We start from the raw sequence: 41,496 nt of genomic DNA, 5'->3' as shown, positions 1-41,496 counted from the left end.
CCTTTTCAGGTTTATAATAAAGCAAAAGAAGGTGTATTGTAACTAATGAAATAGTTGAAAACCGTAAATTTTCGCACAAATGTTATGAGAACCTCACATCCCATTCATTGGTGTTAATTGTTGTTCGTTGGTTTCAACATGGGTAGTTTGCCATGCAGTACCGATGGGTTTAGAAAGTTTAATAGTTGGACTAACTTGTTTACTATCAAAATTCCAAAAACGAGTTATCAATCCATTTTCAATGCCTTCTTCAGAGGGTTTTAAAGACCAGAGTAATACATTGGGGTCGTTTATTGATAGTAGCGAAAAAGAGTTTTCATTCTTTTTAACTTTACTGCCTTCAATGCTTCCAGCAACTAGTGGGTTCTGATGTTCTAATGAAAACTTCATAGCTGTGGTTGGATTAAAAGCATTTTGATGGGTAGTCAATGCAAAATTATAGTAAAATGATTTCTGACCATTTTGATTAAAAATACCCATCATCCCTCCGTCTTCTACTTTTTTATCTACCTGTCCGCCTGCTAGTGCGTGTAATTCCGAAGAATCTTCCCAAAGTGAATCAACAGTACTTTCTCCTAATTTAAAAAAACTACAATCCTGATTAGATAATGTAATACCATAATTAGCTTCGCTCATATCTGCAAAGTGATTGAATGTTTGCCAATCTAACCTTGCGTTTTGTGCAGAATAATGCCCCCCACGTGTTTCTTTTTTAGCGGTAATTATTGCTCCTAGCTCTTCGTGACGTGTAGTTTGTTTTTTTAGGTTAAAAGCAAAGTCCCAAGTTTTTACATCACCGAAATTAGCCTGAATGCTATCTTCAATCTGTATTCTTGAATTGTTCGCAAAAAGCGTAATCCTTACAGTATGCAACGTAGGTTTTTGGGAAACAGCCTTTAAAGTAACAGAAACAGGTCCTGCATTTTCTACTACTATAGTTCCTGCTCCATCTGAAGGATTATTCCCCAAACTATTCAAATACTTTCCAGCTAAAACAACTTGTTTGTTTTTAGCAGCAATATCATATAACTCAGTAATAGCTCCCGATGGACTTACTTTTAATTTATAAAAGGCATTACTGATATAATTACCCGAAGTCTTTATCCTGTTGGGAAAGCTTTTACCTTTCTCTGGTCTGATTTCAAATACCTTATACCCTACCGAAGGTACATTATCTGCCTGAATGCGGAGATATTGTTTACCATTTTTACTAATTAGTTGATTAGCAACTTCTTGGTTTGTAGTCAAATCTACAATTTTCACAGGGAATTTGCCTTCGTATTCAAAATCTGCTACATCGTTTCTTATCCAACTCAATGGATTAAAAACATAAAATCTAGCGTTTTTCGATTGCTTAATTTGCTTTCCCAATGCGTCAGAAGCTAGTTGAAATAATGAATCTACATAACTACTAACATGGGTTTGTAATTTAATTTGCCAGTCTGCTCGGATATTACGTTTTACGGGTCCATCGGCAGTCCAGTTATGTTCCCAATAAAAGCCCAAAGCTTCCCAAGCTTGTTGTTTGGCATTGGTTAAAGATGTCGCAAAATGTTTGTCTTTTAAAGAAACAAGAGAAGCTAATGCTTCGGCAGTACGCAATTTTTCTACCGAACGACGCACTTTAGCAGTTGTTTCATTCATAGAGGCACAATAAATGTCCCACTCATTGCCATAACTCAATGACTCTGAAGGTAAATTAGGATAGGTTTTAGCCACATCTTCAAAAAAATCTGCTTCGTTAGATACCCTTACTTTACGCGTATCTGTCGTTTTGTTTTGAGCAGCTTCTATAAAAGGTTGTGAGATAAAATTAGAAAGGTCGTCCCAACCATAGCCAAAAGCTGCGGCTACATTAAAAGGATAGTGCGGGTTGTTAGTGTACTTGTCCAATTTATCAATTACTTGTTCTATCTCTACTGTCTGGCTGACTGGCCTTTTCTTGGGGTACATTCGGCATTCGGCATAGCCTCCAAAAGGTGCATACTTTTTTTCGTTATAGTCATACCATTTTGTTAAGACACTCGAGCCATCTAATCCTGTATAATGATATAACTGTTTTCGTCTATTTGCTCGGTATTCGTACGTCATCTGGCTACCATATCCACCAATGCCTTTATAACTATATTTTACACCAGCTCCTGCCCAAAGGGAACTTAAACCCAGTGGAATAGTATTGTTTTCCATGGCTTGTGCTAAAGTAAACCGTAGATTGTAAGCACGCTCTAAACTGCCTGCATAAAACATTCCTCTTAATACAGCTTCCGTTGGTTGAGCACCATAGGTACTTACCAAACTATTAAAGGGGCTACTGATATGCCCTGATCTGACAGCATCCATCAAACGATTGAACTGGGCAGGGGAACGAAATTTCTGATAGGCTCTTAACCAATAGCTACCATCACAATTGAATCTTGCCTGAAAATCAGGGGCATTGTTTTTAGTAGAATCTACCTGATTCAGATAAAAATCTAGCATTTTTACAAAAGCAGAATCATATTGGGCTTCATTGGCTGTCCACATATAATCTGTGTGGTCGTCATTAGCAATGTATAGGCGTTTTTGTTGGGCGTGGGTCGTCCAACCATAAAATAAGAAGAAAGTGATAATTAGTATTTGCTTCATTTTGGGTGATTCTTATGATATGGGTACACTCATTCTTTAATTTTCAAATAACAATACAAAGGCCAAGCATGAGGATGGCTACAAAAACCTTGGAATACATTAGGTCGGTCTTTCTCCCAAAAAAAACATAAGCCATCGCGTTGAGATAAAGTTGAATTAACATTATCACCACCCGTCCACTGCCCTAGCCAAATACTGGGATATTGGTCAGTAAAGTTTTGGAAACTGATGGTATGCAACAGTTCTTTTGCTTCTTGTTTATCAAAAGTTGCTACCCCTGCAATTAGCGACCCTTCTAACGAAAACCATATTCCTCCATCCTCTCCTTCGCCTGTGGTACTCCAAAGAGGTTTTTCTCGGGTACGAAAACCAATTTTTTCGGGTGAATAAATTTTTGATTTTACGTATTGATAAATTTCTTTTTTACGACTGATACTCAAGTCAGGAATTTGCAATAAATATCCCTGTGGTTCTATACAGACATTATCGATACCATACTTTTTCCTGTGGTTCAAATAAGCACGAGCAGAAAATTTGCGGTTGCCAAAATCTTTGAAATATGCCTCAGAAACTTCTTTTCTATAATTTTCTAAGGCAATAATCAACGCAGTTGCTTCGGGATTTTTAGACTTTTTGAGTTCAGTAATTAATTTTGGAAAAATAGCAAGTACCATCACCGAATTCAAGTGCGACTCAGCCGTTGCAGCATATACATTAGGGGAGTTTTCGTGAAAAAAACTATCGCTCCAATCAGAATTCAGCATCTTTACTAATCCGTTCGAGCCTCTACCAATTTCATCCCTCAAATAAACAAAGTAATTTTTCAGGATATTCAGCACAACCTCACCTTTTTTGTTTTCGGCAGGATAAAGCCACACTTTTTCATTCAAAAAGGCATAGTCTTTTGTAGAAGCCAAGTATTGAGAAAGCGTATTGAAAAAATAAAGTTGCTCATCACTTTCTTTATAGAGCGAAGGTGGAGTACAGCCATTACCTGCATCGCCACGCTTGATTTCTCCGTCGGTTTCACTATGCATTATTACATACCGTATGATAGATTTTGCCAAGTTTGGATTGGTATAGCAAACAGGAAGTGCCGCTTGTAGGTGGTCACGATTAGAAATATTATCACCAAAATGATAGGCATAAATAGTTCCTTGTGGAATAATCGTTTCACCATAATAGGCACAATAGGTAGCCATAGCTTCTAATGTATAGGCATTCCAAAGCATTTCACGCTTAATGATTTGGTCCTTTTCAGCAGTAAAATCGGGCAATTGCTTTTTCCAAGCAGTTTGATAAAACCCTTCGTTATTATTGCTAGGATTTACATTAGCCAATAATTCATTGATCTGTTCTTGAATTGCTTGCTTGGAATTTTCATAGTTAAGGCCTACGATTATATGAAAGGTATGAGTTTCTCCTGGTTTCAGGATAGTTGTTAAATGAGCTGATAAAGTATCATGATTAACTGTAATATAACTCTTAATATCCTTATCAAAACTCTTCGTACTCATAAATACATTGGGTGGATTCACATCATAGATATAGCGTTGATTTTTACTCGGAAAGTTCAAAAATAAATTGGGTGTGCAGGTTAAATTGGCAATTGTCGTTTTGGTAGATTTATCAACACTGATTTTATGCAGATAACTTACTGGGCGTTTAGTTGGCTCATAAAGTTGGATAGCACTAGGCGTATAGTTTAGCTTCATTCCTTCTGAGTATGTCAATTCTTGTACTACCTTACCCGAATTTTTTAAAGTAACAGACACTACAAATGCGGGGTTTCCAGTATTAATTTTGGTAGAGGGTTTTACCGAAATAACACGTTGGCAACTCAAATCTTCATCTAAACGATAAGTATATTTAGCAAAGCCAACCCCAAACAACTTTTGGGTTCGTTGGGTATCTATTGCTATTGATTTTAGCCCAATCAAATCTGTTTTTTTGTAATTCTTGCCTTTCTTAACGATAATTTGGGCATTATTTGAACCATAATTTTGTTGATTTTCATCCGCATTTACCCTTGCCCAAGCTCTTTCGCCCGTCATAAACTGATATATTCCGCTAGCATGAACAAAAAGCGATAAACGATAATTGCCCAATAGAAAATAAGGGTCTGTTTGTATATAAGAATCCTTCCCCAATTTGTCTAGCACAATATTGGGTAATCTGCCTGTATATTCATACACAGGAAGTTGCTGTGAAGAAAAACTCCATTTACCGACAGATTGAGCTGAAATGAAATGAGCTTGAAAAAACAAAACAATAATGGCAATATAATGTCGCATTCTGGTCATTTTAAATTTTTATTCTACCTCCGTAATTTTTCCGCCAACAGCAAAAATTTCATCTATTCCTAATTTTTGTGATAGGTAATACGCCATAAAATTGAAAGGAATGATATTGTGTAAAATAGAAAAATGCTCTTCTGCTTCGAGTTCTTCCACCGTTAAAACTATCGCTCCTGCTTTTTCTATTTTTTCTGTTAAAGCCAACGCCCTATCATACGATTTCCCCTTTACTAAAATTTGAATTACAATGCTGTTCAGAGCCGTTTCTTTGGGCCCGTGGTCGTATTGAGCCATTGGTAACCCATGAAAATTTAGTTTAGTACTTTCACTCAAAATCAAAGCTGCTTCCAAAGCTGTAGCGATATTAGGGCCACTGCCTGTTATATAAATTCCATGGATTTTTTTTTGCTGTAATATCTCGAAAACTTGTTCTGCTAAGCTTTGTCCAAGCTCTTCATAACTTTTCATTTTAGTGGTAAGCAATGTTACAGCATCTTTTGGATTATAGCCAAAACCTTTGAACAAGACTAACAGCGTATTGATATATGTTTTTGAAGAAGAATAATGCTCTTCCCCTGCTTGCATCAACACTACCTCTGTCACATTTGCTGTATTACTCAGTTCGTTTTCAGGATAGTTAGAGATGGCAATATATTTTTCAAAAAGTTGTGTACACCAAAGAGCTTCACTACTCTTACCAGACTGAGAGAGGATTACGGCTAATGGTTTCTTTGCCTGAGAGGACAAGTAATTAAAATATTCAGAAGCAATTTCTGGATAAATATCTACACCCATATATTTAAAAGCTAGTGGTGCAAAATACGAAGAACCCATGCCCAAGTAAGGTACTTTTAGGGGCAAAGGTTGTGTTGGGCTGCCTAATAATGCTAAAGCTCTATCGGGGATTTCAAGTATTTCAGCGTACATTTTATTCATACAAGCAAGGTTAAGCCATTACTGGTTGATTTTTATTTTCTTGTGATAATGCCAAAGCTGCTATTATGGCAAAAGCAATACCTATTAGTTCTATATATGTGATACTTTCTGACAAAAAAGCAATTGCTAATACAATAGTAAAAACGGGTTGCAAAGCTCCTGCTATCGTTGTTACTTGCGATGCTTTACCTTCCGCTTTATAAGCGGCAAAACTGCACAAAACACCTAGTCCATTAAGCATCCCTGAAAACGAACCTAATAAAAAAGTGTTTTGGGAAAAAGTGAAAGACACTTTCCCCAAAACAATAAACAACAGTGATAAAATAATACTTGAACATATAAAAGCTGTATATGCCCATTCAGCAGAAATATAGTTAGTGGTTAGTTTTTGCGATGCACTAAAAACACCCCAGAAAAACAGGGCTATCAATGAAAATAATATCCACGTATTTAACCCTAGATTTTTAACAAAAGCAGTAGGGTCATCAAAGAGTAGTGTTTGTCCAGAAAGCATTATTACGGCTGGAATAGCCAATAGAATGCCTACACCATTAACCCAATTCAGTTTTTCTTTGAAAACCAAAAGAGCTATCAGTATCGTAACAAGTGGATATAAATTAGTAAGAGGAATAACAATAGCAGCTAGTCCGCCTTCGGAAAAAGCTTGAAAAACAGCCACGTTACCAATTACTGCCAAGATGCCCGAGACAAGACCCCAGATTATACCTTTGGTGTTGGGTTTTTCTTTTCGGATTTTATTTACAACCAAGGGAAGCGTTAATAGCATACCGATAGTAAACAAGACATGATTTGCAGAAGGATTTACATCTTCTGAAATTAGCTTTGCCACCACCCCCCATACCCCCCAAAAAAGAGCTGCGGCAATAGAATAATAAATCCAACTTTTGTTCTTCATAATCAGTAAAATAGAGCGGCACTTCCTAAAATTCCTGAATGCTCTTCAAGTTCAGAAATCTCAATGCTAGCTTTATATTTTTTATACGGTCCTAATAATATTTCGTTTTGTAAAAATGTTAAATAAGGTTTCAGCCCTTTGGCTACACCACCCCCTAAAATAATAGTGTCAGGAGCATACAGATTGATATAATTTGAAAGACCCGTTTTTAAATAGCAAAGAAAATTATCTACTATTAGCTTGGCTTCTATATTATCTGCTCTACTAGCTTTAAAAATACTTTCAACGGTAAAATCTTCATTAGGATATTTTTGATGCCAATTCAATCGTTTTGCGGTTTCCATTATTCCTGTAGCAGATACCAGTGATTCTAAACAACCAATTTTGCCACAATAACAAGGTATATCGTTTTGAATAATGCTAATATGTCCGCCCATGTGTGCGTAAGGTAACTTGCCATCCAATTTACCATTTACCGTAAATCCAAGTCCTAGCCCTGTACCCAAGGTAAGCACCAATACTCTTTCAAAACCTTTGCCTTTGCCAAATACAGCCTCTCCTAAAGCCACCAGTCTGGCATCGTTATCTATTCTACAAGGTAAAAGATGATTTTCTTCGATGATTTTTACCAGTGGATAGTCTTCCATAAAGTCTATAAAACCATAAGTAGAATCTACTGTGCCATCATCAAAAACAAAACTCGAAACCCCAATACCAATACCTAGCAATTGAACATTAATTTCACTGGCTCTAGACTTAAACCTATCAATACCCTCAGCAAGCATTTGCTCGAATCGTGTTGCATCTTTGGTTTCAGTAGGAAAAATCGTTGTTTCTATTACCTGCCCTAATGCCAAATCAACCAAGCCAATTTTGGTTCTAGTCCCTCCTATATCAATACCAATTGCAAGTTTATTCATGGCTTTTCAGGCTAATAATAGCTATAACGTTCTACTATTTATACTTTTCATTAAGTATTGTTTTCAATACATCAGTACGGCTTTTATAAATGCTTTCCACTTTATCCATACTTGATTTTAGCTTTATTTTTGCCTTGTCATAATCTTTCCAAACTTCTCGCAGTCGGTCGGCAATTTGTTTTCCTGTTGTATTGTCTATTTCAAAAACCCAATCGTTGAAATCTAAATCATAATACATTTGTCCCTTGATGGTATCTTCGGGCTGTCGTAAGTAAAAAAATGGTGTTCCGTTAGCAGCTGCTATAATAGGCGAGTGACATTCCAAGCTCAAAACGCTATGTGCTTTTGAATAAACTGAAGCGGCTTCGTCTGGAAGCCAATACCCCCTTTTCACAATAAATGGTTTTACATCATCGGGTAATGGATTAATCAGCAATTCATCCATCAGTTCAACAGCATAAGTCATTTCAGGACATACAAGTACTTTGTTTCCTGTTTCTCGCACCCATGCAATCATCGCTTCTCGTAGCTTTGCATGGTCAATTTCTTTATATTTTTCGTTGATGCTTTCTACTTCTTTTACTTTTTCAGCACTCCAACCGTTATTATTGGGGTTGAATTTATGGTAGGGTGTATAGCGTAAACGTGGAACAGCGCAAATAAACTTTTTAGCTTCTAAACCATTTTCTTTTAAAAAAGTAAACCCCTTTTTATCATTATGAATATTGATATAAAAGGTAGCATCGGGGGCAAATTGCACATGATTGCCTGTGATACTAACTTTTTTTAAATGTTCAATTGATTTGGTTTCTCTAGTATAAATAAATGATGCTTTTTGTAAAATGCTTTGATGATATTGGCTTGGATTTTCAAGGGTTGTACCAAAAATTCCAAAAGGTTTGGTAGTATATTTCATCCAACTTGCCAAATTATCTGCTCCTACTAAAAGTGGCCCCGAACCGTGAATCATCAAATCGGTTTTTTGGAAAGCTTCAAGAATTTCGGGATTATCTACATCTTTGTCTTTATTCACACCTCCATAGATAATTTTTACTTTCGGAAAATTCTTGTTGAGTAACTTCTTCACCTCTTCACTATTGCTTTTTTTCCATAAAATAATTGTTGCTTTTGGAATAAAGGTTTCTAAAATATGTAGAAGCCCTGGTGTATGTCCAATGTCTCCAATATTTACATCTTGCCAACCAGAAACCAATAATATGGTTGGATTCGTTTTTTTTATTACTTCCGAAATAAAAGAGGTAAAAAACAAACCTGTTGAAAATAGTCCAGCTTGTTCTATAAATTTCCTGCGTTTCATAAAGATTATTTCTAAAATATATTATCAATGTAAGCGTATTTTTTACTACTGAACTTCATAAGCTCCACAGTCAACTGTCCCACCTTTCGGACGAGCCACCCCTTTGATATCTTTAGGTGCAAAAATGCTTTGCGTACCTCCATCAATGGCTGGGCTACCACTTCTTAACGAAAAGTTTGCTACGTTAGGGTCAGTAGAAAGGTTCACAAACATCGGATCCATCACTTTGTCATTAGGTCCTTTTACAGCTACCTTACCTACAAAATATACGTTGTAGTCATAAGTAACATTTTTATTTTTATTGTTTGAGTTACAGTTTCCGTTTGGTTTAGTGTAAACAATGTTATTCATTATTTTAACATCGCTACAGGTATTCGCAAAAATATCTGCATAAGTCACCATGATTTGTGCGTTATTGTAGGCTGTATTATTGATAATATCTACATGAGCTGCATCAAAAGCATGAATCCCCGAACCTCCATTATTATAACTAATATTGTTTTCAACCAGTGTACGTCCCTTATATGGTTTATCAGTAACTGTTGAATTATAAGGGCGTAGGTTAACATCAATGATAATTCCATTGCCGTCACTCAATTTTTGTTGACTAATCCATGGAATGGTTGTTCTATTGCTATAACAGACGTTATTCCGAACAATGTTTTTATATCCTGTATTGGCATCGCTATCATAGGGTGTTAAAATACTGATACCGCTTCCGCCATACATCATATACCAAGCATTATTGTAAACAGTGTTACCCTCAAAAGTTGTATAATCTGCCTGAATAGAACTAAGCCCACCGCCCGGAAAATCATGAATTTTACAATTACGAATAACAACGTGATGTGGAAATTTAGACTCTGTATTAGGACCACCAATACTTATGCCATTCATATTATAAGTAGCATACAAACTATTGTTATTACCACCTGCCACTTTATCATTGTACGAAGCCAAAGCTTCTTCATAGGTTAGGTTCTGATTATTGCCTTGAATTTCAAGCCCTTCTAATACAATATAAGAACCATTGATGGTAATGGCATTCCAAATACTTCCAGAGAAGAAGAACTTTGGTTTATGTCCTGCATAAGCTTTATAGGTAATATATTTTCCCTCTGTTCCAGATTTGTTGAGTTGAATGGTAGTAACAGGAGCATAATTGCCATTCATGATAAAAACTGTGTCGCCAGGTGCTGCTAAGTTTTGTCCTGCACCTATTGTTTTTAATGGCGTAGAAATAGATAGGCCATTGTTTGCATCTGAGCCTTTTTCTTCAGACACGTAGTAAGCTTTGGGTGAAGTAGTTACGGGTGGTGTAGTCGGTTTTACTACTATATCTGTTACCTCTTTTTGGTCACATCCAAAAAGGGATGTGCTACATAGTGATAAACCCCATAACATCAGTTTAAATGTATATTTCATAGTTATATTTTGATATTATTTACCTTAACATGACTATGAAACAAGCTGTAATAGGATTTATCCCGTTTATTTTTTGATTATATTTTTAGCTCAGACGATTCGGTTTTGTTAACAATTTGATGTTAGATAACTCACGTCCTTCAAAGTTATAGAAGTAGCCATACAAGGCTGGGTTATATATTAAATCGGGATTCAATACCGATTAAAATTCTAATCGTTGGTTGTATTTCAACAAAACGGATTTGAGTTTACTATAGGGCAATTGTTGAGGTGAAACTTTGTTATTGATAGAAAGCACAGCCGCTGTTGCTGCCGACTGACCTAATATCATAAAAACTGGCTCCATCCTATTCTGATTAAACCATAAGTAATGTGTGAGCTTGATAGACAAACTGGTACTAATTTCCATTGTCTTTAAATTCGTCTTTAGGTAAGCCCCATTCTTGCATTTTATCATGAACATCAGCTGGAACATTTTTATCATTTTGTAAAAAATACATTAAGCCTTTTTGGTATAATTCATGGTCTTTGATGATTTGCATACGAAGTTCGTTGCTAGCTTCTGGATAGTCATAGTTTTTACCAATATAATCAGTACTAAAAGGACCATGGTTATTGGTATCCGTTTTACGATTTGGTATTAGGTCAAATTTATCAAAGGTTTCACGCCAGCCTGTTGCATAAACAAGTGCCAATAATTCATAGCGTGCGGGGTCGTAAGCCTCTGGTTAAACACCGTTCCATTTTTCACCGTAAACACTGTTAGCTTCACGACCAACGTGATAATTTATACCAGCCACTGCCATCAGGTCGCCTTCGTAAGTAGCATCAATGAACATTTTTGTCTGATAAATATTACCACTTAACGTACTAAAAGAGCGGATACTTCCTGACACTTTCACAATACCTTTCTCAGAACGGTCGAGCCATTCGTTTCGGTAAATAATCAGTTTATTTTCTTTGACAAAATCTTCAAATACTTGTTCGGCTACATGTGGTTCAAAAATCCACATGGTACGGTTTGTACCGTCAATCGCTGGTGTGCCTTGCCCTTTATTACCATATTCTCCTCTTTTTTGCCACTGTCAAGCATTGCTATCTTGATAATGCTTGTAAACACGGTGGTAAAATTCACTAGAAAGCCCACCTATTACCTCTTTATTACCAGTACCAAAGATAACTATCTGTATTTGTGATGTTTTCCTTAGAAATCCATTTAACTACACTTTTACTTCCCACCCTTTTTCATATTCTCTGCTCCAGAGTTTCATGGCTTCTTTATCGTTCAAGATATGACCATTCGTTGGATCACAGTGTAAACTTCTTCCTACTCGATAAGCAATATTTCCTAATTGCGGAAGCAAAGTAGATTTATGACCTTCTAAAATAGGTGCATTTATTTTTTCTTTACCTCTAATGGCTTCACAGAAGTTCTGGAGGTGCATGCCATCTAATAATTCTGTTGGGCTTACCGCATTTTTAGGGTCAAAAGGGGTATCATCTTTTACTTCTTCCACTAATTTATTAGCACTATCAAATATTTTGTAGCTGTTTGCTCCTGGGTAAACAATTGTGCCTTTATCACCATAAAATATTACTCCTCTACCACTTCCTTCTGAATTATAACCATTACAACTCCGTCCTTCCCAAGTACAGGCTGTATTATTTGGAAAATTATACGTAATAGTTTGTGTATCTGGGGTCTCCCAGTCATCCTGAAAATGGAAACGCCCCCCTGATGAAACCACTTGTGTTGGGAAATCGACACCTAAACCCCATCGGATTACGTCTAGCTCATGCGTACCATTGTTTAGGGCTTCGCCTGTACCCCAATTCCAGAACCAATGCCAATTATAATGTACTAGATTATCCTTAAATTCTCTACGTGGGGCTGGGCCTTGCCATAAATCAAAATTCAAGTGTTCAGGTACGGGTGCTACTGCTCCTTTACCGATAGATTTACGGTTGTTCACATACCAGCCACGGGCAAAATATACTCTGCCAATAGCACCGCTGTGTAGTTTAGCAATCATATCTTTCACATTAGAGAAAGTACGTCGCTGGCTACCCATTTGAACTAACTTTTGATATTTATTACTAGCTTCAACTAATAATTCGCCTTCACGAGGATTATGACTACATGGTTTTTCAACATAGATGTTTTTCCCTGCTTGTAAACCCATAATAGCAGCTGGTGTATGCCAGTGGTCTGGTGCGGCAATGGCCAAACCATCAAAATCTTTTTTCTCTAACAGTTTTCGAATATCTGTAAAACCCTGTGGCTTTTTCCCTGATATTTTCTCTATCTCATCTATTGTCCTTGCTAGGACTTTAGCATCAGTATCACAGATATAGCCAATTTCTACATTGGGTAATTTAGCAAATGTTCTTGCTAAAAAAAGCCCTCGACTGTTTGTTCCCATCACGCCTATTACAACCTTATCGTTTGGGTTTCCATGATAAGCAAAAAGACTAGAAGAAGTAAGCACTCCGGCCGTTGCCAAAGCAGATTGTTTTATGAAGTTGCGTCTGTTCGACATAGTGATATATTTTAAGCTGTTTTATAAAAACCCGTTTAAACGCTTTTAAACTATATAAATTTTAAAAAAATAGGCATAGAATGTCAAAAACAATTTAAGGGTAAATTTTTGAGAGTGAGCATCTTGTGTCACAATTGTTATTATTTAACTTCAAAAGCACCTCTGCTTACACCATTGGTTTTTTTGCGAGTTTTGCCTGTTATATCTTTTGGTTGAGCTAATTCTTTTGAGCCTGATTTGTATGCAGGGCTATTTTTGGTAATACCGAAATCCCCTTTTGTGGGGTCTAGTTGAATATTAATAAATTTTGGATCGGCAACAATATCATTTGGACCTGAAATAACATTTTGGGCTATTGTGTACAAGTTGTAATCCCAACGAATATTAGTATTTCTGTTATTTGATGTTACTTTTCCCGCTGGTCTAGGAACGATGATATTATTTAAAATGGCTATGTCTTCAGAGCGATTTGGGAACAACTCTTGATAACCAACCGTTTGTCCGTTCCAATAGGTTGTGTTATTAATAATATCTACATATTTCGTTCTAAACGTATGAATCCCCGAACCACCATTATAAGCACTTAAATTATTGGCAATCAAGGCTCTGCCCTTCCATTCTGGTCTTTTAGGTTTTTCAGGAACTTTTGTTTCAACTGTAGGTTGATTTACGTTTGGCTTAATAACGGCATCAGCATTGGGATTGGTTGCCCCTTGTACATCTGCTTGATCTGTTACGTCAAGCAGTATTCCATTACCATCACTCAATTTTCCGATTTTTTCCCATGGTACCATTGTTTTATTATTCCACACAAAATTTCTTTGTATAATAACATGGTAACCTGGGGCATCATCATAAGCCCAATTGTTCAAGGTAGTAATTCCCGAACCTCCATAACGCATAAACCATGCGTTATCGAACACTTTACAGTCTTCAACTGTAAAATAATCGGCCTCAATGGCTACAATTCCACCACCAGCACATTTGCTAACTTCTGAATTTCTGATAATAACATGATGTGGCTTTTGGTCTGGACTCTTATTTCTACCATTTACAAATATGCCGTTGGTATTAAAATATGGATTAGGTGTTGGCTTCTTTGCATCTTCCTGAGCGTGGAGCAATACAATAGAATCATTGCTACCTTTTATAGTGATTCCATCAAAAATATGATAAGACCCTGAAATTTGAATACCAGCCCAGCCAATAGGTCTAATTTCTGGTTTATGCCCAGTCCTAGCTTTCCAAGTAATCCAAGCATCTGGTTTTCCTGAGCTTGTTACTGAAAGCACTGCACTGCCATTTGATTTATCAGTATTGGTATAAATACCATTGCCAATCAGCACAACGTCTCCGGGCTGAACCAAATTAGCAGCCTTTTGTAGAGAACGAAAAGCTGTTTCTGGCGATTTCCCGTCATTTGAATCGCTCCCATTACCTGAAACGTGCCAAACTTGAGCAGTAATACCAGTATTTATTACCAACAATAGTACAATAACGAATAATAATTTTTTCATGGTTTTTTTAAGTTTAGCCTTTATTCTTTACAAATCTCTAATTTTGATATTTCTAAAAAATACTTGGTCACCATGATTTTGTAATAGTATTCTTCCCTTCTCTCCTATTCCGAAATTGGATAAATCTTTGTATTTGCTTAGTGTAATTAACCGCTTATACTCATCGCTATTTCTTTCAAATTCCAATACTTTTTTGCCATTTAACCAATGTTCAGTATGATTGCCTTTAGAGATAATCTTGGCAGTATTCCATTGGCCTACTTTGTTGAGTATTTTATCATTTGGTGCAGGGATTAGGTCATATAATGAAGCCGTTTTGCGGTTGCCATCACGTCCGTTTTTGGCATCTGGATGCTTGTCGTCATCTAGAAGCTGATATTCTAAGCCTAAACTTGAACGTACCAAAGCTGGGTCAACAAAGTATTTAATGCCACTGTTGCCTGCTTCTACTAACTTAAAATCAACACTTAATTCAAAGTTTGAAAACGCTTCAGTTGTTACAATATCACCCCCTTTGCCCTCTGTTGGTTCAACACTCAATATTCCGTCTTGAATCTTCCAGCCCTTTTCAGGAAATTTATCAAGCGAAGCCCCTCGCCAACCATTACTTGTTTTTCCATCAAATAGACTTCGCCATTTTTGGGCTGTGGCTTTATTGATAGATACTATAAAAAATAGAATAAAGATTATCTTTGAGTATTTCATAATTAAGATGAATAATTACATTAACTATACTAAAATGGGTTTAATTACCTTTCCAGCCACATCAGTCAACCGATAACGACGCCCTTGAAATTTATAGGTTAGTTGTTCGTGGTCTATTCCCATCAAGTGCATGATTGTTGCTTGCAAATCATGAATATGAACAGGGTCTTTAACAATATTGTATCCAAATTCATCTGTTTGACCCAATGAAAAACCTTTTTTTACACCCCCACCTGTCATATAAATTGTAAAACAACGAGGATGATGATCTCTTCCGTAGTTTTCTTTAGTAAGCTTCCCTTGCGAGTAATTGGTTCTACCAAACTCACCACCCCAAACTACAAGGGTATCATCCAATAGCCCACGTTGTTTAAGGTCTTTTATTAAAGCTACAGAGGCTTGGTCAACTGATTTCGCCATTGTTTGAATATCCTTGGGGAGATTCCCATGTTGATCCCAACCTTGGTGATAAAGTTGTATAAACCGTACATCCTTTTCGGCAAGTTTTCTGGCTAATAAACAATTGGCGGCATAAGTACCTGGAATACGGCTATCTGCACCATACATATCAAAAATATAGTCTGGCTCGTTTTTAATATCTAAGGTTTCTGGTACAGAACTTTGCATACGATACGCCATTTCGTATTGCAGCATTCGGCTGTTTAGTTCTGGGTCTAGTACTTGTTTGTATTGGTCTTCGCTCAATTTTGACAATGCCTTCAGCATATTTCTACGAGAAGACTTATCTATACCATTCGGATTATTGAGGTAATACACAGGGTCTGGTCCAGACCTAAATACTACCCCTTGATGAACTGAAGGAATAAAACCATTGCTCCAAAGTTTAGCATACAAAGGTTGGTCTCCAGTTCTTCCTCTTGACAGTAATACTACAAATGCAGGTAAATTTTGATTTTCAGAACCTAAACCATAGCTCATCCAAGACCCCATTGAAGGGCGTCCCCCAATTTGATTTCCTGTTTGAATAAATGTAATTGCCGGGTCATGATTGATGTGTTCGGTGTACATTGATTTAACAAAACACAAATCATCTACCACTTCCTTGTGATATGGCAATAAATCACTAACCCAAGCTCGGCTTTTCCCATATTGTGCAAACTTGAAAGTAGATGCTGCTAATGGAAACGAACTTTGCCCAGCACTCATACCTGTTAACCTTTGCCCACCTCTTACAGATTCAGGGAGGTTTTGCCCCCACATAGATTCAAGCTTAGGTTTATAATCGAATGTTTCTAGTTGAGACGGTGCACCGCTTTGGTGAAGATAAATAACCCTTTTTACCTTAGGAGTAAAATGAGGCCCAGTTTTATGGCTTGGTTCTGTTGCAAACGATACCGATGGTAAAATTGTTGATACAGCCGCCGCTCCAAGACCTATCCCTGAAGTCTGTAAGAAAGTTCTACGACTTATCTGGTCATGTACTTTATCTTGTAATTCAGTTGTCATATTTCTAGCGTTTTATAAGGATTATAAATCTAACGTTTCACGATTGCCTCATCATAATTGAGAATAGTATTGGCAATAACTGTATAAGTTGCTAGTTCAACTGGGTTTAAAGTCATATCTCTTGGATACTCCCCAACCGAAACAAGTAATGTAGCTTTTGACGAATCTTTTTCAAAGGTTTCATATTCTGTTGTAAATAATTCTTTTAAAATAGATACTTCGCTTGGGCGTGCATTTCTTGATACTATAGATTGAAAAAAGTATTGAATACGATTTTCAAAAGTGCTATTTTTCTTAATTGTTCTTTGTGCCAAAACCCTAGCGGCTTCTACAAAAGAGGGGTCATTTAGTGTTACTAATGCTTGTAAAGGAGTAGCCGTTTTTTGCCTACGGACTGTACATAAACTACGATCGGGAGAATCGAAATTTAACATCATTGGCGGTGGGCTTGTCCTTTTCCAAATAGTGTACATACTTCTTCGATATAGATTCTCCCCATGCTGTTGTACATAGTTTGTTACGTTTCTAGTAGCTAGGGCTTCCCAAATACCAGCAGGCTGATAAGGATATACACTTTCACCACCTATTTTTTTGACTAATAATCCACTAGCAACTAAAGCATTATCTCGCACTTGTTCGGCACTAAAACGGTAACTACTTCCTCTTGCCAACCACTTATTATCAGGATCAACCTCAATCTGTTCTTTAGTTGCTTTAGATGATTGTTGATAGGTAGCTGACATAACCATCCTTTTAATAAAAGCCTTTGTATTCCAATTGTCCTCTCTATATGCTGTAGCAAGCCAATCTAAAAGCTCTGGATGTGAGGGTAATTCACCTTGATTACCAAAGTCTTCTTGTGTTTTTACCAAACCATTGCCAAAATACTGTTGCCACAAACGGTTAACCATTACTCGGGCAAAAAGAGGATTCTCTTTTGAAAGTAGCCATTGGCTTAACCCCAATCTATTTTTAGGGTAATCTGACGGAAGCTTACCAAGCCTCAGAGGAATTTCTGGACTTACTTCTTCGCCATGAGCATCATACACACCTCTATTAAGGATATAGCTTTTTCTAGGATATTTACGGTCGCGACTTACCATTATATCCACCCCCTTGTTTAATATTTCTACTTCTTCGCCAATTAGCTTTCTACTTTTAGTAGCTAACTGTAGGCTAGTTGGGTCTATATGTGTTTTATAATATTCAAAAAGGGCTTCTCTTTGTTCATTGTCAATGTCAGATACATTTTGTTGTAAAGTTTTCCTTACTAAATCCTTCTGACTCATTATGCTTTGTACCTCTAATGAGGTAAGCACTCTACCAAAAATCTTTAATTCATCTACTGCATAGCCTTTATTGATAGTGGTATGTCTTTTACCCAATGAAAAATTGGTAGAAGCGGCGTAACTTTTTAGGATTTCGTGATTTTTCTCCCAAATTATACTACCTGAAAGATGATTGGCCAATATCTTTCCTTGAATTCTGTTCCCATTAATATAAATCTTTAAACCTTCGGCTTTGCTCAGCCCATCGTATGTCATTGTGATATGAGTCCACTGCTTAGGTTTTAATTGATAGTCTGTTTCAAAATCAATGGCATCGTCGGGCCAGATATTACTTATCCTAAAGGCTAGTCTTCCGTCTTCTAACCTTTCGCATTCATAACCTCTAAAAGCAGATAAAGCACCAGAATTTCTATTAAAAATTTGCCCTTTGAATTTAGGGTCAATAATTCCTACCCATAAACTAATAGTGAAAGGTTGATTCCTTTCAAAATTCCCGATTGTTCGGTGATTAAATTTTTTGATATTCCACCAATTATTGGTTTCGTGTATTTTTAGATAGCTATCGCCTACTAATTTTACTCCAAGTCCCTTCCGTCCTTTTATACTTAATGGAGGGTGTTCCAAATCTCCATAAGTCTCTAATGCAAGGCTGTCGTTAGCATTATTCTTAAAAACTATTCTATTTCCTTCTCGCTTTTTTTCATTTGCATCAAATGTTACATCAATTAACAAATCTTTTTCTGGATTTATTAACGTTGTTTTACTTCCTTTAAGAAGCCAATTTTCGAATCTTTGGTTGATAGAAGCTTTAAGATTTTCTTCAGATTGATTTATACTTGAAAGTCGCTCTTTAATAAATTTTATCTTTTTTTCTGCCTCTGGTTTAGAGATAGTAATAATCGGGCTTGCAGAAGATTTATGAGGTACTTGCCCATGCTCATTTATATTATTAAAGAAGGCAAACATAGAATAATAATCTTTTTGAGAAATTGGGTCATACTTATGGTCATGACAACGGCAACATTCCATAGTTAGTCCCAACATGGCTTTTCCAAAAGTGTTGGTTCTATCAGCTACATATTCTACTTGATACTCATCTGGTACGATACCATCTTCTTCGCTTTGTGAATGGTTACGATTAAAAGCCGTTGCAACCATCATATCTTTTGATGGATTAGGATACAAATCGCCTGCTAATTGATAACTTATAAATTTATCAAAAGGTAGATTTTCGTTAAATGATTTTATTACCCAATCTCGGTAAGGATAAATGGTTCTCAGGGCATCGTCTTGATAGCCATTGGAATCTGCATATCTAGCCAAGTCCAACCAGCTAACAGCTTGTTGTTCACCATAATGCTGAGATTTTAATAATTTATCAACTACTTTCTCATAAGCATTGGTCGATTGGTCATTTATAAAGGCTGTAATATCACTTGGTGTTGGTGGCAAGCCTGTCAAGTCCATATACACTCTTCTCAATAATGTATTTTTATCAGCTTTCGGGCTTGGCTTCAAACCCTTCTCTTTCATTTTAGCTAGGCTAAAATTATCTATCTCGTTTTTTATCCAATTGGTTTCTTCATCTTCGCCTAAACCCCAACGTGACCAGAAATTTTTTCCTACTTTGGGTACTTCAGGGTTTTCAATCTTAACTAAAGACCAATGTTCTTTGTATTCAGCACCTTGCTTAATCCATTTTATGAGTAATGCTTTTTCTTCATCCGAAAGGCTTAGGTGGCTTTCTGGAGTAGGCATAACATCATCTGGATTTTTACTTAGGATACGATTAACTAACTCGCTATTAGCAATATTAGAAGGGTCTATGGCTTTTGCTCCACTTTTTAATTTCAGGGTAGCCCCATCAAAACTTGCCAACTGTAATCCAGCCTCAATTTTGTTTTTATCGGGTCCATGGCATTTAAAACAACGGTCGGACAGTATGGGCTTGATGTGTAAATTATAGTCAACGGTTTCGGGCAGTTTGTCGTCATACGCTAAAACCTCTTTTGGTATTTCTACAGTGTTCGAGCATGACCATAGACAATAACTTAAAACAATTAAAGAGATATAGTTAATGTATTTTATCATTTTTAGCCTTTAAACGATTTATCAGTTTAGAATTATTTCTCCTAAATTGATTACATAAATAGGCAATACTTGTACTAGCTAGTATTGCCTATTTATGTAAACCAAGTTAGATTAACAGATAACTAATGTTGTATTTGGAGATAAATAAAATATATTAATTATCTGTATTTTATTTACCAAAGTGGATTTTGCTTTAATTCTTTTGAGATATTTAAGTCTAATTGAGGAATAGGATATAAATACATTTTAGGAGTAAAAACTCTATCTTCTACTTTAAAAGGTGTATAAGTAAAAGTATTATCAGAATTTCTAGTTACGTTTACGCCCATTAACGGCTTTGCAAAATATTCAGTTCCTAACATCCATCTACGCACATCCCAAAATCTATGGTCTTCAAAAGCAAATTCAACTCTTTTTTCATTACGTATTCTATCCCTCATTTCTGATTGAGATAGGTTGGCAGGCAGAAGAGGCATAGTAACACCGGTTCTATTACGTACAATATCTACATACTTCTTAATATCAGCATTTCCTGGACTCCATTCATTTAGGGCTTCAGCGTAATTCAAATAAATTTCTGGGTAACGGAAAATAATCCAGCTATGTACCCCTGTGTTACCATTTAGCAAATTCAAACTTTCAATTTGGTATTTGCGTAAATAATACCCAGTTTTAGAAGCATTTATTATTGGTTTACCATCCAAGCCCCCCGTCCATAATTGTACATTTCTGGCAGGAGTACCAAATGATGTATTATTAACAACAATAGAAAACCCTAAGCGTGGGTCACGATTGGCATAAGGATTGGCAGCCATTGCAGGATTGTTCCAGTCGAATTTAACAGCTGTTGTTGCATTTACTTTTACTTCATAAGCATCTACTAAATCCTGCGAAGGGGTGTTCCCACTTTGCCCAAGATTAAAACCTATCGGCGAGTTATTTCTTTCAAACTGATTGGCAGCGGCATTACTTCTTGTAAAAATAATTTCACCATTATTAAACGTATTAAACAGTGATTTATAAGCACCTAAATTGGGTAATGCAGCAGCATCAATAACTGCTTTGGCTGCATCAGATGCTGCTTTCCAACGAGCAGCACGGTCGCCAGCAGGCATAGAAATAAGTTCAGGGTTTGAATAACCACCAGCCCAAGATGGATTATTAAATAAGTCACTAGCGGCATACAATAATACTCTACTCTTCAGAGCCAAAGCTGTCAATTTGGTTACCCTACCTAAATCTGTAGCAGCTACATAAGGTAAAGTTGAAGTATTAAGGGGTAGTTGTGTTGCAGCTGAGTCACATTCAGCACTGATAAACTGAATACATTCATTCAATGAATTACGTTTAATCCCTGAAAAATCATCATCTAATGAAAGAGCATTATTCAAAATCGGTACACCACCATAACGTTTTACTAATTCGAAATAAAAGTATGCTCTTAAAAATCTAGCTTCATAAGTCCATCTTTTAATTGTAGCAAGGTTTGTTTGATAAACAGCTTGAGCTGATGGAGAAGGATCTAATTTCCAAGGGTCTAGATTAATTTTTCCAGTAGATAATAAAAATTGATTTACCTTACGAATCCCTCTGTAATAATTTCCCCATACCAGATCAGGGTTATTGATGGCATTCCAGCTACCTGTATTAAAACTTTGAATACTATTGGTCTCAGCTGTAAATTCAGACTCATCCGTTGCTGAAGACATCATTGCCGCACCGCCAATATAAACTGTACCATCTGGAATATCCGAATAGATTGCGTTTAATAATGACTGTACATTACCAAAAGACTGTTCAATTTCATTCCGTCCGATAGTTGTTACAAATTCACGGTCAAGGTCTTGGCAAGCACTTAACGCAAGTGTTACACATACTATTAACAAGTATAAATATTTTTTCATTTTCAGAATTGTATTTTAAAGAATTACAATTGTATTTTAAAACCTAAGGTCAATGTTCTGGTTACAGGATAACCCGTCAATGATTCTGGATCGCCGTATTCAATTTTGTCTAATGAGAACAGATTTGTGCCATTTACAAAAAATCTCGTTTTAGTTAGCCCAACCTTATGTGATAAATTAGCTGGTAACGTATAACCTATTTCAGCACTTCTCAATTTTACAAAACTGCCATCACGCTGCCAAAAAGTAGAAAATTGATAGTTATTTAAATTATCTTTTGATGATAGTCTTGGATAGTCGGCTGTTGCTGCTGTTTCAGGAGTCCATCTATTCAAGGCAATTGGAGCAACCTGTCCATTAGATTGGAAGGCTTGAAATGTATTTCCACCTAAATAACTAGTAGTACCTGTTACCCCTTGAAACACTAAATCAATATCAAAACTTTTATAACTTAAGCCTGTGTGCAAGCCTGCCGTAAAATTAGGGATACCTGGGTTTCCGATAGGTATTCTGTCATTCCCATCAATAATACCATCTGGTTTGCCGTCTGGCCCACCAATGTCTTGATATTTAATATCCCCTGCTTTGATAACCTCTGTAAGTACTCCTGGTACACTTTTAGGGTCTATAGCTCTTTGTGCTATATCGTCTTGACTATAAAAACCTATCGCTTTAAGACCAATTGGTTGTCCAATAGCACGACCGGTAGAGTACAATTGTGTATTCAGTTGAAGGGCTTCAGCATTAAAAACTACTTTACTCTTATAGTATGAGATATTTGATTCAACAAAAAATTGTAAGTCTTTCTTAGCAGTACTTGTATATCTTAGCGATAAATCAAAACCTTTGGTGTTTGTTTTTCCTTGGTTAAGGTTTTGAGTGCTTATCCCTAAAAACAATGGTGTTGTACTATTAGATGCCACCAAAATATCATCTCTGTCACGATTAAAAACATCTAAAGAAAGGCTGAGGTTTTTGAATAGGGTTGCATCAATACCAACATTTGTTATTTTTTCTTTTTCCCAAGTTATATTAGGATTGGCAATAACATTTTCGGCAAAACCACCAACGGCTGTATTACCCGTTCCAAAAAAATAGCCCCCACCACCAAATGTAGGTGTGTAAGCATATCGTGATGATAAACCTTGCGATGCTATAATGTCGTTCCCAACCAAACCATAAGAGCCTCTGAATTTTAAGTAATTAATAGCTGAACTCTTTTTCAAAAAACTTTCATTTGAAGCAATCCAGCCAACTGAACCAGCTGGGAAAAAGCCATAACGTTTGCCCGGAGCAAAAATATCACTTCCCATATACCCAAACGAAAACTCTGCTACATACCTGTCGTCAAAGGCATAGGTAAAACGCCCAGCACCGCTGTTGTGTTTATAAGGGTCTGTAGAGTTGGCCGTAGGGTTTGATGGATCTGAGGCAGGACCAAAAAAAGTAATATTGTCTGTATTAAACATTAACATACTTGATATATCGCTTTTTCCAAAAGATTTCTTATAGTTCAAAAATGCCTGAACCATAAGGTTTCTATATTGATCTAAGGTTTCTTCAATACCACTTAGCGAGGTTAACTGTCCAACGGCTGGGCTGTATAACGTGTCACCTAATACTCCTTTAGATATTGAATATCGTGGGTATTGTTTTGTTTTTCTAGAACCTGATTCAAAGTAATTATTAATAGAGACAGCAGCAGATACACTTAACCCGTTGGTTATCATATCTAATTGTTCTGTAAATTTTAACGACGATAATATTGTTCTTGTATTGTTTTTTGCAAAACCAGTAGCCAATAAGTTTCCTACCGGATTAGCGTAAAGAGCATTCCCACCAAATGTACCATTAGGATTATATATCGGAAACGCATTGGGAGGTAAAGATGATAATAAACTAAAAGTTGAGGCTGTCGTATAATTATTAGGGTTATTGCTTTCTTCTATTGCACCCGCAATTTTAAATTCGGCAGACAAACGTTGAGACAATGCTACATTTAAATTTGTACGAAAGTTATATTTTGAATAATCTGAGTTTGAACTCTCATCATTCATATTCCCAAATTTTTTGAATAAGCCTTGGCTATTAATCGCATTAAGTACTACAAAATACTTAACAAATTTATCTCCTCCATTAAAAGTTAAATCATAACTAGATACTGCCGAAGTAGGTCTTAGTACTTCGTTATACCAATTGACATTTGGATGAAAAAGTGGGTCTGAGCCATTCTGATAAGCATCTAAATCAGCTTGGGTGTATCTTGGAGCTAAGCCATCGTTTGTTAATGCTTCATTATATAACGTAGCATAATTATACGAATTCAAAAACTTAGGAATATACTGAGCCTGATTAAACCCATATCTTGCCGTAAATGATATTTTCAAAGGGCCTTCGTTCCCTGTTTTTGTTGTAACCAAAACAACTCCATTTGCTGCACGAGCACCATAGATGGCAGTGGCAGAAGCATCTTTCAAAACAGAGATAGACTCTATTTCTTCTGGCAATAGCTGCATAAAGGCATTTGCTGTTCCTGAGCCATTACTTAGGTAACCATCTATGATATAAAGGGGGGCATTACCGGCTCCTCCTATTGTATTTATACCTCTTACGTATATATTAGGCGTGGAAACACCAGGCTCGGAACCACCCTGTGTAACTGTTAGTCCTGCTAGCCTACCATACAATGTATTTCCAAGGTTGAGCGAGAAGTTTTTTTCTAAATCCTCTCCTTTCACGGTAGACATTGCACTAGTGACATGAGTAATTGGCTGTATGCCATAAGCAATGTTTTTTACAGCAGATTTATTAAATATTTTAATGGTATCAGTTGATATTGGTGACTTATCTGTCCTTTTTTGTGCTTGTATAAAATTATTGACAAGCAAGCTAAGGAGCATAGTATAAAATATCTTTTTGGTATCTAGTATTTTCATGACGATTTTGACAACTGGTTAAAATGATAATACAATGGTTTATTCTAAAACCTATCCTTTTAATTACAGTGCTGTTGGGTCTACACTTAAAATAAAGGAGTATCTGAATAAGCATTTATGATTTCAATAATCATTACTTTGGATGATTGAAATGGTTGAACAGCAACAAATACTGTTCAACCATTGTATCTACCAACCAGGGTTTTGTATTAAGTTACCTTTCAATACCTCTGTTTGTGGGAAAGGATGTAGATACATTTCTTTCTTAAAAGTTCTTGTTTCAAAAACATAAGGAATCCAAGAATATTTAAAATTCGGGGAAGTACCTGATCTCGTAATTTGTAACCCTTCAAACTTACCATTCATGACACCATCATTTTCAGCAATCAACCAACGTCTTAAATCCCAAAAGCGATGGTCATCGTTCAGCATTTCAATAGCAATTTCGTTTCTTACACGTTGTCTGAACTGGTCTTGGCTAAGTCCCGTTGGTAAATTAGGCATCCCCGAACGTGTTCTAATAGCATTTATGGCATCATAAGCTGCTTGAACAGGACCAGAAGCCTCGTTCAGTGCTTCTGCATAATTCAGATACAATTCATTTACACGAAATATTACATCATTCATAACAAAATTGGCACTAGTAGCATTTCTAGGAATGTATTTTCTTAACCAAACACCACCTTTACAGTTTACATAATCTTTACCTCCATTATAAATTTGTGCGATTGGATCTCTAGCAGTATAATACGAATTAGTATAAGAAACTGATTGTTTGAACCTTGGGTCTAACTCGGCATATTTTGCAATTAAATCAGCTCCCCCGTTAGCATCCCAAGTTTGTGGTGTTCCATCTAGTTTCTCATATTTTCTGATAAAATTTAACGGCATTGTTATTCCACTCCAAAATGATCCATAGCAGGCCGGATTCCAAAAAGTTAGTGGTGCGCTTCCGATATTTGTAATTGCACCAGCAGCGGCAGATCCACCTTGGTACATCATAATCAGTTCTTTGTTATTCAAAGTCTCCCATGATACCCGATAATTTCCTAACGGACCAACAGTACCATTATCCAATTCTTTTGGATTTCGGTTAGCTGGCTCATCAATCAATCCGAATCCATTTTCTAGTGCCAAATCTATTGCTGCCTTGGCTGCGTCTGCCGCTAATTTCCAACGATTTGCATCATAATTACCATAGCATATTAATTTATTATCAGCTGCATTTGCCATGCTTAATACAGGCGTTGCAGTGTTATACTGTGGGCTTGCCGCATAAAGTAATACTTCTGACTTTAATGCCAAAGCTGCTACAGAAGTAGCTCTACCTGTTTGTGAAGCAGAATACGAAACTGGTAAATTTGGCAATGCTTCGTCTATATCTTTCAAGATAAATTTTACACAGTCTTCAAAAGAACTCCTAGGCACATTCACTTTCACGCCTGCTTCAAATACCTGATCAACAATTGGTACACCGCCATATCGCTTCAGCATTTCCATGTAATTCAATGCTCTTAAAAACTTTACTTCAGCCATTACTTGCTTTTTGTAGGCCTCATCGGCATCTGGTACTTCATTCCCTCTTTTCAAAACAAGATTTATCTGGCGTAAAGCAATCCAGCGAATGAAGTATCTAAAGTCTTCAACATTAACAATATTGCTAGGTAAAATAACCCCTTCGTTCCAGCGGTTAGAGTTTACAAAAGATGCTTCAGAGGCATCCCCTTCGTCGCTCATACTAGAGCTTGGATGAATACAATCAGTATTGTTTACTTGTGAGAAAGGTATATCACCCTGATTTCTGTAACGAAAATTTGAGTGCACACTATACTTATAAATTGTTGTCATAAACGTTTCAAGACTAGCTTTGTTCAGAAAAGCGTTGTCTTCAGTTAAGTCAACACCAGGAGCTTTGTCTAAAAATGCTTTATCGCATGATGAAGTTATTAGACAACAAAAAAGTAGGGTAATAAGAAAATAAATATTTTTCATGATAAGGGTTCTTAAAAGTTAATGTTAAGACCTGCATTGATTGTCCGAACAAGTGGATATGGTTCTGTGTTGGTATCGCCCGTTGCTGTATTTTCTGGATCTATTCCCGGAAGCATATTCTTCCAAGTAAACAAGTTATTAGCATTTACATAAATACGACATGAGCTTATTCCTAGTTTTCTGAGAATACCTTCGCTAAACTTATACCCTATTTCTGTATTCTTGATACGAACATAACTAGCATCAGCTAACCAATAAGATGAGCCTGCTCCGTTAGGATTACTATTGACAGAGAAACGTGGAAAATTAATTGGCAATCCTGCATCATATCTTTGCTGAGTCCAGCTTTCGTTCATATAACTTGCAGAACCTTCGGGTGGAGCTTGCCCATAACCTGTCCCACGTTGAAAACGTGTGTAATAATGTGATACGTTTCCAACACCTTGAAACAGAACAGATATATCAAATCCTTTGTAATTAAGTCCTAAAGACGCCCCGAAGGTTTTTTCTGGTAAGTTAGAATATCCTATTGGTACAGCATCAAAATCATCAATCACACCATCTTCATTATAATCCTTATATTTAATATCACCAGGCTGTACTTTATTATTTGAATATGAATAAACAGGGCGACTTTGGTTATTTATCTCTTCCCACGAGTTATATAAACCTTCGGCAATTAATCCAAAATTTTGCCCTAAACGCTGTCCTGTACGATTCTGATACGCATATTTATTAGGTACCTCATCTCTGAAAACTACTTTGTTACGAGCAAAACTATAATTAGCAGAAACTCTGTACCCAACCTGACCAACCTTATTGGTATAAGTAATATCAAATTCAAAGCCTTTGTTTTCCATTTTACCAAGGTTTGATGCTGGTTGCGATAATCCTACGATAGATGAAATAGTCTGCGGAGTAGCAAGAATATCACTACGATCTTCATTAAAGATATCTGCAGTAAATTTGATTTTATCCCTTAACATGACCATTTCTAAACCAATATTTCGTTTGATGGCTCGTTCCCATGTAACATCTGGGTTACCTGTAGCCCCTTCACGAATTCCAGTAAAGCCATTGAAAGTAGTACCAACATTACCAAAGTAATAAGTATTTCCTACAGAAGAATAACTAGTTGGTCGGTAAAGAAATCGTGTTCCACCGATGTTATCATTACCAACTACTCCATAAGAACCTCTTACCTTTAGCAAAGAAACAAATCCATTTTTAGGAAAGAATGATTCTTGAGATGCCACCCAACCCAAGGAATAAGCAGGAAAGAAACCAAATCTTTTGCCTGGAGCAAAGTTTTCAGTACCATTATACCCAACGTTTACCTCAGCTAAATATCGCCCATCATAGTCATAAGTAGCACGACCAACAAAGCTTTGATAACCTTTTGGTATCAGAAATGCTAATGATGGGTCATAAGTCTTTTGTTGGTTGTAAAGCAATAGCCCTGTTACATTTTGTTTTCCAAAACTTCTTTTATAATCAATACCAAATTCAGCTGTTATTCTTCTGTTATAAGTTCCTGTTTGAGTAAAACCAAACTGAGCTTCGGTTGTACTTGGTACTAAATTATAACTACCGCCATTAATAGGCCCACCATTAATGGGTACCACTAAATAAGTAATTAGTGTTTTTGAATTCACAATCTGTTGATCATTATAAGTTTGCAAAGCAATATTAGCATGTGTTGACAAACCTTGTGTAATAGACCCTAAGTCATAATCCATACGTAATGAACCGTTAAGATAATTGCGATAAGACCTTTTAAGACCACCAGCAAGGTTTGGATAAAGTAAACTAGCATAAGGGTTATTCTGGGAACCCGTAAAAATATTAACAACTTTACCATCTAATATACCTGGTGTACTTAATGGGCTTGCTCTAAAAATATCTCCTACTACCCTCTCTGTGCTTGATCCATTGTTTCCACTTCTTACTTCTGTTTGTGATGATAAATCTAAGGTAACTTTCAATCGAGTAGTTACATCAAAATTGAAATTTGACCTAATGTTATATCTTTTATAAGTAGACTGAGGCGAGAAAGCATCTATAATATCTTTAGTATCTTTGAACAAGCCTTCTTGGCTAAAAAGACCTGCTGAGATAAAATACCTTACTTTATTTTGCCCACCGCTTATACTAACGTTTTGCTGAGATTGCAACGAAACTTTTTTAAACATTATGTCGGCCCAGTTTACACTTGGATGAAAGACAGGATCTTTTCCATTAGCATATAGTTCCAAATCCTGAGGCGTATATCTAGGCACATAAGCAGCACCCGTTACATAAGCATCTGCTTGCAAAGCTTCATTGAAATGTGTAGCATAATCAGCACTATTCATCTGTTTACGCATATCTGTAAAAGAGTTGAAGCCTTGATTAAAGGTGTAACTAATCTTTGGGGGGCCTGCTTTTCCTCTTTTGGTAGTAATAATAAGTACACCATTTGCGCCCCTGATTCCATAAACAGCGGTTGAAGAAGCATCTTTTAAAATAGTTACAGATTCTATTTCATTTGGGTCGATATTATTATAATTATCAACTTGAATACCGTCTACTAATGTAAGGGGATCTGTATTACCTGAAAAAGTACCAACACCGCGTATTCTAATTTTTGAAGCATCATTACCAGGTTCACCGCCAGACTGTGTAGCAAAAAGCCCAGGTATACGACCTACCAACGAATTACTAATATTGGCAACAGGCGACTGAACCAATTCCTTTGTACTAATTGATGAAATGGCACCTGTTGCATTAATTTTTTTCTGTGTACCAAAACCAACTACTACAACTTCATCTAAAGCTTTGTTGTCTTGTCTTAATTGAATGTTAAGTTGAACACGGTTGGCTACTGGAATCTCTTGACTTAGATAGCCAACATAACTAAATAGTAAGACTGCATTTTTGTCGGGAACAACAATCGAAAAGTTTCCAGAAGGGTCAGTGATTACACCTGATTGTTTACCTTTAACAAGAATGTTTACACCTGGCAGAGCTTCTCCTGTTTCAAAATCAGTGACTTTACCTTTTATCGTAAAATCTAATGAATTAACATTTGATAAACTAGTAGTGATTGGATGTAGGTTTTTTTCTTCCAAAAAACTAAATGATGCTCTTAAATCAGCTGTTGATTTTTGATAATCACTCTGTGAAGAATTAGTTTTTGAAGGTTTGATAGGTAAAATTGTATATCCCCCACCTTTTAATTTTTTGAATTTGAGATTTAACGGAGGTAGAATTCGCTTTAGAATACTTTCTACCTTATCATTTTCATTGATTGGTATAAGTACCAGCTTACCTTCTACTAACTCTTGCTGATACACAAAACTAACTTTGTGTATAGCCTCTAGCTTGTGGAGTAAAGAAATTACACTATTTGTACTCTCTTGGGAGAGTCTGGGCTGCAAACTTTCATTATTAGAGGCATACACCAATTGAGAATAAGACTGTCTAACTTCACAAAAAGAAAACAGTGTTATGGAAAAATAAAAGAGAAAAAGTTTTTTCATAGTCAAAACAAGAATTAAGATATCAACGACTCATCTAACTGTTAAACAACCAATCAATACCGTTTCCCGTTTTTCTATGATTTTTTTTTGATTTTTTTATCTTTTATAAATGCTATCTAAAAAAATACCCTTTTTCAGTCTTTTCGAATTCAGCATCTAAAATTGTAGCAAAATTTTGAATAAATTCATCCGAAGATTTTATACTCAATTTACCACTCAACTTTTTATTCAAAATAATCGGGTTTTCAAATTGAATCGTTATGCCATAATTATCTTCTAGTATCTCTAATACCTCAGAAACAGATTTATCATTCAATACTATAATTGACTGCTTCCAGAATTCATATTGTTCGGGTTTAACAATTTTAAGTTGTATTGGTTTTTTCCTGTCTAAAACAGTGGCCATATCTCCAGGCTTCATCACAACAGCTTGAACGCTATCAACAGAAAGTTTTACTTTTCCTTCGTGCAAAACAACTTTTGTTTTTTTGCGACGTGTGTTTACATTAAACTCGGTTCCTAACACTTCTATTTCAGCTTCAGAAGTATGCACAATAAATTTTGCACCATTAAGTTTAGCAATATCAAAATATGCTTCCCCGTCTAGCCAAACCTCTCTCACTTTAAGTTCATTTAGATTTTCTGCAACTCTCAATGATGAATGAGCATTTAGTGTAACTACCGAACCATCTTCCAAGGATATTTTTCTAATTTGTCCAAAGTCTGTATGATATATTTGGCGATCTTGATTCCACCAGAACATTCCAAAAGACGCTACCATAAATATCACTGCTGCTGCTACCCAATAACGTGGACGATTCCACCATTGAATTATGATTGCTGGCTTATTGATATCATTCCAAATACGATTTTTTAACAAAGTAAGGGCTTCTTCTTCTACTTCAATTTCTTGAAAATGAAGTGTTTTTATGTATTCTCTAGCAATCTGAATATCTTTAGATTTGCTTGGATTTGTGATTAGAAAAGCATTCCAAAACTGATTTAATTCCTCGGTAGGTGAAACAACCCAGCGAATAAAATCAATATCCTCACAAAATTCTTGTACATCGTAAACAGAATAGTTCATTTCAATTATTGTTATTTATTGTTAAACAGAGTGTGTCTTGTTTTTCCCGTTTTAATATATAAAATCAAGATAGTAATATTGAAATACTTGATATAATAAACATTAAAAACAGCAAACCTTCTCTTTTAAAGCTTTCTTGTAGATATTTCCTCAATGTTGTTAAAGCAACATTTATCGTATTATAGACACTTTTCATCGTAATATCCATTACTTCCGAGGCTTGTTGGTATGTCAACCCTTTCATATATACCAAGTACAAAATTTCTTTTTGTCGTTTTGGAAGTTTATTCAACTCTATAATCACAATTTTCCGCTGTCTTTCAAGTACCTGCTGATCTATTAGCTGACTTTCGTGTGGTTGAATGATAAATTCTGCTCGGTCAAATATATAATCTTCTGAATCTAGTTTGTTAAGTTTTGAAACACTATCAGTAAGACGCCTCCTAAGTGCTCTATACAAGTAAAATTGTATATTATCAGTGGGTCCTAGTCGCCCTCTATGGTTGTGTAAATGCAGGAAAAGTTCATGAAGGCAATCTTCAACAAGTTGTTTATTTCTCACTAAATTGTAGCCGTATCGATACAAATCAGCAGAAAACAATTCGTAAAGACGAGAGAATGCTTCATCGCTCCCACCACGAAAATTATCCCACAAAGTAGCATGCTCAAAAGGTTTCAATTTATCTTTTCCCATCAAATTAATTGTAAAATGTTACGAATTTAATTTAAAAAGTAACTAATCAAATATATTTACTGATATTCTGATAAAATTAACCTTAACAACTTTAGTGTGTTTAACTAAAATCAATCGGCGTTTCAGAAAGTGGGAACAACAAAACATTTTCATTTTAGTCCAATTTTACCATAAGTTTTTACTTTTATTTTATCTATAAAAATCCGCAAGCAATTTTTGGCAGCTTCAACTTCTTTTGTAAGAGTTGTCAGATTATAAGAATCAGAGGTTGATTATATAACCTTATCAAGATTTATAGATTACGACATAACTATTCAGAAAACAGGATAGGATTTTTCCAAAAAATGACATTCCAGAAATACTCTATCCATTTTTTAGCAAATGATACTGAATTAGTTGCTTTTTTGAAAGCCTTGTCAATGAGTTGATTTAGTTGCTGTAAATTTTCAATAAATCCAGCTTCTGATAAAGCTGTTTTAATCACTTTCAAAAGCCTTTCTATGGGATTTAGATTAGGAGAATAAGCGGGTAAATTCACGATGCTAATACCAAGTAAATAAGCCTTTTGCTCAATTGCTGGCGTGGTATGAGCTTTATGGTTGTCCCAGATGAGAATGATTCCATCGTAGTGTAAATGTTGTTCTTTGATTTTGTCAAGCATTGCTAAGAAGGTTTGTTCATTACCTCTATTTATAGGTATCAAAAGGCTTTTTCACCTGATTGTATAGAATCCAAAACAGTTTTGTTTTGTTCGATTGGTATTTTCTTTACTAATTAAGCCTTTGCCGAAAGACCATAAGCGAGCTGAGTTACCATAAGTTTGAAAGGTGGATTCGTCGGCAAAGCCAATAATAGATATTTTCCAAATTTTTAGTACCCATTCCAAAAAAAATCAGCAACGGCTTTTAAACGTTCACTAAGTTTTTGTTTATGTTCTGGATGCTGACGATAATCTCTGGGTTGCGGTTTGTAGCAATACATATTCATCAAACGCAATAACCTTTGCACTTGACATTTAGAATAAGAAATTTGAAATCTATTTAGAATTAAAGTAAGAATTTCTCCGCAAGTCCAAATGTCAGCTTCATCTGTAAAAATTTGTTTTAAGCGATTTTTTTGGTCTTTGCTTAATCGGGGTTTAGGCCCACCACCTTGTCCCCTGAGGTTTTGCAAGCCTATCTCTTTTTTTATTCCAGTTGGATTGCCAGTCATAAAGTATACTGATGGGAACTCCCGTCTGCATACAGACTGGTTCAATATCAAATGTTGATATTAAATGAAGAACTAAGGCTTTGAAATCTTCAATATGATTTTCGTGAAAAGAATTCATGAAGCGAAGTAAACGGTCGGGGTCGCTGATTGATACTTGTTTTTTCATCATGCAAATTTGAACTATTTTTATAGCAATTTCCAATTTGTTATTTCATTGTCTATATAGTTTCTCTATCCGAAACCTTTAATTCTTAAGCCTATTCAACTTTTGTTTAAGGTAACTTTTTAAAATCCCAATCATTTGTATTCATTGTATAATCAAACGGACGTTTGACTATACAATGAATAGTAGATATGAAATCTAGCTAACACACTAACCAAAGTTTTAAGACGTAAAATTAGTATTGATAAAAATGAAAAAGTGTCAAGGTACAATCTGGTAGTTACGATATCCTGCTTAAAAATAAAGAATAACTATATAGCTGGTTCCCTAGAATCAAGGCAAGGCTGGCTTGTTGTCGTATAATATATACGTTATTGAACATAGGTTCATTTAGAATAGCTTTCATATAATAAATTCTTCAAAATAGAGATTAATTACATTTGAAGAATTTTCTATTATTGCAAGAATAGTTATGAATCATAATCTCTTTTGGGCTTTAGAAAAAATCATGTGGATTTCTTCGATTAATTAAAAAATAAATTACTTTTGTTTTATTAAAGAATATTTTCTTCAATGATATGACATTAGATATTAGCGATGAAACCCTATGGAAAAGTTTAAGAGAGGGCAATGAATGGGCTTTTTCAAATTTATTTGAGCGTTATTTTCGTTCAATGGTAAATTATGGAAATTCGTTAATGTCACATTCCGACAAAGTACAAGACTGTGTACAAGATGTTTTTGTAGATTTGTGGTTGTATCGACACTCCCTTCAAGATAAAGTAGTAGTAAAGGCATATCTTTTATCTAGTGTACGTAAACGAATTGCTCGATTACATGAACGAGACCATATATTTCGTCAAACGACTTCAGTAGAAGGGCTTGATTTTTTAATGGATTTTTCGATTGAAGAAAAACTCATTCATGATGAAATAACAGCTTCTAAAGTAACATATCTTAATAAACTTATTAATGCTCTTCCTGCTAGGCAAAAAGAAGCATTGTATCTTCGTTATCATCAAGAACTAACTATTGAACAAATTTCAGAAACTTTTGATATTAATTATCAATCTGCTAACAATCTTGTATTCAGGGCATTACAACATCTTAGAGATGCTTGGTCTGGAGATTTAACCCTTGTATTTATACTACTTTCAAGGTTTTTTTAATTTTTTTCGAAAAAAAATACAAAAAAGTGAGTATCCCCAAAAAATGCTGTCCTCTCTAGTTTTGAAACCATTTCCATAGGACAATGCGAAAAACTTATCAATCTATAGATGACTTCCTAAGCGACAGCTCTTTTAAAGAGTGGGTACTTGAAGGGAAACATCATCATCAGTGGCATGAGTGGACTCTTTCTAAAGATGAATCCACAGAGCTTATGCAATCTGCTCGCTTATATTTATTGGCAATGAAGGTTGATGAACAGGAAATACAAAAAGCGGATATTCAAGAGGCTTTAGGACATACTTGGGAGAAAATTAATGAACAAGAACGTATTAATCAAGGAAACTCTTGGGTACGATTATTCAAATCATCAACCTTACAAAAGGTTGCGGCTATTTTACTGGTTGGTATCTGTTTGGTTTGGGTGTATCAACAACAAATTACTCCTCAAAAATTGTTAGACTATGAACAATTAATTAGTCAACAAAACGACGGACTGATAGAACAAGCGAATAATACTGATAAACCCCAGTTGATTACACTTTCGGATGGTAGTTCGGTATTATTACAACCGAATAGTAAATTGAGCTATCCAAAACTCTTTATCGGCAATGAACGAAAAGTATATCTTTTAGGCGAAGCCTTTTTTGAAATCAGTAAAAATCCTGCAAAACCTTTCTTTGTTTTCGCCAACGAACTAGTCACTAAAGTACTAGGGACAAGCTTTAGAATAAAAGCTTATAAAGACAATCCTAATGTAGACGTAGTAGTACGAACAGGTAAAGTCAGTATCAGTTCAAATACTAGTGTACAGGCATCAGATAAACCCATTGTACTTCTTCCTAACCAGTCTATTCGTTTCCAACGCAAAGCGTTGATATTCGATCAGATTATAACTATTAATAAAAACAAATCAGATACTACAAATCAGGTTGAAACGATAGAACAAGTAAATTTTGAATTTGCAGATGTGGCAGTCAGCCAGATATTTACCACACTTAAACAAGCATATTTGATAGAAATAGATTACCCAAAGGAAAAGTTGAAAGACTGCTATCTTACAACATCCTTGAGCGATCAACCCCTTCCTGAAAAACTTAAGATTATCTGCGAAAGTTTGGGGAATAATACCAGATATGAAATGAATGGAAACCAAATAATTATTTACTCAAATGGTTGCAACTAACTATCTAATCACAAAAACAATATGATAAAAATCCATTAAAAAAGGCGTTAAAAATGCTGCTACATTTTTAACGCCAGTGACTTCCCTTCTCTGTTCGATGTACGCTCCTCTGCTAAGGAGTGTGGGAATTATTTTGCTTATACCAACTCAATCAGTATTAAACAAAAACGAACCAAAAGTATGAAAAAAACTTTTAACTACAAGCGGTTGCTTTACCAAATCGTGAAAATGTCATTTTTACAATCTTTTATAGTACTTGTCTTCTCAAGTGTTACCATGGCGACTAACGTCAATGGTCAAGAAATGTTGGCTAAACATGTGAGTATCAACATGAAAGAAGTCACTTTAGGAAAAGTATTAACAAAACTTGAGAAGTCTGCCAATGTTAAGTTTTCATTTAATTCAAGGATGATAAAACTTGATAAACAAGTAAGTATTACTGCTAATAATGAGCTACTCTCGCAAGTACTTACAAAAGTACTTAAACCCTTAAATATTACCTTTTTAGAAGTAAGTAATAGAATCATACTTCGCAATGTGGAGACTCCCAGAGCCACCAGTGAAAACATGGATGAGGCATCATTCGAAAATATAGAGGGAGTCATCGACCAAAATGTTTCTGGTACAATAAAGGATGAAAACGGGAAACCATTAGCAGGAGTAAATATCACGATAAAAGGAACTTTAAAAGGGACGAACTCTGATGAAAATGGGCAATTTAAAATAGATGTTGAAGATGAAAATACAGTTTTAGTATTTAGTTATGTAGGTTATGCCAAACAAGAAGTTCTGATAGGGAAACGAACTGTTTTTACTATTTCAATGGCGATTGACCAAAAATCTTTAGATGAAGTAGTGGTAGTAGCTTACGGAACACAAAACAAAAAAACTATTTCAGGGGCAATTTCTACTGTGAATGCTGATGAGCTTTCGCATAGTAAAACGGCAACAGCAGCTGGTGCACTTGTCGGAAAAATACCTGGTTTGAATTTCCGTCAGACTACAGGTCGACCTGGTAGTGAACCTTCTATTCAAATAAGAAATATAGGTACACCACTAGTAATTATTGATGGGGCAGTTCGCGATATGGGCAGTTTTTCCCAAATGGATTTTAATGATATAGAATCCGTTTCTGTACTGAAAGATGGTAGTGCCGCTATTTATGGGATGCAAGCCGCCAATGGAGCAATTGTAGTAACAACCAAGAAAGGAAAAAGAAACCAGAAGTTAAAAGTAGGTTTACAAAGTTATTATGGAGTGCAAAAAGCTTCTGGGTATAATAAGCCAGCTGATGCAGTTACGTACCTTAGGGCTATTATCCAAGATGAAACCTATAATGGAGTATCAGAAAACGCTAGAACTATCAAAAAGGATGAATATGAAAAATGGGTTAATAAGGTAGATGATGATCACACTTCTTTTGATTGGTATAACTATATCTGGCAAACAGCCCCACAATTCTATAATAGTATCAATCTTTCGGGTGGGTCTGATAATGTAGATTACTATGTAAGTGTTGGGAATCTACAGCAACAAGGGCTCTTGAGAAACTTTGTAGGCTTTTCTAGAACTAACTTTCAATCTAATATAAATGCAAACATCTCAAAGCGATTCAAAATAGGTTTTGGCATGCAAGGGCGTTTAGAACACAATGAACAGCCAGGTCTGCCCGGAGATGACTATTCGTTTGCTGAAGAAACGGCATTCCGTAATTTACCTACAAAGAAGCCATACTACAACGGCAATGAAGATTATCCACTGATATCAACCATCGACCCACAATACAGTTATGGATGGGTTGGTTACAAAACATCTGGTAAATACCAAGCTGAATCTAGAGTGATACTTATTAATGGATCGGCAGAATTAGAAATTGCCAAAGGGTTTAAAGCAAGAGGATTATTTACCTATTGGTATAAAAACTATAAGACCGATTTGCTAGAGCTTTCCCCAATTCTTTACTCGTATGACAAGACATCGTCTCAGTATAACGTGGCTTATTCAGGAAACGGTCGCTATGTTGAAAGGTTTATCCAAAACAATGAGGAAGTTACTACCAACTTGCAATTGGAATATAAAAAATCCTTTGGTAACCACAATCTCTTTTTGTTTAGTGGTATGGAGGGTAAAAGAGGAACGTATCCTAGTGTATATATTTGGGGGTCGCCTGTGGCAAATGGTATTCAGTATCTTACAAATGCAACGCCAGGTATTACAGTAACCGATAATATAAGTTATGTTCAGAAAAGATTAGGATTTATAGGACGACTAAATTATGATTTTGAAGGGAAATACATTGCAGAATTTTCTACAAGATATGATGGAAGTTACTTTTATCAACCAGGAAGTAGATTTGGCTTTTTCCCATACGGGTCATTGGCCTATCGTGTATCTCAGGAAAATTTCTGGAAAAATAATAATTTCTTGAGTAATACTTTTAACGATTTAAAGTTAAGGGCTTCCTATGGTATAGCTGGTAAGGAACTTGGTTCAGCTTTGTCTTTCATCACTGGGTATAACTATAATACTGGTAATGCAATATTAAATGGAGCCAATGTAACAACAACTACGGTATCTGGCTTGCCTACAGTATATACCTGGGGACGAGTTAAAACATTAAATGTTGGTTTAGACATAGTTTTATTAAACAACCGATTAAAAGGTGGTTTTGATTGGTTCAGCCGTCATCAAACTGGAGAACTGGGTAGTCGTTATGATGTTCTGTTACCAAATGAAGTAGGCTTTGGTCTTCCATCTGAAAATTTAAATGGCGATTATACGAAAGGTGTTGAGTTTTCTTTAGACTGGAAAGATAAGATTAAAGATATTAATTACTGGGTAGGAGGAAATTTTAGTTTTTCAAGATGGATAACAGGCGAGAGATACAAACCCCACTGGTCATCTGCTTACAATCAGTATCGAGATCTTGGTAGTACCGAAGGACGCTATAGAGATGGGTCATTTCAATTAATTGCCATCGGACAGTTTAAAACTTGGGAAGAAATTGCTAAGTATCCTATCGACCAAGACCATGCAGGAAATACAACACTTAGACCAGGGGACTATATATATCAAGATACCAATGGAGATGGGTATATTACTGAGCTTGACATGAAAAATGTAACTTATAGAACCAACTCTGGAACACCATGGATAAATTTCGCTTTCAATTTTGGTGCAAACTGGAAAGGAATAGATGTCCGTGCAGATTTTGTAGGAGCGTCTGCTTACACGTATGAACAACAAGGCTATTTACGTTATTTTGACCCTAATGCAAATGTATCACAATACTTAGCTGATAATTCTACTTGGTACAAAGATATTTGGGATAAAAACAGTGGTTTTAACATCGGAAAATATCCTCTTTTAACAAAAGGTGTAAACAACTGGATGAATACCCATTGGCCAAACAGTTATTGGCAAACCAATATTACTTATGTCAAACTTCGTAACCTTGAAATTGGATACACTTTGCCTACAGTAATAACCAAACGAGCAGGAATAGCCAATCTTAGATTTTATTTTGCAGGTTATAACATGCTTACTATCTCTAATATGCCATCAGGATTGGACCCTGAAATTACTTCAAGTTCTGGTAATTCTTATCCTAATCCTAAAGTGTACAATTTTGGTTTCCAAGCATCTTTCTAATGAACTTCAAAATCTCAATTAAATGAAAAATAGAATAATAACAATATTTTGCATATTAGCCTTCCTCTCAACATCTTTAAGCAGTTGTGTAAAAGAACTTGACGGAGAAGTGGTTAACAACTTACCTGAAAGTGTTGTATATAATGATAAAACTTTGATTCAGTCAACTCTGGCGGCCTTTTATACTTCTGTGAATTATGGACAGCAAAATGGAGACTATGGAGCTTACCATTTACTCGACGAGGCCAACGTACAATATGGTGCGGCCACCACAACTGATGATGAAAAACAAATACCACGTAATTTTTACAGAGTGTACGACTATGGATTGGTGAGAAGGATTAATCAGTTTTTGAAAGGAATAAACTCTTCAACAGCTAAATCCTTACCTTCTTTGCCCGAATCCGAACGTTTAAATATGGAAGCTCAAGCTAAATTTTTACGTGCTTGGTATTATTTCAGTATGGCTCGTTCAATTGGTGGTATGCCAATAATTGGTGATACAGTTTATACATATCAGGCAGGGGTGGATGTCACAGGTTGGAGAACACCACGCTCTACAGAAGCACAAATATATCGATACGTTATTGACCAATGTGACCAAACTATACCAAGACTAACCTCTTCAAAAACAACCAATTCGTCAGTAGTCAATAAATGGGCTGCATTAATGTTAAAATCTAGAGCGGCCATCTATGCTGCTTCCATTGCAAAATATGGAAACTTAAAAACCCCGACAGTGCGTACAGCTGGTTGGGAGGCTGGCATACCTGCTGACAGTGCAACGGCATTCTATACATTGGCACTAGCTACAGCACAGAAGGTAATTGCGGAAAGTCCTTATGTAATCCAGAAGGACGCAGCCAATCCTGGGTTGGCCTTTTATAAAGCCACAAGCGTTAAGGCTGGCAATACAGAAGTTATTTGGGCGTTGGATAGGCTTGCTCCAAATGTGGTAACTACTTTTACTAATTATGCTATGCCTTATTCGTTGCGTGACTATACAGAAGGAAATGCGTTAGGAGCACTCCTTAACTTAGTAGAGGCTTTTGAAAACAAAGATGGGAGCAATTCAGCTATTAAAACAAATAACACAGATGGTAGCTATGTTTTTTATAATAGTGTAGAAGACCCTTTTACTGCGAAAGACGCTAGACTTTGGGGGACTGTTATATGGCCAAATGCCACTTACCGTAATCTTGTTGTAAGTTTACAGGCTGGACAAATTAACAAAAACACCTCAGGTAATTACGTGATAAATGCTGGACCAACAGGAAGTATGAACGCTGGAGATGTTTTGACATCTATCAATGGCCCCATTGCAAACTCTAATAACTATGTGAACAAAACTGGATTTTTAGTCCGTAAATTTCTTGACGAAACAGTTGGTGCAGGTCTAAATCCAACTTTTAGTGCAATGTGGATGCCTCGTTTCAGAATTGCTGAAGCATATCTTATAGCGGCTGAAGCAGCATTTGAATTAGGCCAAACTGCCTTGGCTGTTCAATATATCAATATAGTTAGAGACAGGGGAGGTATTCAACCTTTAACTACTTCAACAATTACCTTTGATAAAATTGTAAATGAATACCGTGTTGAGTTCGCATTTGAAGATCATCGTTTTTGGGATCTTAAAAGATGGAGACTAGCACATACACTCTGGAATGGTGTTCCTGGCGATGCTACGGCACAAATGTTTTCATTATTTCCATATAAGGTGGTTAGTCAAGGAGACCCTAACAATGGCAAATGGGTTTTTACAAAACAGGTATCGTATAAAAGAGCAACCACTCCTTTATATTTCCCTATCACAAATTATTATGGAATTATCGAGAGTTCTTGGATTACCAATAATCCAAGGCTTGTAATCAATCCTAATCAATAACTATTTTAATACGGCAATATGAAAAAAAATATATATAGTATTTCAGCATTGA

Annotated in this window: 25 protein-coding genes and 1 pseudogene (1 of these 26 only partly in view); 5 read left to right on the top strand and 21 right to left on the bottom strand. The window is 35.9% G+C overall.

All coding sequences use genetic code 11. The features are described from left to right. Positions 1 to 93: 93 nt before the first annotated feature. The 21 genes and pseudogenes from J2Y60_RS11640 to J2Y60_RS11540 all read right to left on the bottom strand — a co-directional run bounded on the left by J2Y60_RS11640 (position 94) and on the right by J2Y60_RS11540 (position 33,392). On the bottom strand, positions 94 to 2,625 hold the full coding sequence (locus J2Y60_RS11640; RefSeq protein ID WP_309917529.1) for a glycosyl hydrolase-related protein: 2,532 nt from the start codon (positions 2,623 to 2,625) through the stop codon (positions 94 to 96). Positions 2,626 to 2,654: 29 nt separating this feature from the next. Then, positions 2,655 to 4,928, bottom strand: a complete 2,274-nt coding sequence (locus J2Y60_RS11635; protein WP_309994632.1) for a GH36-type glycosyl hydrolase domain-containing protein — start codon at positions 4,926 to 4,928, stop codon at positions 2,655 to 2,657. Between the two features lie 9 nt (positions 4,929 to 4,937). Continuing rightward, positions 4,938 to 5,858, bottom strand: a complete 921-nt coding sequence (locus tag J2Y60_RS11630) for a hypothetical protein (protein WP_309917534.1) — start codon at positions 5,856 to 5,858, stop codon at positions 4,938 to 4,940. A 10-nt stretch (positions 5,859 to 5,868) separates the two neighbouring features. After that, positions 5,869 to 6,774 carry an EamA family transporter gene (locus tag J2Y60_RS11625; RefSeq protein ID WP_309917537.1) on the bottom strand — a complete coding sequence of 302 codons (906 nt, stop codon included), beginning with the start codon at positions 6,772 to 6,774 and terminating at the stop codon, positions 5,869 to 5,871. A 2-nt stretch (positions 6,775 to 6,776) separates the two neighbouring features. Beyond that, positions 6,777 to 7,694, bottom strand: coding sequence for an ROK family protein (locus J2Y60_RS11620; RefSeq protein WP_309917540.1), 918 nt, complete (start codon positions 7,692 to 7,694; stop codon positions 6,777 to 6,779). A 34-nt stretch (positions 7,695 to 7,728) separates the two neighbouring features. After that, positions 7,729 to 9,012, bottom strand: coding sequence for a polysaccharide pyruvyl transferase family protein (locus J2Y60_RS11615; protein WP_309917542.1), 1,284 nt, complete (start codon positions 9,010 to 9,012; stop codon positions 7,729 to 7,731). Between the two features lie 45 nt (positions 9,013 to 9,057). Continuing rightward, positions 9,058 to 10,437: a right-handed parallel beta-helix repeat-containing protein gene (locus tag J2Y60_RS11610; RefSeq protein WP_309917544.1), complete on the bottom strand. Its 1,380-nt coding sequence runs from the start codon at positions 10,435 to 10,437 to the stop codon at positions 9,058 to 9,060. A 202-nt stretch (positions 10,438 to 10,639) separates the two neighbouring features. Further along, positions 10,640 to 11,606, bottom strand: a pseudogene (locus tag J2Y60_RS11605) (FAD-dependent oxidoreductase); the annotation flags it as partial. Between the two features lie 51 nt (positions 11,607 to 11,657). Next, the gene (locus J2Y60_RS11600) at positions 11,658 to 12,977 is read right to left on the bottom strand and encodes a Gfo/Idh/MocA family oxidoreductase (RefSeq protein WP_309917546.1); all 1,320 of its coding nucleotides are present in this window, start codon (positions 12,975 to 12,977) and stop codon (positions 11,658 to 11,660) included. A 140-nt stretch (positions 12,978 to 13,117) separates the two neighbouring features. Then, the gene (locus J2Y60_RS11595) at positions 13,118 to 14,494 is read right to left on the bottom strand and encodes a right-handed parallel beta-helix repeat-containing protein (RefSeq protein WP_309917549.1); all 1,377 of its coding nucleotides are present in this window, start codon (positions 14,492 to 14,494) and stop codon (positions 13,118 to 13,120) included. 27 nt (positions 14,495 to 14,521) lie between these two features. Next, positions 14,522 to 15,199, bottom strand: coding sequence for a DUF1080 domain-containing protein (locus J2Y60_RS11590; protein ID WP_309917553.1), 678 nt, complete (start codon positions 15,197 to 15,199; stop codon positions 14,522 to 14,524). A gap of 24 nt (positions 15,200 to 15,223) precedes the next feature. Further along, positions 15,224 to 16,666 (bottom strand): DUF1501 domain-containing protein, encoded by a 1,443-nt coding sequence (locus J2Y60_RS11585; protein WP_309917556.1) that lies wholly within the window; start codon positions 16,664 to 16,666, stop codon positions 15,224 to 15,226. A gap of 29 nt (positions 16,667 to 16,695) precedes the next feature. After that, positions 16,696 to 20,046 carry a DUF1553 domain-containing protein gene (locus J2Y60_RS11580; RefSeq protein WP_309917559.1) on the bottom strand — a complete coding sequence of 1,117 codons (3,351 nt, stop codon included), beginning with the start codon at positions 20,044 to 20,046 and terminating at the stop codon, positions 16,696 to 16,698. Between the two features lie 173 nt (positions 20,047 to 20,219). After that, positions 20,220 to 21,950, bottom strand: coding sequence for a RagB/SusD family nutrient uptake outer membrane protein (locus tag J2Y60_RS11575; RefSeq protein WP_309917561.1), 1,731 nt, complete (start codon positions 21,948 to 21,950; stop codon positions 20,220 to 20,222). 23 nt (positions 21,951 to 21,973) lie between these two features. Continuing rightward, positions 21,974 to 24,886, bottom strand: a complete 2,913-nt coding sequence (locus J2Y60_RS11570; RefSeq protein WP_309917562.1) for a SusC/RagA family TonB-linked outer membrane protein — start codon at positions 24,884 to 24,886, stop codon at positions 21,974 to 21,976. Positions 24,887 to 25,075: 189 nt separating this feature from the next. Further along, positions 25,076 to 26,878 (bottom strand): RagB/SusD family nutrient uptake outer membrane protein, encoded by a 1,803-nt coding sequence (locus tag J2Y60_RS11565; protein ID WP_309917565.1) that lies wholly within the window; start codon positions 26,876 to 26,878, stop codon positions 25,076 to 25,078. Positions 26,879 to 26,889: 11 nt separating this feature from the next. Next, positions 26,890 to 30,399 carry a TonB-dependent receptor gene (locus J2Y60_RS11560; RefSeq protein ID WP_309959109.1) on the bottom strand — a complete coding sequence of 1,170 codons (3,510 nt, stop codon included), beginning with the start codon at positions 30,397 to 30,399 and terminating at the stop codon, positions 26,890 to 26,892. Positions 30,400 to 30,511: 112 nt separating this feature from the next. Then, positions 30,512 to 31,486 (bottom strand): FecR domain-containing protein, encoded by a 975-nt coding sequence (locus J2Y60_RS11555; protein WP_309917571.1) that lies wholly within the window; start codon positions 31,484 to 31,486, stop codon positions 30,512 to 30,514. 64 nt (positions 31,487 to 31,550) lie between these two features. Then, positions 31,551 to 32,180 (bottom strand): sigma-70 family RNA polymerase sigma factor, encoded by a 630-nt coding sequence (locus J2Y60_RS11550; RefSeq protein ID WP_309917574.1) that lies wholly within the window; start codon positions 32,178 to 32,180, stop codon positions 31,551 to 31,553. Between the two features lie 310 nt (positions 32,181 to 32,490). Then, the gene (locus tag J2Y60_RS11545) at positions 32,491 to 32,883 is read right to left on the bottom strand and encodes a transposase (protein ID WP_309917577.1); all 393 of its coding nucleotides are present in this window, start codon (positions 32,881 to 32,883) and stop codon (positions 32,491 to 32,493) included. Between the two features lie 167 nt (positions 32,884 to 33,050). Beyond that, entirely contained in the window at positions 33,051 to 33,392 is a 342-nt protein-coding gene (locus J2Y60_RS11540) for a winged helix-turn-helix domain-containing protein (RefSeq protein ID WP_309917580.1), read from the bottom strand. A 741-nt stretch (positions 33,393 to 34,133) separates the two neighbouring features. Here J2Y60_RS11540 and J2Y60_RS11535 point away from each other — a divergent pair. From J2Y60_RS11535 to J2Y60_RS11515, 5 genes are all read left to right on the top strand, one after another. Continuing rightward, positions 34,134 to 34,724: a sigma-70 family RNA polymerase sigma factor gene (locus tag J2Y60_RS11535; protein ID WP_309917583.1), complete on the top strand. Its 591-nt coding sequence runs from the start codon at positions 34,134 to 34,136 to the stop codon at positions 34,722 to 34,724. Positions 34,725 to 34,807: 83 nt separating this feature from the next. Beyond that, positions 34,808 to 35,908: a FecR family protein gene (locus J2Y60_RS11530; RefSeq protein ID WP_309917586.1), complete on the top strand. Its 1,101-nt coding sequence runs from the start codon at positions 34,808 to 34,810 to the stop codon at positions 35,906 to 35,908. Between the two features lie 180 nt (positions 35,909 to 36,088). Continuing rightward, positions 36,089 to 39,559, top strand: a complete 3,471-nt coding sequence (locus tag J2Y60_RS11525; RefSeq protein ID WP_309917589.1) for a SusC/RagA family TonB-linked outer membrane protein — start codon at positions 36,089 to 36,091, stop codon at positions 39,557 to 39,559. A 22-nt stretch (positions 39,560 to 39,581) separates the two neighbouring features. Beyond that, positions 39,582 to 41,444, top strand: coding sequence for a RagB/SusD family nutrient uptake outer membrane protein (locus tag J2Y60_RS11520; protein WP_309917592.1), 1,863 nt, complete (start codon positions 39,582 to 39,584; stop codon positions 41,442 to 41,444). An 18-nt stretch (positions 41,445 to 41,462) separates the two neighbouring features. Next, positions 41,463 to 41,496 carry the 5' end (the start) of a DUF3823 domain-containing protein gene (locus J2Y60_RS11515; RefSeq protein WP_309917595.1) on the top strand. It continues 692 nt past the right edge of the window, so the window shows 34 of its 726 coding nt (coding positions 1–34); the start codon lies at positions 41,463 to 41,465; its stop codon lies off the right edge, out of view.

Source organism: Arcicella sp. BE140 (assembly GCF_031456255.1).
Lineage (GTDB): Bacteria > Bacteroidota > Bacteroidia > Cytophagales > Spirosomataceae > Arcicella > Arcicella aquatica.
Note: the sequence above shows the minus strand (reverse complement) of the source record. Positions and strands in the feature narration are given on the sequence as shown.

Bases quoted from the DNA above. Each gene is read 5' to 3' on its own strand.
- J2Y60_RS11640 (WP_309917529.1), bottom strand. From the start codon at position 2,625: ATGAAGCAAATACTAATTATCACTTTCTTCTTATTTTATGGTTGGACG.
- J2Y60_RS11635 (WP_309994632.1), bottom strand. From the start codon at position 4,928: ATGACCAGAATGCGACATTATATTGCCATTATTGTTTTGTTTTTTCAA.
- J2Y60_RS11630 (WP_309917534.1), bottom strand. From the start codon at position 5,858: ATGAATAAAATGTACGCTGAAATACTTGAAATCCCCGATAGAGCTTTA.
- J2Y60_RS11625 (WP_309917537.1), bottom strand. From the start codon at position 6,774: ATGAAGAACAAAAGTTGGATTTATTATTCTATTGCCGCAGCTCTTTTT.
- J2Y60_RS11620 (WP_309917540.1), bottom strand. From the start codon at position 7,694: ATGAATAAACTTGCAATTGGTATTGATATAGGAGGGACTAGAACCAAA.
- J2Y60_RS11615 (WP_309917542.1), bottom strand. From the start codon at position 9,012: ATGAAACGCAGGAAATTTATAGAACAAGCTGGACTATTTTCAACAGGT.
- J2Y60_RS11610 (WP_309917544.1), bottom strand. From the start codon at position 10,437: ATGAAATATACATTTAAACTGATGTTATGGGGTTTATCACTATGTAGC.
- J2Y60_RS11600 (WP_309917546.1), bottom strand. From the start codon at position 12,977: ATGTCGAACAGACGCAACTTCATAAAACAATCTGCTTTGGCAACGGCC.
- J2Y60_RS11595 (WP_309917549.1), bottom strand. From the start codon at position 14,494: ATGAAAAAATTATTATTCGTTATTGTACTATTGTTGGTAATAAATACT.
- J2Y60_RS11590 (WP_309917553.1), bottom strand. From the start codon at position 15,199: ATGAAATACTCAAAGATAATCTTTATTCTATTTTTTATAGTATCTATC.
- J2Y60_RS11585 (WP_309917556.1), bottom strand. From the start codon at position 16,666: ATGACAACTGAATTACAAGATAAAGTACATGACCAGATAAGTCGTAGA.
- J2Y60_RS11580 (WP_309917559.1), bottom strand. From the start codon at position 20,046: ATGATAAAATACATTAACTATATCTCTTTAATTGTTTTAAGTTATTGT.
- J2Y60_RS11575 (WP_309917561.1), bottom strand. From the start codon at position 21,950: ATGAAAAAATATTTATACTTGTTAATAGTATGTGTAACACTTGCGTTA.
- J2Y60_RS11570 (WP_309917562.1), bottom strand. From the start codon at position 24,886: ATGAAAATACTAGATACCAAAAAGATATTTTATACTATGCTCCTTAGC.
- J2Y60_RS11565 (WP_309917565.1), bottom strand. From the start codon at position 26,878: ATGAAAAATATTTATTTTCTTATTACCCTACTTTTTTGTTGTCTAATA.
- J2Y60_RS11560 (WP_309959109.1), bottom strand. From the start codon at position 30,399: ATGAAAAAACTTTTTCTCTTTTATTTTTCCATAACACTGTTTTCTTTT.
- J2Y60_RS11555 (WP_309917571.1), bottom strand. From the start codon at position 31,486: ATGAACTATTCTGTTTACGATGTACAAGAATTTTGTGAGGATATTGAT.
- J2Y60_RS11550 (WP_309917574.1), bottom strand. From the start codon at position 32,180: ATGGGAAAAGATAAATTGAAACCTTTTGAGCATGCTACTTTGTGGGAT.
- J2Y60_RS11540 (WP_309917580.1), bottom strand. From the start codon at position 33,392: ATGACTGGCAATCCAACTGGAATAAAAAAAGAGATAGGCTTGCAAAAC.
- J2Y60_RS11535 (WP_309917583.1), top strand. From the start codon at position 34,134: ATGACATTAGATATTAGCGATGAAACCCTATGGAAAAGTTTAAGAGAG.
- J2Y60_RS11530 (WP_309917586.1), top strand. From the start codon at position 34,808: ATGCGAAAAACTTATCAATCTATAGATGACTTCCTAAGCGACAGCTCT.
- J2Y60_RS11525 (WP_309917589.1), top strand. From the start codon at position 36,089: ATGAAAAAAACTTTTAACTACAAGCGGTTGCTTTACCAAATCGTGAAA.
- J2Y60_RS11520 (WP_309917592.1), top strand. From the start codon at position 39,582: ATGAAAAATAGAATAATAACAATATTTTGCATATTAGCCTTCCTCTCA.